Source organism: Vibrio sp. NC2 (assembly GCF_025195005.1).
In the GTDB taxonomy this organism is placed as follows: domain Bacteria; phylum Pseudomonadota; class Gammaproteobacteria; order Enterobacterales; family Vibrionaceae; genus Vibrio; species Vibrio splendidus.
The window spans coordinates 57,672-115,342 of sequence record NZ_JANVFC010000009.1; the positions used below are offsets into that span (position 1 = coordinate 57,672).

Below are 57,671 nucleotides of genomic sequence, written 5' to 3' on the forward strand. Positions count from 1 at the left end.
CATAAAGAACACAGTCTTGGTGTTCACGTTCATTACGTCATCCCAATCTTGCTCTGAGAACTCAATAGCATCTTGGCGGCGAATAATTCCTGCATTGTTCACGAGAATGTCGACTTGGCCAAACTCAGCCAAAGTGCGCTCTATAACCCCTGGAATGCACGCTTGATCGAGAAGATCAGCACTCACGTTTAGGAACGAATGACCTTCCGCACTCATTTTCTCAATAGTCTCTTCAGGTTCTGTTCGGTTAACACCGACAACCTTACAACCGGCTTCCGCTAGGCCTAATGCAATACCTTGCCCAAGCCCCGTGTTACAGCCCGTCACTATCGCGACTTTACCTTCCAGACTGAATGACTCTAAGATCATGCTCGCTTCCTCAATTACATTGGATTCATTGCGTATCATTACTACCAACAATTAAATCATACAATAAGATATAAATGCGAGAGCGACGTTGTAGAAGTTCGATCTTGCACCAAAATCAGTCAAGCAAGTTGAAACGAGCACCACAAACTAAATGAATGGGGGAAGTGATTTGAAGAACAGAAGCCTATAACCCACTATGAACCATGAACTCGAAGATCACGTAAATCAGATATTTTAGGGATTTGGCAACAATTCCATGATTTAAAAGAGTAAAAGGGTTATACATAATAATGTGTTATCTAAATTACTGAAATTATCATGACGCTCAAAGAGATCCTTAACATTCCCAATGTCCGCTACTTCTTGATGTTTAGAAGCAGCTACTTTGCGCGTTTTTACTACCCTATATTCACCCTACTTTATTTAGATTACGGGTTAACCCTGTCTCAATTCGCGATGCTCAATGTAGTGTGGGCGGCCACCATTGTGCTTGCTGAAGTACCGTCGGGTGCATTCGCCGATACCTTAGGCCGTAAGAAACTGGTGGTGCTGTCTTCGATCGTGATGTTTGTTGAGATCGCGATGATAGCGCTAGTGCCAACCGGAAACCCCGACTTGGTATTCATGGTCTTTCTAATTAACCGGATTCTCAGTGGCTTAGCGATGGCACTGGCCAGCGGCGCCGACGAGGCATTGGCTTACGACACCTTAAAAGAACAAGGCAATGAAGAGTTGTGGCCTCGAGTGCTGCAAATTCAGCTTCGTGTCGCCTCAACGGTCGGTATCTTTGTTACGCTGATTGGTGCGGCGATGTACGATGTGAACTTTATGACGAACATCTTTCATTTCCTTAGACTAGCCGAACCAGAAAGCACTAAAGATCTGATGCGTATTCCTGTGTTCGCCACCCTATTTGTAGCGATGATCGCTATCTATGCCGCGATTAATATGCGCGAAGAGAAAAAGGTGATGCCAAGCGACCAAACCAAATTGGCAACCACCATCTCAAGTCTTAAATTGACGATCGATGCGGGTAAGTGGGTATTTGCTACGCCTTACGTGCTGTTCATCTTGCTCTACTACAGCCTATTCGAACACACCTCACGCATGTTCCTAACCATGAACAGCCAATACTATCTGGCCATTGATATTCCAATTATCTACTTTGGTTTTATTGGTGCGGGTATCAGCTTGCTTAAGATTATATTGGCAGGACAAAGCCGAAGATTAGCAGAGAGTATGGAGGCTAAAACCTTCATTGTAGTTATGGGATTGGCAAGCATGGCGACTTATTACTGGATCAGTTTAGGTTGGTCGATTTACGGAGTCATTCCGGCACTGGTATTAATCTTTATCATCATGACGATTAACATTTTCATCAGCTACCACCTGAATAAAAAAACCGAATCACACAACAGAGCCACGGTTCTCAGCTTTAAAGGGCTGATGTTTAACCTCGGATACGGCCTGATCGGTATCTTGTACGCTTACTACTATAAGTTGGTGTCTCAGGGCTACACCGAACAAGAAATAGAGCAGAATCTTGCCTTCTTGGCCTCACTGTCTTCGTTTTTCTATTACTTCACCTTACTGTTCATTTCGATCAGTGCGATGTTCTATTTCAAAAATAAGAAACAGCTGATCTTCTGAAGAAAGCATCGAACTGTTGAAGAGATCTCTACTGCCGAATAGAGAATAAAGGTGAGTCTCTGGCTATAAACGGATCATGACGCTTCTTATCATGTAATTTTTTGTTAGTATCACCATCAAATTACATAACACATGGACGCGTCATGTCTTTTAGTTGGATAGCCTTTACTCTTCTCGCAGCCTTCAGCCAATCTTGGCGCAATGCCTTTCAAAGCAAGTTAAGTGGCACCATGAGTGTTGCTGGTGTGACGCTGGCGCGTTTTATCTGGGCAGGCCCAATCGCCTTAATTTATCTGTGCGCCCTCTATCAATGGAAGCCAGTATCCACACCTGATTTTTCGGGTGAGTTTGTTTTCTACATTATTGCAGCAGCCATTATGCAGATCCTCGCGACGGGTTTAATGGTGATGTTATTTAAGCTCGAAAACTATGCGATAGGAGCAGGCTTAGCCAAGTGTGAAGCCCCCGTATCTGCTGTATTATCCGTATTGTTTTTTGGTACTGCTTTGACACTAACAGGTTGGGTCGGCGTGCTTATTGGCACGTTAGGCGTACTAATCATGAGTAGTTCTTCTGGTTGGCGAAGTTTGTCTCCGAAAGTATTTTTGTTAGGTATGACGTGTAGTACCGCTTTTGCTTTAACGTCTCTTTGGGTACGTGAAGCAAGTTTGAGCATAGGGTTGCCCTTCCCTCATAGCGCCGCATGGGTGCTGTTCCTCGTCATTTCCCTTCAGACAGTGATTATCTGTACGTATCTCTTTTTCAGAGAACGCGACACGCTGCGCCTGATATTCAAGAAATCTAAACTGGTCGTCATGACTAGCCTAGCGAGTGTTATCGGTTCTCTGGGTTGGTTTAGCGCAATGTCACTTCAAGCCGTGCCGTACGTAAAGACGCTTGGGCAAGTCGAAGTGATCTTCATGGTGTTGATATCCTACTTCTGGTTAGGGCAAAGCATCGCGCGCAAAGACATTCTTGCGCTCATTTTGCTTTCTATCGCAGCGGTCTTGGTTATGTGGCAATGACGAGCTCGTTAATATGACTAGGACAAATTGAAGTCATATTGCGACCGTTTGTTTTCGCTTGATATAACGCTTTGTCGGCTCGGCTAATAAACCCATTCCAACTCTCATGCGGATGAAGCTGAGCAACACCAAAACTCGATGTCAAAAACATCTCATGTTCTTGTACTGCTGATACCTCTGAAATAGACAATCGTAACTTGCAGGCAATAACCTGAGCTTGTTGAAAATCGACATTAGGCAATAAAATCATTATCTCGTCTCCGCCAAAACGAAACGCACTGGCTTTGGACGATGTTTTTATCGCACTTTGAACCATTTCAGCAAAAGACTTGATCACGAGGTCACCTACAATGTGTCCGTGTTGGTCATTGATCGACTTAAAATTATCAATATCCATCATAATGGCACTGACAGGCGCAGTCTCCGCCTGCTTCATGATAACTGGAACCATCTCATCTAATGCTCTGCGGTTTCCCAGTACCGTTAGAGGATCGCTGTAGGAGAGCTCGTGAATAGAACTAAGCAACCTTGCGTTAATCAGCCAAAGCATTGTAAAGCTCATCGACACAATAAGAACGATGCTCACTAAAAAGGCAAGTTGATGAATGAGAGTGGCCGCCATGAAATCCTGGAGCTCAGCGGAAAATAGTGTCACCACGACTCGAAAAACCATAAACCCGCCATATATCGTAAATGACAAGGCCATCATCCGAATACCTAGAGTCAAGTCATCACGCAGGCCCTTTAATACCGCAAAGGCAGTGCAAAGAGTCACAAAAGCCAGATATAAACTAGTGAGGATAATTCGAGCCTTTATGGAAGGCTCATAGAACGTGAAGTAAATAAAACATGGCAAAAGAGCCAACATCATTAGACTACTGAGGTAGGTGCATTTGAGAGAGTATTCTCGAAACAGACATAAGCTATACAAGGCGAGATGAAAACCAAGCGCAATGACCATATTGGCACCAATAACGGTGATCCAATCAGGGAACTCCCCTCTTAGGCTCAACATCAACGGCCCAGTTCCGATAACAAATATTGAAATGGAAAAGATTGAAAGCCCTTTAATTGGCTGTTGAGTGAATTGAAATAACAATAAGCCAATACAGTAAATGAAAGAGAACAAAATAATAATAAAATTAAGTGTTCTCATATCCAGCGAAAAACCATCCATGATTTTCTATCTTCCATACGCAAACCAAATCACAACATGGTTAATAATCATACAAACCAAAGAAACATTCACTATATGAATCTTTGTATTTTATAAAATAAGGGATAGATCACATATGCAGAGATTCTTGTCGCATGAGTCCATGATCTGAATAGGCATGTAAAACTCGCCCACACATGGCTCCATAGCATCACGGAATCTACAGGCTTCTGCACTCGTTGCTTGGTTGAATGACGACTGTCTGGCATTATGCGCCCAAGAAGCCTGTGGTTATTGCACAGCAAAGAATGAACGAAGGTAATCAGTGGTAGAAAACAGCCAACAATTAAGTGACCGTTACGACGAACATGGTTACTTTGTTATCAGAAATTATTTCGATGAAGCTCAAATTGCATCGCTTAGAAAAGTCGTGCTGAAATTCCATGAATCATGGAAAGCAGACAACGAAGAATTCTATAAAGAAGAAGCATTTAACTCGTCTTTAATTACGGGAAGCGAATATTTGCTCACCGACGATAGAAGCGTGCTTTTCGACTTCATCAGCTCGAAACAAGTGATGAACGTGGTTGATGCGGTGATTCCGAACAAACCGGCATTCATGAATACACAGCTGTTCTTCAACCCAGTAAATCCGCAACAAAAAGACTTCTGGCATCGTGACTGTCAATACGACTACGACGTTGATGACCAAATGAAAGTCATCATGGAAACCCAGGTATTGCATCTGCGAGTGCCCATTTTTGATGAGCCAGGTATGGAACTTATCCCTGGCACACACAAGCGTTGGGACAACGAAGAAGAGTACAATGTTCGCCAAGAAGAAAACGGCAAAGTGAGCAGCGATGACATCTCTGGTGGTAAGCAGATACCATTAGCCGCCGGTGACTTATTGGTTTTTTCAGCGGATATGATCCACCGAGGCCGATATGGCTTGGATCGTTTGGCTTTGGATATTTTGATCTTTGATTCGGCGGCAGACTATGTCGACTACGTTGATGATGACTGTTTACCAACACCAGCCATGTTGAGCAATATTACCGATCCAAGATTGTTTATGAACACGCTGCATTTGAAATCGATGTTGTGCTCGTAAACGATTAAAACAGTTACATCAAAAGTCACATGACTTGAAAATAATAACAAATATGTTCACATTTATTTCATAGCGCTCGCAATAAGATAGCTTCATATTCAATATTCGAGATAAGCAATATGAAAAAATTGATTACTAGCATGTCACTACTTACAGCACTTGTTTCGGGTGCTGCTTTAGCCGAAGTGAATGGTGAAGATTTTAACGAATTCCCTAAGCAAGATGCGGCTCACTGTTTTGGTTGGGCTGCAGGCTTAGATAAAGACCAAGATTACGCTAAGTTTATTGTCGAGCTATCGAAAGATCGCACAGTGAGTGTCAAAGAAGATCCTTATATAATGGAAGAGTTCGGCACTGCAATGGGTTATTCAGAAGCGATGTTAGAATTTGCTGGGAAAGAAGCTGCGGATGCTAAATATAAACTAGTCTGCGATCCAATCAAACAAAGCTATGGCTTTTGATCGCGGGGTTTCACCGCTACGTCAAAGACTTGATGCAAAGGCTCCACATGGAGCCTTTAAAGTGTACTGACTCAGTCAGGGATTCCGAATAGTAAAACTTATTTATGAACCTTCGCGATTTTCATTCCATGTATCCAGAACAAATTTTAATTGAACCATGCAAAAACTCGTTCTTTCAAGCTCGCATTCTTTCTCCAAATCCAATACAAGCCTTCCTCTAGCTCTTCAACGCTCATACGACTGGGCTGATAAACCGGATGGCTACCATCGTACTTGGACCAATCTTTAGTAAGAAGTCGCCCTTCACGCTCTAGCTGATTAAAAGACTCCGAACCGGGAAACGGAATCATGTAGTGTGGGATCACCTTATCAACCTTGATATCTTCGACGAACTTCTGCGTTTGTTTGAAGATAGAAGTGTCATGTTCATCAAAACCGAACAAAAAATCTCCCCATACTTCAATACCATGAGATCTTATCTCAGCGATGTACTCTTTCATTTTAGATGGTTTCACAAAGCCTTTTTTCTGAGCCTTTAAAGCCTCTTCAGATGGCGTTTCTATGCCTAATAATACAGCTTTGAACCCTGACTTCACCGCAGCACTAAGCAATTCGGTGTCACGAGCAATCAAGACTGTCGTTTCCCCATAGAAGCTCATGTTAAGCGGCTCAATGGCTTTAAATAGTGCCAAAGCATATTCACGGTCATGAGTGAGATTGTCGGAGTGTAACTCAACCCACTCAATACCTAATGTCTTGAGATCCGCTAACTCGCTGACGATATTTTCGATTGGCCTTTTCTGAAACTTATCAAAGAACCTTGGCACTAAACAGAAGTTACATTTAAATGGGCAACCTCTTGTCACAACTACTGACCATGTATAATTGTACGCTTCAGGATTGATGATATTTGTTGGGTATGGATTGAGCATACTGAGATCGACAGGCTCGGAGCTTTCATAAATAGGCTGTAGCGAACCAAACTCTGCGTCACGTAGTAACTGAACCCAGTAGTTCTCAACTTCTCCCATCGCCAAACAATCCGCATATACTGCCGCTTCTGAAGGGTTAAACTGAGTATGTAACCCCCCGAGTATGACTGTTTTGCCTTTTTTCTTATATTTAGAAGCTAGCTCGTAAGCCCGATAAGCATCTGGAGTCGACATAAATATCACCACCAAATCAGCATCATTATAAAGGTCGGCTTTTTCACCTATGGTCTCATCAACCATATCTAACTTGTACCACTTTGGTGTCGCAGCAGCGGCGGCAAAGATGTTTTGTGGAGGTCCCCCCGTAGAGGCTTTGTATTTTGAGTAATCGCTGCCAGCAGACGCTTTAATTAAATAGATTTTCATAACGTATCCTAATTATTAAATTTTGCTTTGCTACAAAGAGCTAAAAAACTCAAAGACTCTATTGTCCATATAGAAATATACCCCTCCCATCACAAACCAACTGATGATGATTAAGGTAAACAAAACTGGATGTTCTTTTAGCTCAATACGTTCAACAAAGAAGGCTTCTTTTGCGCGAAGATTTTCCCATCCCCAAAACCAGCAAAATAGCCCCCAAATCAGAAGTAGATCAAACTTAAGAGCAAACAAGGCCATGGTCAGAGCCAGCAATGTTTTCCACTTAGACATTACTTCAGGCACGTTCATCTTTATTAACTCCTAGTTATTAAACTAGGAATCATTGTAGATAGGTGTTGGTCAACTTTTGGTTAACTAATTTCAATTTGAACAATCGATTGCCAACAACATCGATGTTGAGCAATATTACCGACCCAAGATTGTTTATGAACACGCTACACTTAAAATCAATGCAGTACTCATAACCCATAAAGGTATCCGAACTATGACTGACACTAAGCAAAATACCCGAATTAGCCAGTTCCGTTTCGGTCAGCCAAAAGAATCTCTCAAGTTAGAACATGTCGCTTTAGGGGCACTAGACAAAGATAAAGTTCGCGTACACATTGAAGCCACTAACATCAACCCTAGTGATCTGTTGTCGATTTATGGTGTGGGCCAATACAAACATAGCCACCAGCCGCCGAGAGTACCGGGATTTGAAGCGGTAGGAAGGGTTATAGAATCCAGCAATGCTGAGTTTGCAGTAAACCAGCGTGTGCTTGTGGCAACCAGTGGAACATGGCAGAACTATGTCGATGTATCACCAGATGATCTGTTCCAAATTCCTCAGCATCTAGAAAATGGTTACGCCTGTCAGTTGTACATTAATGCGCTAACCGCATGGGTGCTAACGACAGAGGTAACCAAGCTGAACCAAGAAGATGTGTTGATCATCAACGCTGGCAGTTCAGCCATAGGTAAGATCTTTTCGCAATTATCAGTATCACTCGGCTTCAAAATCATTATCGTTACATCACAACCGAAACGATACCCAACTACCACCAACTGGATATTAGATGCGAACGCTGATCTAGTTTCTCAAATTAAGGCGTTAGACTTGCCTATGCCAACCGTTGCCTTTGATGCGATTGGCGGCTCACCCGGAACCGATCTTATCCACACCCTTGGCAACAACGGGCGCTTTATCAACTATGGGACGCTGTCGTTGGATTTTTACGAGCCACGCTTCTTTGAGTACGCGAAAAGCCAACACATCGATTTCAGCACCTTCTTCTTACGTTATTGGGAAGAAGCGGAAGGTAAAGATGTTCGCCGTGAAAAGTTCACGACTATGCTAGATCACTTCATCACAAACGATATTCAGCTCGACGTTGACCGCTATCTGCCATTCGATGAAGTGCAAACCGCGATTGATCTCATTGAATCGAAAACCACACGCCTAGAGGGCAAGATCGTCTTACTGCCTGTGTAGTTTGGTGGAATTGAGCACACACTATTTACGCCAAACAAGATACAGAACGAATAACCCGCCAAGCGCTGCTGTCACAATACCTACTGGCAGTTCTTGTGGCGCTAATATGGTTCGGCTAATCACATCCCCAAACAGTAAAAGAACCGCGCCCCATAAGGCAACCAAAGGCAGAGCTCGCTTGTGAGTGACACCTGAAAATGGTCGTACTAAGTGGGGTACCATCAAGCCAATAAAGCCGACCACTCCGGTCATCGATACAATCGACGCTGTGCAAAACGCACAACAGAGAAAAATCTCGCTTTGTAGGCGGTGTACGTTGATCCCCAGTGAGCTTGTCGTCTGTTCACTCACCAACAAAGTATCGAGCTCCCGGTAACGCTTGAAAATTAACGCAATCAGACATAACACTCCCGCCAAGGCAAAAATCAAATTATCCCAACGTGCGAGCCCTAAGCCTCCCATCGTCCAGAACAAAATCGAACTCGCCGCTCTCTGGTCGCCTGAATAGATCAAAAAACTCGTGATGGCGCCGAATAGAAATGAGATCGCCAAACCACACAAGATCAAGTTGTCATTGCCCTTTTTCTTCTGCATCGAAAACAGAATCAGAACAGCGGTCGCCGACACAATACCACCCGAGAATGCAGCCAGTGGCAGTGACCAAACACCCAGAGCGTCTCCCACTTTGGTGATCACCAACACCGCACCAGCAGACGCGCCAGATGACAAGCCAAACAGAAACGGATCCGCCAGATCATTTCGTGTCGAGGTTTGAAGCAACGCTCCAACCATCGCCAGCCCTGCACCCGCGATAACCGCTAACAATGCTCTAGGTAACCTTAGATCGATCAGTATTCGACTGGTCATATCCGGCGTTGGATCAGTGAAAGAGCTCAGCCCTACAATCACTTCCTTAAAAGACAAAGGGACTGAGCCAAATTGTAAACTCATCATGAAGGCGAGCAGCATGGCAGTGATACCTGTTAGCCATGCTGCTCGATATTTATCAAATAAAATCAAAGGACTACTACTCTTATCAATAACAAGCTTTCATATAACAACCTTCCCGATCACTCAGAAACGAACGCCTCTGCAAGTTTCTCAATAGCATCGATATTGTCAGGCCCAGGAGTGAGTTGCTCATAACGCAGTTTGACATAACGACCAGAAGTGACCGCATTGGTGTATTTCATCAACGGATGGGCTTCTAGGAAACGTTGCAACGAATCGGCACCACTTGCCGATTGGTAATCCAGAAGAATAATCACATCTGGGTTTTCACGAGCGACATTCTCCCAAGATGTTCTTGCCCAGCTTGCTTCCATGTTGCCAGTGATATTTTGGCCACCAGCAGCTTCAATCATTGCGTTTGGCATTCCGTACTTACCGGCGGTGAAAGGCTTATCTTCACCCGAATCAAACAGGAACACTTTTGGACTCGGCTTACCTGATGCTTTCTGCTTTTCTGCTACTTTTTCAACTCTCTCTTTCCAGCTGCTTACCAAAGCCTCGGCTTCTGCTTGCTTGTCGAAAATAACGCCTAGCTTTTGCATGTCGCCATAAAGCAGATCCATTGTCGCGCCTTCCTTTTGACTCTGGGTATGAATACAGCTTTCAGAAAGTACCAAGGTATCAATCCCGTATGGCTTCAGTGTTTGAGGCGTCACTTCACCGCCCACTTTCATTCCATAATTCCAGCCAGCGAAAAAGAAGTCAGCATCAGCAGCAATCAATGTTTCTAATGAAGGATACTTAGGTGCGAGCTCAGGAATGTCACCTAAACGTTCTTCAAACGAACTCGACATCTTGTACCACCCAGTAATGCCCGTAACGCCCACCATCTCCTTTTGAAGACCAAGAGCAAACGCCATCTCGGTCATATTGATGTCGTGTACAACCACACGCGAGGGCCGCTTTTCAATGGTCAGTGGGCTCCCACAGTTATCAACCGTCACTGGGTATTGAGTGCTTGTCGCATGCGCAAAAGAGAAAGGTAAAAGAAACAAAAGACTGGAAATTACAGGCCACTTCATTGGGCTGCTCCTATTAAAGAGTGATTAGAGAGAGTTAAGTGAGTTGAGTAAGTTGATGCAGCTTCAAAATGATGGATGGTGCTGCATAGATTAGGATGATTGAACGTGAGAACGCGCAATCCAAAAACAGGGATCATGTATCGGTCTTGCATCACGGTATCTGGGGCTGAGAACGCCACCATCTTTTGGTGTGACATCAACAAGACTTTGTCGGCGAATGGCGCTACCAAAGGTAAATCGTGCAGCACCACGACAGACGCAATGCCACGTTGTTTAATTAGGCTCAGAAGTTCGAGGCGAGCGAGAGGATCAAGGTGGTTTGTAGGTTCATCTAAGAGTAAAAGCCTCGGCTCTTGTGCAAAGGCGCGAGCAATACTTGCACGTTGCTGTTCACCACCGGATAGCTCACCAAAGCACCGCTGGCTTTTGTGAATCAGCCCAACATCTTCCATCGCCTGCTGAACCGCTCGTTTGTGCTCTTTTGCACTACAACAAAATGTATGAGGAGTTCGGCCTAAGCCAACATATTCAGCAACACTCAAACGAGGATCAACATGCTCATGTTGAGTAACCACCGCGACTTGTTTGGCTATCTGCTGCCGCTCAAGGCTTCCAAGCGCAATACCAGACAACATCAACTCACCCGCGACGGTTTTATATTCGCCTGTAATGCCTTTCAGCAAACTGGACTTTCCACTTCCATTGGGGCCAATGATGGCAACGCATTCACCATCGTTCACATCAAATGTCACGTCGGAGACGGCTCTCCAGTTAGCCAAGCCATCAGCGCAGAGCCCGCGCACAGACAATACAGGTTTATTCAAATTCCCACCGAACATCCAAAAACAACACTATTGTTACGTTATAACATAACAATAAATTAAAGGCATAGTTAATAATAGAAATATTAAGACCGCGCTAAGAAGCATTGGAAATGGCGGGATAACCCAATCACCTTAAACAAAGACAGAAGTGCTTACGGAAATTGATTCACTGAGAAAGTTTGATTCAAGGAATTGAGTATTGAGAACGCAGTAAAGAGTTGTAATGCGTTTCTCCATAATTTAAGTGGTTACGAGATGGTCATGAATCACATTTATTTGAAACATCAGTAAGTTATATCACTATAAATATGACACTGATCACCCATAAGGTAATCTCGATTCTATATGGTAGCGTCATACTTAAAACCACGATGTGAACATACTTATGAAAAGACACATACTATCAAGCGCCATCCTACTCTCTCTAGCCTTTCCCACCTTTGCAGCTGATGGCGATATACACGATGTCACGATACTGGGTACTTCAGATATCCACGGTCATTTTATGGCGTGGGATTACGCGGCAGATAAACTCAACACTCGTGGTAGCTTGAGCCAAATCGCGACTAAGGTTGGTGAGATCCGCAAAGAGCAATCTAACATTATCCTTGTCGATGCTGGCGACACCATCCAAGGCAACTTCGTAGAAACCTTCAAAGACGAGCCTGTTGATCCAATGATGCTTGGCTTTAATCACATGAAATACGATGTATGGGTTTTAGGTAACCACGAATTCGACTTTGGCCTTAAAACGCTCAACAGAGCCGTTACCCAATTTAAAGGGCAATCTCTCGGCGGCAACATCAAGAACAAAAACGGAAATCCATTCTTACCGGGTTACACCATTCTAGAACGCGGTGGCATTAAGATCGGTGTGATAGGAATGGATACCCCAATGACGGAGGTCTTTGCGCAAGGTACAAACCGTTTAGAAGGCGTCACTTTCACTAATCCAACCTTGGAAGTGAAGAAAATCGTCAAAGAGATTGATGATAAAGTGGATGCCATCGTATTGGTTGCCCATATGGGGATTGAGAACGAGAATGACATTGCTGACACAGGTGTCACCGACATTGCCAATGCAAACCCAGAGCTTGATGCCATCGTCGCTGGTCACATGCACACTCGCATCGATAAGGCCGTTGTGAACGGCGTTATTATTACTGAGCCCGACAAATATGGCCGCGCCCTATCTCGTATCGATCTTCAATTTGAAGAGCGCGATGGCACATTCACTCTCGTCAACAAAGACAGTTTCACTTATAAAATTAAAGGCATAGATTCTGATGAGAATATGGACGACTTATACCAGCCTTATCACAAACAACTCCGAGAAATGGCGAATCGACCTGTCGCTCAGCTTACCGGCGTTGATTTAGTCCCTGAAAACGAAATCCGCGGTATCCCTCAAGTCCACGTTCAAGACACAGGCATCAGTGCGCTATACCAAGAAGCGAGCTTCTTCTATGCACCCAAAGCCAATGTCATTGCACTTCAAATAGACAACGACAATGCAGAGCTCGATGTTGGTCCGATCAAAGCCAAAGACATCGCGTACAACTACCAATACTCAGGTGGCGAAATCACTGTCTACCAGATGACAGGCAAAGAGTTAAGAACCTACATGGAATGGTCTGCGGGCTACTTCAACTCAGTGCAACCCGGCGATGTAACCTACAGCTTTAACCCTGAGCGCAGAGCTTCAAAATACTCGACCAATGACTTCTTCGCGGGCGTGATTTATACCATAGACCTCACTCAACCTGCAGGTACCCGCATCACCAACCTCGCGTTTGCAGATGGCACACCGGTTACTGATGAAACCGAAATCCGTATTGGTATGAATAGCTATCGAATGGGTCATCTCACCAAGAAAGGCGGCGTGCTAGAAGGCGAATCGTTCACTGTACTCTTTGATACTGAGGAAGAGTATGGAGAAGAAGCAGGCACGATCCGTAACATGACTATCAAGTATCTTAAAGAAGAAAAGAACGGTCAGTATGAAGGTAAAACTCAGCAGCGATGGGCACTTTCGGGGTTAGAGAACCGCTATAATGAACAGCGAGAGATCGTAAAATCATTGATTAATGATGAAACCATATCAATCCCAACCAGTGACGATGGCCGCTACACAAACATCGCTTCTATCAACGTAAAAGAACTGATGTTCAAATCTGACGAAGCCAAACAAACAGCCATAACCACACGCGAACAAAAACTGGCGCAGGCTAATGGACAAGAGAGCAAACAGATCAAACGCGAAATCGCTCTGATCAAAGCACTCAACTAATCCCTGACCTCAAACCAATAACGACTTAACGACGCTTAGAGCGTGGTTAAGTCGTTGATTGCGGAAAAGTTGAGTACGATCCATATTAAGTGACGTTGAAAAATAGAAGTAAAAGCAGGCTCTTTGGTACACTCATTACTATTGTAAGCAAGTACTTTGCAACTTGAAGGCTACACCGCCTACCCCTTTAGTAAATTCAAAAAAATCAGATAGTTATCCACAAGCAGCCCCATTTCTTTATCTTGCCTTCCCTCACATGCATGTTGATAATACGAAGAAGCTCTCACATAAGGCGAGAGCTTCTTTATAGGTAATAATATGAATAACCCTGAATTGGTTTTCGCTATCGCTGCTTTGTTAGGTGCCCTAGCGAAATTAATCCTCGCAATAAAGTCCAAGTAACTAGATTTTCTTGGGCCTTACTAACCCTGATTGGCTTCAACCAATCGGGGGCGTTTTCTTTTCAATGAATTGGGATTGGGAAAATTTTTAACATAGATATTTATTATCTATAAACAGCCCCAAAAGCCTCCTAGGTGGCTCAAAACTCCCACTAACATCCTTATTCCTTCTCACACTGATCTATTTCCCTCTTTTCGCAGTACAAGTTATTAATAATTCGATGTAAATCGCTTTCTTTTTCAAATTGTTGTCTACAGTTTTATAGAGCTTGTCGCTTCAGTAATTGCCACAAGTAACGACACCTTTTGATGGTTAGTTTTGGTTATAAGGAAAGGAAATGGAAAGCCCAATTGTCACACTTACACATGCCAGCAAAAGCTTTGTTGATGGCAACGATACCCATCACGTGTTGGACAATGTCGACTTCGCTTTGGCGACAGGGGCAAGCGTGGCTTTGACTGGGGCGAGTGGTAGTGGAAAGAGTACTCTGCTTAACATCATTGCGGGGTTTGAGCCTCTATCCGGTGGCGAGTTGTGGCTTGATGGCGAGAACACATCAAATTGGAAAGATCCACAGTGGAGCCGATTCCGTCATCAAAAACTAGGCGTTATCTTTCAGCAGTTCAACTTGTTAACCCCACTCAACGTAAAACAAAACATCGCCTTCCCTCTTCATTTAAATCAACAGAAGTGGAGCGACTGGTGCGATTATTTAGTTGACGCATTGGGTATCAGCGAGCTACTCGAAAGACATGTATCCGCACTCTCTGGCGGTCAGCAACAACGAGTCGCAATAGCGCGCGCGCTAGCCCATAAACCCAAACTATTGCTTGCCGACGAACCCACTGGCAACCTCGACCAAAAAGCAGGGTTAGAGGTTATGAAGCTGCTGAGTGAAATCACTACACAAGGCAACACTGCCGTGCTTTTGGTTACGCACAGCCCAGAATGCGCCAGCTTTATGCAGACAAAATTGGTGTTAGACGATGGTTGTTTAAGGAACATAGATCTAACCCCAAGAGCAGCAGCGTTGTGAGTAATCCAATGAAGCAAACTGGCTTTGCTCAGAACCAGCTCACCCATACCAAACTGACTCTGAATCTATTCGCGGCGCACTATCGTCAATCACCATTGCAAGCCGCAGCGATTCTGATCGGCATTGTGTTAGCGGTCACCTTGTTTGTCGCAGTGCAAGCCATCAACCTCAATGCCAAGCGCAGTTATGCAGAATCGACCGAGCAACTTAGCACTCAAGCGCAGAACCTTATCATTCCACCAGCAGGGCAAAACTATTTGCCGGAATCGCTCTACTTCAGCTTAAGACAAAGTGGATTAAGCGCAGCGCTACCTGTTATAGAAGGGCGAGTAAGAGACGAGCAAGGTCGACGTTGGTCAGTTCAAGGCAGTGAGTTGATCGCCGCCCTCACTTCAAGATCTCGTCACGCTCGCGTCGACGAACAAAGCAACACTCAAACCAAAGAACCAAACATTTCCCTGTTCGACAATGCCTTACCTTTGCCGCAACTCTTAGCGGGTGAACCCATTGTGATGATGAGCCAATCACAACACCAGAACTTGGGAGAAGTAGACGTACTCACTTTGGATGAAGTGCTCACCAAAGTCGTGGTATTGCCAGATGAATGGCAACTGGGAAGCCGAATGTTGATGGACATTGGATTCACTCAGCAATTGCTAAACAAACAAGGGCAACTGAGCTATATCGCTATTTTTGACACTAAGAGCGACACTAACAGCAATGCTCAGGATAAATGGCAAAGCCTTATTGGTGAGCAAGGACAATGGATTCCCAACAACCAAAGCACGGATCTCGGTTCAATTACCGATAGCTTTCACCTCAATCTCACCGCCATGAGTTTGTTGGCGTTTTTAGTTGGCCTGTTCATCGCTTACAACGGTGTGAAGTACAGTTTGCTGAAACGTAATCGGCTGTTGGTACAAATTCAACAAGCTGGGATTGCGCCAAGCATCGTATTTTCAGCTCTGTTAGTCGAACTGACTGTTTTAGTCACACTGGGCGCGTCGCTTGGTTTCATTCTCGGCATTCAACTCAGCCATTGGCTACATCCCACCGTCGCAATAACGCTTGAGCAACTTTATGGTGCAACACTGCTTCCCGGCACATGGCAGTGGCAATGGTTAGTGCAGGCACTGCTACTCACGCTAGCCGCAACGCTTGTCGCGTGTTGGCAGCACTTTAAACAGCGAGTGCGACAACCCCTCTCTTCCCATGGCGGTTTCTATCAAGCGCCGGAAACGTCTAACGAAAATCAGCTGTTTGTTATCGGGTCAGTATTAACTATTCTCGCGTTAGCAGGGTTATGGATGAGCGAACATCATCGCTTCACCATGGCATGGCTCGGAGTGTTAGTGGTGTCGATTCCTTTGTATTTGCCCAAAACACTCAGCGTGCTAGCGAACTGGAGCGAAAAACGCACCCAATCGGGGTTAATACAATATCTGTTCGCTGAGCTGCGTGAACTTATCTCCCCTCTCTCCCTTGCCATGATGGCGTTGCTTCTCGCCGTCACCGCCAATATCGGAATGAATACCTTAGTCGGCAGCTTTGAATCCACGTTAAAGCAATGGCTTGAACAGCGCTTACATGCCGATATTTACGTTAGCCCTGCCCAAGGTGAAATCGCGAATGTGGAACGTGCGTTAGAGCAGTTTGAAAATGTTGAAACCGTTTATAAGCAATATTATGTCGACGATAACTTGCAGGGCTTACCTACTTTGCTCGGCACCAAAGACAAAGACACACTTGAGCAAACCATGGTGTTCCAATCCTACCTTAATGACTTCTGGACGCGCTTTTACCAAGGTGAGTTCGTGGCAATCAGCGAACCTACGGCGGTGAAGCTCGGCTTATCCCTTGGAAGCCAACTCAAGCTCGACGCGATCCAAGACAAAACACTCATCGTCGGGGCGATTTTCCACGATTACGGCTCACCGAATGGCGAAGTGTTGCTTGCACCTAATTTATGGCTCGAAAGCGGATTTACTGACTTACCCACCAGCTTGGGAATCAAAGTCTCTGGCGACCCACAAATGGTATACGAACAGCTACGCCAACAACTCAATCTGCACCCAAGTCAGCTTTACGATCAAGCACAGATCAAATCGATCGCTTTAGATATCTTCTCACAAACCTTTGCTATCACTCGGGCGCTTAATGGCGTCACTTTAATGGTGGCGGTGATAGGGTTGTTCTGCGCCTGTTTCATGTTGCTCGATGCACGCAAAGCCGCTATTGCAAGGTTGTACGCGCTCGGTGTTAGTCAGCGAAAATTGATGGCGATTGTGGTCGGGCAAATCGTAGTTCTGGTCGCCTTCACTCTGGTTATCGCTTTACCACTCGGCGCTATGGTCGGTTATGTATTGACGGACATCGTCACCCTGCGCGCCTTTGGTTGGAGCTTAAATTACGTATGGAATTGGAGTGATGCACTCAGCATCGCAGCCATCACCATTTTAGTGGCGGTGATTGCGACCTTGATTCCACTGTGGCGTTTGGTCAGTAAACCCGTGGTATCCAGTTTGCAAAGTGAGGTGTTGTGATGAATCGATCAATGAGAGTTTTCGCTCTCACACTTGGCATCTTGCTCCTTTTAGGGTGTGAGGAGTCCACTCAACCATCAGCTAAAAATATGGGTTCGATACTTGGCGCAGAAACACAAACCGACGATGAAACACAAAAAGAGACTGAGCAATTCACGCCGGTATTAAAAGGCGTGGAGATCACCTTCCCTGCCGACCATCAAGCACACCCTGATTTTCGTCATGAATGGTGGTATTTAACCGCAAACTTGATTGATGAAGAAGGCAATACGTTAGGCGTGCAATGGACACAGTTTCGCTTCGCCTCTGCCCCACAAGAAAACGACAATCAAGCCAAGCAGCCTAAGCAAACCACGTGGCAAAGTCAGCAAATTTACATGGCACACAGCGCCGTCACTACTAAAGATAAGCACTACGCCGATGAAAAGTGGTCTCGCGATCAAGCTGAAATTGCGGGTGTTAGCGATTCGCCGTTTCGTGTTTATCTCGATGATTGGCAATGGACGTCGACGACCGATGACCTGTTCCCAGCTACATTGGTCGCTAACTCGGATCAATTTGGATACTCGCTTAAGTTAACCAACAACGCGCCTTATCAAAAGCAAGGCGAACAAGGCTACAGCACTAAAAGTAGCGATGGCAAAGTGGCTTCCTACTACTACAGCCAACCATTCATCGATGTATCAGGCGAGGTAACTATTGATGGCGTGACGCATCAGATTTCCGGTAAAGGTTGGATAGACCGAGAATGGAGCTCACAGTTCTTACTCGACTCACAACAAGGCTGGGATTGGTTTGCGCTAAGGCTGAGTGATGAAACCAGTTTGGTGGTATTTCAGCTTCGAAACTCAACAACAGGCAAAGCCAGTTATTCCCATGCGAGGTTGATGAATCAAGATGGATCCGGCATAACGATTAAGCAGCAAGACATCAGCTTAACTGCTATTAATCAAACAGAAATTGAAGGACGCGATTACCCGACAGAATGGCAAATTTCTATTCCGACTCAAAAAATAGAACTAAAAGTCTCGGCGCTCAATCCAGAAGCAAAAATGCCGCTGTCGGTTCCTTATTGGGAGGGGCCAATCATGATTAAAGGTTCTCATTCCGGATCTGGCTATATGGAGTTGACTGGGTATTAAGTCGTGTATTAATAAAGGTGGAATCTGACAACAAATACATCGCGATAACCATCAACTAAACCACTTTTAACCAAAGCCTCTACCACGGAGGCTTTTTGCCATTCATCATGTTCTATTTATCTAAACGCTTGTTACAAAATATCTAATTTAACCAAACACTGAGCTCCCCTAAAATACCAATCAAATGCTTAGGGGAGATAGAACATGATTAGCTCAGTACACAATGACGAACTCAACAGATACATAGAAAGACTAGACTTAAACCTTACCAAGGCTCAGGTTCGTGAACTTGGTTGGCAGCAAAGCAATGAAAAGGTAGGAAAAGAAAAAACAGTATTAGGCTCGTGGTTTTTCTTTTCTTTCTTTGGCTTATGTACGTCTGCATGTCTTGCGCTGCTGATGTATATTTCATGAGGATAAACAAAACAATGACCACGTATAACCAGCATGGAACGTTCAATTGGTTCGAGGTCGATGGAGAAACGTACATACTGTTCAAGGTCGGCAGCAACAGTGCTCTATTGAACCAATACTATGAGGATGTCACCGAACAACATAACGAAATATACAGGCTATTAGGGGCGATTCCATAAGCTCCTACTGCACGTATTCACTTATGGTCTATCTATTTACTTATGGTCTATCTACTCACTAACTAGTGAAAACATCCGTTCTTTTGGGAACACGAGCTAGCTACAACAACCGGTTCTTATACTGTTCTGGCGTTTGGTTCGCGTAACGTTTGAACATGGTGATAAAAGGGCTTGCTTGGTTATAACCCAATGTAAGAGCGACCTCTTTGACCGATTGGCCGTTTCTTAACAAGTCCATCGAGTACAGATAGCGGACACGCAATCGCCACTCTGTAAAGCTCATTCCGAGCTCCGTCTGGCAATGGCGAGAAAGGGTTCTTTCCGTGGTGTGGACACGTTCAGCCCAATCTTTCAGCGTCACTTCATCGGTTGGGTTTTCTTCAACAGAAGCTAATATAGGCGCGAGGTACTTATTGTCGGTCGAAGGTAAAAAGTGGTGTTCAACCTCACGTTGCGCAAGTTGGTCAAGCAGTACCTGGACAAGCCTTTGATCTTGTTCGCTTTCCGCAACATTGATTCCACGATCGCGAAAATCATCGATGATAGAAGACACAATCGGCGTGATCTTTATAAGGCTGGTTTTATCTGGCAGATGTTGCGTGAGTTCTGGGGCGATATTTAGCGAGCAGTAGTCCAAAGGCTTACGGTTATAACTGCAATGCATCACCCCGGCTGGTACCCAAATCGCTAAATGTGGCGGCGCTAGAAATCGGGTGCTTTCCGCTTCCATCTCTAATATACCGCCACTGATCAATTGAACCTGTCCCCATGAGTGGCTATGAACTCGGGTTTCAGTGTTCGAAAGAAACGCTTCAAAATTCATAAATACGTTGGATGGTGCCTTATCAATTGATAAGGATGGGTGAAGGTTTCTGGAGTGTTTTTTCAAACTTGTCTTCCTATCGCGCCTGATGTCTTTCTAAAGATACTTGTAAGTATAACGACCTGTCAAACTAGCCGCATCAACTCATTTGCGACGGAATTCACATGCATTATCTCTTACCATTTTTTACAGTCTGTATCTGGGGCGCCAATGCAATCGTCAACAAGCTTGCTGCAAGCACCATAGAACCTAGCGCGATGAGTTTTTACCGTTGGTTTTTTGCGATGTTAATTCTCACGCCTTTCTGTATTCGCCCGGTGATGAAGCAGTGGGCTGTCATTAAGCCAAACCTATCGAAATTAGCGTTCCTCGGCTTTTTGGGCATGGTGTTGAACCAATCTCTAGGCTACTACGCCGGCTTAACCACAACCGCTTCCAACATGGCATTGATCACGTCTTTAGTCCCGTTGATCAGTGTGTTTCTAAGCGTTCCTTTGTTGCACAAGTCGATTTCTAGTTTGAGTATTGTGGGTGGTGTGTTGTCACTGTCAGGCTTAGCTCTGATGTTAGGTAAAGGCGATCCTTTATTCTTCATGCATCAAGAGCTGACTCAAGGCGATGGCTATATGCTGATTGCGGCCTTTGTTTATGCGTCTTACTGTGTGCTATTGAAACGCTGGAAAATGCCAATCAGTAGCTGGGTGGTGATTTACATTCAGGGTCTGTTTGCTGTCGCGATGCTTACGCCACTTTGGCTTACCAGCGAACAGCTTTTACCACCGCAACAAGCGATCCCATTGATAGCTTACGCCGCGGTTGCCGCTTCAATTTTAGCGCCTTGGATGTGGGTGAAAGCGATTGACACCATTGGTGCTGACTCAAGCGCGATGTTCATGAACTTGCTTCCGGTTGTTGCGATCGTATTAGCCGCGACATGGCTTGGCGAAGAGATTAACCAGTTCCACATCATTGGTGGTGTGATGGTGATTTCCGGTGTCATCCTTGCTCAAATCAAAAGAAAACCAAGGCTTGAGGCTCCTCTCCCTCAACAAAGCTAAACGCATTACCCAACGCTCACATTAGGGTAAATATTCAAACTCACTTTTTTCACAGTGCCTACTTCCGAAGTAGGCACTGTTGTTTTATTCACAAGCCTTTCAAATGCTTTTAATACGCGTTCATTGTGGTTGCAACCTTGAGCCGACTCATGTTTAATGCATTGAGTACTGTTTAAGTTGTAAAAGGAATTACAATGACTCAACCAAGGATCCCTGTGATCATCTCGTCCCTGCTTGCTTTGTCCTCTGCTTCAAGTTTTGCTGCCACTGTTCCTGCTGATGTGCCATTAGCTGAAGAACTATTAGCTGAGGAACAACATTTTGTACGTGGTAATGGCGCGGAGCCCAACACTCTAGATCCTAGTTACGTAAACTCAGGCATGCCCGGTGACATTATCGTCAATGATATGTTTGAAGGCTTTGTGATTGAGAACAGTGACGGGCAAATCATCCCAGGGCAAGCCAAAGAGTGGTCTATCAGCAAAGACGGCAAAACCGTGACGTTTGTGTTGAAAGAGAGCCTCAAGTGGTCGAATGGTGAGACAGTCACAGCATCCGATTTTGTCTTTGGTTGGCAGCGAGCTGTGTCTCCTAAAACAGGTAACAACACGGGTTTTGTTTTTTCGACGGCTAACATCGTGAACGCTAGCGAGATTCTATCAGGAGACAAAGCTCCCTCTGAGCTTGGCATAAAAGCATTAGATGAGCGCACGGTTGAGATTTCACTTTCAAAACCTACGCCCTACTTTATGAGTTTAATGAGCATCAAGACCTTTTTCCCTCTACCCGCTAAGTTGGTTCAAGAGAAAGGCGACCAATGGACTCGCGCAGAAAATATCGCGACCAACGGTGCTTACACTTTGAGTAAATGGGTGCCTAACGAATACGTTGAAGTCGAGAGAAACCCAAACTATTGGGATGACACGTCGACAGTCATCAACAAGGTGACCTATTTAGGCTTATCATCTCAAAATGCTGAGCTTATCCGTTATCAAGCGGGTGAAATTGATATGACCAATCGCGTTCAGCTTGAGTACTACCAGAAATTAATCCAAGAAAGCCCTGAACAGATCAAAGCGCAAGCTCTACTGGGTTCTTACGTTTATTCATTCAATACACGTCAAGCACCGTTTGATGACGTAAGAGTACGCCAAGCACTGAGCATGGCCGTCAATCGTGAGATTCTGGTCGAGAAAGTTACAGGTCAAGGTGAGCCAGAAGCATACAGCGTGACGCCGAATAATATTCCTGACTACACAGCGCCTTTATCCGAATTCAATTCTTTAGACAGCACGCAGCGTTTAACAAAAGCTAAAACACTACTTGCTGACGCTGGATACAACGAGAGCAACCCACTCAAATTCACACTGACTTATAACACCAGTGAAAATCACAAAAAGATCGCTATTGCGATTGCCTCGATGTGGAAGCCACTTGGCGTAAAAGTCGAGTTAGAGAACATGGAATGGAAAGCCTATGTTGCAGCGAAAGGGAGTGGCGACTATCAGCTAGCTCGCTCATGGGCATTTGGCGACTATCCAGAGCCTTCTGCACTGTTAGAGGCGTTCACTTGTGGTCACACGGCAAACGAAAGTGGCTACTGCAATCCCGATTACGATGAGCTCTTACAGCAAGCAAGTAAAACGGAAGATCAGTCTAAACGCTTTACTTTATACCAGCAGGCTGAATCGCTACTTAACGAATCTGCAGCAGTTATGCCTTTATATCATTACAATCACACCCGATTAGTGCGAAATACTCTCAAAGGCTTCCCTAACAATAATCCGAAAGGAAATATCTACGCGAAGGATCTATACTTTATTCAAGAGTAAAAATGAGCTGAATAACAAATATTTTTAACTACCACTTTAGTGGTAAAAAGACTAAAATAATTTAACTAAACCAGATAAACAGCGGTTAGTTGGCTAAAACAAAATAAGGTACCGCAATGAGTACCAAACGGCTTAGAAACACCTAGCATTACGCTAGGTGTTTTTTTTGCAATCGACCTTTCTAGCTGTCAGCTCAACATTTATTGGTTCTTACTCAATATGGTTAGGCACCTGCTTAATATTGCTTCATCCGCGTTTGCCACTCGCCTCTACCGCCTTTAAACATCAATATTCATCCGTTCGTCACCCGTTTGAAAAAATAGTCTTAATCGTGAGAAACACCGCTTTAATTTATGTCATCTTAAGTATATTGTTATTAGCAAGTAACAAGCATGTTATACAGCACAATAATAATGAAGGAAGATAGATGAGCAGTAACAATAACCGACCAGATGGTAAACGAGACGTTACTCTGCGTTTTTTAGCTGAACCTGGGGATGTGAACTTTGGTGGTAAAGTTCATGGTGGTGCAGCAATGAAGTGGATCGATTTAGCAGCCTACGCTTGTTCTGCTGGGTGGAGTGGTAAATATTGTATTACCGCTTACGCAGGGGGGATTCGATTCGTAGCTCCGATCCATGTTGGCAACCTTGTAGAGGTAAGTGCGAAGGTCATCTATACCGGTTCATCTTCTATGCACATCGCTATCGACGTTCAAGCCAGCGACCCTAAAGAACTCAACAACCGCCTAACGACTCACTGTATCGTTATTATGGTCGCTGTTGATGAAAATGGTAACCCGACTAAGGTGCCGGAGTGGGTGCCAGAAACACCAGAAGACATCGAATTAAGAGATTCGGCTATTCGCCTAATGAACATGCGAAAACAGATCGGTGAAGAGATGGAAGCACACGTTAAGTACCTTAAGTAAACTTTACCAACCACGCTACGCTACAAAACCATATTACAATGCCAAGCACCTGCTTGGCATTGGTTGATCTAATACCCTCGATCTTTGCAAGCAAAGCCTCAGTAGATCTAATACGACCTATGAGAGCGTGATGCCCAGCCAAAGGTTGAAATGAATCGGCACTTGTTCGCGGATTTATTTTGACTGTAATAAAGTCGTCATTTTGCTCTGTTTAAATACCGCCAATCATAATGGATGTATTTGAATTTCCTGGAGCCACTCTTGAGCGTCACACGCCCCACTCTTAGCGAATCTACACTCAACAATTTAAAGGCGGTTGAGTACCAATGGGTTAGAACTTTGTACGTCGAAGGCTACGACAGCAACGAAATTAACCACTACATCCAAACTTGTTTTGGTGGTGACCAAACGTTTGCGGATCTATTTCGCCGTGTGGCACTCGATCAAGAAAGCATCTATGTGCTGTTGCAGCATCTTGGCTGTGCTCCTTCTAGTAGAGAATTCTAACCTCAACAATCACTGTTCGACCCAAAGTCGATAAAAGTCACTATAACCTGTATTTCTTACTTGAACCCCTCTGACTTGTTGAGTTCTAGACATTTCTTCATAACCAGAAAATAACGGTAAATAGGTATAACTTAAACGTAAATCCCTTTCCATCTCCATCAACTCACTAGATGGTGATTTGCCACTTATCGCCCGTTTTATCTTAGCTTGATGTTCATCCATTTTAAAACGGTCAAAACTAAATCGTAATCCCGTTGACACACTTAACCATTCGTAAGTTCCGTAATCAACAGGTGTCTCTATTACATCTTCAATAAGGAGAATATCAGCTAGTTCAGACACCAAATGAGGATTACTAATGTTACTGACGATAACAACTTCCAACTCCACTCCTGTTGAGCGGATAACATTATGTAACCATTGAGAATTGCGAATTAAGTATGGAATAGTCCATTTGGGCTCAGCCAAGACAATCTTCCCTGTCAAGCTTGGGGCGTTTGCTATCATTGGCCTAACTTTACAGGGATCAAAAGCCAAGCTTTCAACCGCATTAATAGGATCATGTAGCTGTTTTTGCTGATGGATATAATCGGCTAGTTGACGCCATGTATCTCGCGAAATGTTCGAGTCAGCTCTTTCTCGATAAGTTAAATAGAATAAAGCACTAATACTCTGAACTTCAACTTGGTCCGACGGACAATTAAAGCTAATCATATTTTGCATATCTGCATCGGCATGCGACAAAGTAACTCGTTCTAACAAAGCTCGAGTAGAGAAATAGTCTTTATGTGCTCGAAGTTGAATACTGTCTTCACACCAGTGTTCAATCTTGAACGGCCCAGTTCCAATATGGTAACTGTATTTATCGCCAAAACTTTGCTGTTCTCGACAAACAATAGATGCACTAGACATAGCTAGCATATAAGGAAAAAACTTGTTGGCGTACTTGAGAGTAATAACTAAACAATTGGGTGCGACTGCATCTACGCGTTCGGCACATTGCCATAACCCTTTTATAGGGCCATTACCCTCAATTAAACGTCTAATACTCCAAACTACATCTTGAACTTGCAAAAGCTCACCATCATGTCGGTAAACGCCGGGACGTAGCCATAGAGTCATCCTTGTATCTTCCATCACCCAATCGTGAGCTAAGGAAGGCATTAGATCACCATCTGGACTCTGAGCCAACAATACATCATATACGCTTTTTGCTATATGCAGTTCTGCATGGCGAAATGTCTTAATTGGATCAATAGTGTTTACCCACGGATAGGAAGCTATCAATACAGCATTACTTGATTCATTGGTTTGGTTAAGGTGTTCGGTCGCTAAAGTAAGAGCTCTGACTGCAGTCGAACCGTATAGGTCGACAAGACGCGATACTAGTTTAAAACTGCCTTTATTTAGTTCGCTAATCAATAGTTCTGTAATCGCTTGTTGCAACGATTTTTTAATCGTAAGTTTACTAGGATTACTCCTACCGACTGCGGGAATCCATTCGATCCAACCTTGTTCAGACAGCTTTCTCATAACAATTGACACATTACGTTTAGAAGTACATAGCGCGACCTCTAATTCTCCTAAACCTATAGCATGAGATAAGTGAATCTCAAAATGCTTAAGCAACTGATCTAAGTGTCTAAGGTTTACATCGTTCACAACAATTCCACTGCTATTTATCTCAGCTAAAACATAGCAAAGGGAGCCATATATTCCTAGCTCCCTAGATTCTCGGTATTAGAAGTGGTAATTCATTCCAAGAGAAAAAACACTAATCTCAGCATCAACAGAAGCAGTAGCACCAAGCGCCTTTGCCACTTCTAGATCAGGTTTCATATAGTCCCATGTTGCTTCAATACGAAGATTATCTGTCAATAAGAAATCTGCTCCCAAACCATACATACCCGTCATTGTTGTATCAGAGAATGTTGAATGGCCAGCAGCACCAACGAAAGAATTACTTACCTTAAACTCAGCATTAAAATATGCTACCCCAGCTTTCGCAAAAAGGTTAAAACGGTCATTAATCGGTAAAATAACTTTAGGTTGAATCGCTGCAAATTTCATGTCGCCGACAGTAACTGAATCACCGTCCAAAGCATCATAACCTCCAATGGAGCCTTCCAAAGCAATATAACGGTTGAACTGATAACCACCGTAGATTTTACCGGCTAAACTAGAATCATCATCTAACGTTAATGAAGTGTTGTTAGAACCAGATGCAGAATCAACAGAAAAGTTAGCGCTATCAAAATTTGCTTGACCAACAGATGCTCCAATATATGGGTTTGCATATACTGCAGAAGATAGCATCAGGAGAGTTGTTGTGATTGTTGTTTTTCTTAACATTGTATTTAACTGCCTATCTAAGAATAATATTTATTGTTTTTGCACATCCTTTAGCAACCAATGCATTCCCTTTCACTGGGTTTCGAAACAGAATAATATTAATGAATAGGAAACGATTAAAACACGTAATTGTTTATCATCTTTTTTCCACATATCTAAACAATTAGACACAACTACTCATATTCAAGTTGTTAATCATAAAATCTCTTGGACTTTGGACTTTGGACTTTGGACTTTGGAGAATAGTGTGCTTAGATCACATATCAATGTGTAATTTAAGTATGAGCACTCAATATTTACGCTATACGTCGCATGCTAATTTGACTGAAGTGTTGTTTGGAAGTGAGATTATTATAATTGAGACAAGAAATTAAACACTAGGCATAAAAAAACCCAAGTAAATACCTGGGTTAGAGTTACAAAAACCACTAATCATTAATAGCGTAAGGAACCTGATTAGTAGCCAGCTATGCGTAACCTGAGGGTTATTTTTATTACTGATCGGCGGCCAAACCAAATGATGTAATAAAAATGCCAATACAGAGCGACCTATAAGGTCGCTCTTTGTCTTTCTTATAGGGTACAGCTTATCCTTTTACACCACCTGCCGTCAAACCGCCAACTAACCAACGTTGAGCAAGTAAGAACACGATAGTAATCGGAAGTGCTGAAAGTACAGCCGCTGCCGCAAAATCACCCCATAGGTAGTTCTGAGGATATAGGTATTGCTGCATACCTACCGCTAGCGTGTAAGAGTTCACATCGGTTAGCAGGATAGACGCTACAGGCACTTCACCTACTGTTGCGATGAACGAAAGAATAAACACAACCGCTAGAATTGGTACAGACAGCGGTAATAGAACCAACCTGAATGCTTGCCAAGGCGTTGCACCATCCAGTGCAGCAGCCTCTTCCAACGAGTTATCAATCGTTTCAAAGTAACCTTTAATCGTCCAAACGTGCAGTGCGATACCGCCTAAGTACGAGAAGATTAGACCACCGTGTGTGTTCAAGCCTAAGAACGGGATGTATTGACCAAGCTTGTCGAACAGCGCGTAAATAGCGACTAGAGCCAGTACTGCTGGGAACATTTGGAAAATCATCATCGCTTTCAGGATAGTTTCTTTACCTTTGAAGCGCATACGAGCAAATGCATAAGCCGATGTTGTAGACAATGCCACAATAAGAAGCGACGTCACACCCGCGACTTTAATTGAGTTCCATAACCACGTTAGTACTGGGAATGGAGGTGGTGTCACCGAGCCGTCAGCATTCGTTACCGACATACCAAGAGCCAGTTTCCAGTGCTCCAGTGATGGGTTATCGGGAATCAAACTACCTGTTGCGAAGTTACCTTCACGGAACGAGATAGCGATGATCATCAGTAGTGGGAAGATAATCATTGCCAAGAAGCACCACAACACTGCATGCGTTGCCCACACTCGGTATTTAAGGCCTTTACCTTGTACCATAGCCATTGTCGTGCTCCTTAATCTTGAGACAGTTTAGTGAAACGAAGGTTTAGTAACGCAAGTCCACCAACCAATAGGAAAATAAGCGTTGCGATTGCACTTGCTAGACCAAAGTCTTGACCGCCGCCGCCTTCGAATGCAATTCGGTAGGTGTAGCTTACAAGCAAGTCTGTGTAACCCGCTGGCTCTGAGGTGCCAATCATGTTCGGGCCACCGTTCGTCAATAGTTGAATCATTACAAAGTTATTGAAGTTAAAGGCAAACGCTGCAATCAATAGCGGTGTAAGCGGCTTAATCATCAATGGGAATGTAATACGCTTGAAGTTATCAAGGAAGTTCGCACCATCAATGGCTGACGCTTCGTACAAATCATCAGGAATCGCTTTTAGTAGACCCATACATAGAATCATCATGTAAGGGAAACCTAGCCACGTGTTAACCATCAACACCATGGTTTTCGCAAGAATTGGGTCAGAGAACCAGTTCGGGCTTAAGCCGAAGATATTCTCAAGCACCATGTTGATCTCACCAAAGCTCTGGTTGAATAGACCTTTAAAGATAAGAATCGAGATGAATGCTGGTACTGCGTAAGGCAGAATCAGTAGAACACGATAGATTGAACGACCTTTTAGCTCTTCCCATTGCACGATATTCGCAAGTACAAGCCCGATAACAAGTGTGAACGCTACGGTACATACCGAGAAGATCACCGTCCAAATAAAGATGCTGATGAATGGTTCTTTAATACCATCATCTTTCCAAACACGTTCAAAGTTATGTGTACCAATATTAACCACAAAGCCCGGGGATATTGTGTTACCAGTAAACTCACCATTGGCATCAACAGGTTGATAGAAACCCTCTTCCATGTTTGGCTTGAGAACTTCACCCGTTTCATTGTTAATTAACGTTTGTTCATCGTCTTGTAGCGTGTAAAGCGGAGCAACAGAAGCAAACTTACGTAAGCCACTCATGCGGATGTCGTCGCCGTTAGGCAGATGGAAATCAACCGCATTAATCGCTGAACGGTTTTGGATGATCGCTTTGATCTTCTCTTTCTCACCTTGTGCAGACTCAATTGCAGATAGGTCCATCTCTGTTGCACTCATATCTTCAAAAGAAAATACGTCTGTTGCTAACAGCTGGTCGCCATCTTTAACAACGATCTGGTGACCGTCATCAGTCTTGTACAAAGTAAATGGGTAGCTTTCACCGCTTTGGAATGAGCGATCTAAAAGAACGGTTTGAGTACGCTCTAAAGACAGTTGGTTTTTTGCGCTGTAGTTAGTGAACGCAAGCCCGACGGTATAAGCCAATGGAAAAAGAATGAACAAGATCATTCCGGCAATACCCGGGTAAATATAACGGTGGGCGTAAGTTTTTTTACTGCCAAAAATGTAAAGTGCCAAAGCCGTTAAAATCACAGTAAGCAACGCAAAAGCGAGCTCACCGCGTGAATACATTAGAATTGTAGCGTAGCCGTTAATTAAGCCAACACTACCAAGCAACCCCCATTTGATGAAGACGCTTTTACTGCCTAGAAGGCTTGATGGTGCTGGGATAGCATCTGTACCTTGAACTGACTGCATAGAGGAACCTGCTAGCGATATAGATAAAAAATAGAAAAGTAAGGAGAGGTTACCCTCTCCTTAAAAGGTAGTGCTTGGTTGTTACTTAGTCATACGACCTTCAGCAGCTTTTAGTGCTTGGTCTACTGTTTGACGACCGTCAACTACGTTACCGATCGCTTCTTCCATGCTGTACCAGAACGTTGTGAACTGAGGGATGTTAGGCATGATTTCGCCATTCATCGCGTTGTCCATGGTTGCTGCAATACGAGTATCGCTGTCTAGTTGGCGTTGGAAAGAGTTAAGAGCAACAGCGCCTAGTGGCTTGTCGTCATTCAGGCTCTTCATACCTTCATCAGTTAGTAGGTAGTTTTCCATGAACTCAACAGCTAGGTCGCGGTTTGGAGAAGCAGTGCTGATACCACCAGCCCATACACCAACGAAAGGCTTAGATGCTTTACCGTTGAACTTAGGTAAAGTTGCTACGCCGTAATCGATGCCAGCTTTCTTGATGTTTTCCCAACCCCAAGGGCCGTTGATTGTCATTGCAACGTTACCTGCAACAAATTCAGACTCAGCAACTGAGTAATCCATGTCTGCAGAGATAACTTTGTCTTGTACCATCTTCTCGATGAAACCTAGAGACTTCTGAACACCTTCAGTCGCTACGCCCGCATCTTTAATGTCGTAACCTTCTGCAGTCTGTTTGAATGCGTAACCGCCGTCAGCTGCAAGGAGAGGCCATGTGAAGTAAGCGCCGCCACGTAGAGGCCACATGATCGCTTTTTTGCCATCTTTTTTAAGTTCAGCATCAAGTGCTGGGATTTCTTCCCAAGACTTAGGTGGGTTAGGAACAAGCGCTTTGTTATAAATTAGAGAAACTGACTCAACCGCTACTGGGTAAGCGATTGTTTTACCTTCGTATGAAACAGCGTCCCATGCGAAGTCTACGATACCTTCTTTAATTTCTTTAGAAGGTTTGATATCAACAAGAAGCCCCGCTTCTGCATAGCCGCCAAAACGGTCGTGTGCGTAGAAGATCATGTCTGGGCCATCGCCAGCCGCTGCAACTTGAGAGAACTTCTCTTCTAGTTTGTCAGGGAAAGCCACTGTTACTTTAACACCAGTGTCTTCTTCGAAGCGTTTACCTACTTCAGCCATGCCTTCATAAGCTTTGTCACCACCTACCCAGATTGTTAGTTGTCCTTCTTCGATAGCAGCATTTGCACCAAAAGAACCCAGAGCAACTAATGTTCCTAGAGCTACAGCGCTTAGAGCGTTTTTCATGTGAATATCCTTTTTATATTTATACGTAGGGCACATCTACCAAGACGAGCCAGTTTTCAGGGCTTATGATCTGAGAAAATAGACTCTAACTCATCATCCTAGCCACTACGCCCTAGCTATTATGGCTTAATTTCGTGATCGCCATCCGGTCAGATTAGAGACTGAAATCACAAAACCCATACTCATCGTGATCAACATCACCGTTATGGGGTGGATTTATTTGAACTGGATCGCCAATTATTAATAACCCCATTTATCTACTCCTCCCCTACTACTCCCCCTCGTTAAATTTTCATTGGGAGGATGTACCATTGCGCCAATTCACCGAAACTGCATCCATCCAAGAGTGGATAGTAAGAACCCTTTACCAGCGAATGTCGTGTGTAACCGCACTGTTCATTTAGTTGGCTTCACTGCCCGCTGTTGTCTTTATTAAGCATCGAGCTAAATCTGTGATTGAATCACGGGGGAGATTTAGCTGGATGTGGGGGAAATAGGCACCAGTTTGGCTATGACGGGTGGGCTTGGTTAAAGAATCCAAGTCTCACCCACTTTTTTTCTTACTCATTCAATACTTACCAATTCCTACAGTTACTGCTGACCCAAAAATTTCTTATAATGATAAGCAGTAAAACTTAAAATTTGATCGATCGAGGACTAGCTAGATGGCGAGTGTCACGTTAAAAAACGTTTATAAATCATATGGTGATGTACAGATTTCTAAGGACGTAACCTTAGACATCAACGAAGGTGAGCTCGTAGTATTCGTTGGACCATCAGGTTGTGGTAAATCGACGCTATTACGCTGTATCGCAGGTCTAGAGGACATTACGTCTGGTGATTTGTACATTGGCGACCAACGCATGAATGACGTTGAGCCTTCAAAGCGTGGCGTAGGTATGGTATTCCAATCTTACGCGCTTTACCCTCACCTTAACCTTTACGACAACATGTCTTTCGGCCTGAAACTAGCGAACGCTAACAAAACTGAAATTGATAAGCGTGTTGAACATGCTGCAGAAATCCTTCAGCTTGGTCACCTTCTTGAGCGTCAGCCTAAAGCACTATCTGGTGGTCAACGTCAACGTGTTGCTATCGGTCGTACTCTGGTTTCTCAGCCAAACGTATTCTTACTTGATGAACCTCTATCTAACCTAGATGCTGCGTTGCGTGTTCAAATGCGTTCACAAATCACTAAACTACAACGTCAACTTGGTTGCACCATGATCTACGTTACCCACGACCAAGTGGAAGCGATGACAATGGCCGATAAGATTGTTGTTCTTGATGGCGGTTATGTTTCTCAAGTGGGTAAACCTCTTGATCTTTACCACTACCCTAAAAACCGTTTCGTGGCAGGCTTTATTGGCTCGCCGAAGATGAACTTTATGTCGGTTCACATCGAGCAAGCTGAAGCAGAACGCGTACAAGTTCAACTTTCTAACGGTATGACTTTCTGGATCCCAGTTGATGGTACGACTGTCAATGCTGGTGACCGTATGTCTCTGGGTGTTCGTCCTGAACACTTGTTGTCTGCTGAAACAGGTGATGCGACGATTGAAGCTGAAGTGATGATGGTCGAGAAACTAGGTAACGAAACTCAGGTTTACCTAAACCTCGAAAGTGCTGATGCTGACGTTATTTATCGCCAACCAGACACGTTGACGATTGAGTCTGGTGACAAGCTAGCGATTGGTATTCCTGCGCACCGTTGTCACTTGTTCCATAGCGATGGTCGCGCATGTCGTCGCTTGTACAAAGAGTACGGCACCGACTAATCGGTTCGCCTTTTTAAGATATAACTTGCCCATATCGAATCCCTCTTACTCAGTAAGAGGGATTTTTTGTTTAAAGGCGCCAACTACTTTCGCTTTGATTGTTTAATTTTGCGCACCGCTCAGTTAGCTTTTCGCGCGGCAATAAAAAAGGCCTAGCGGATGCTAGACCTTTATCTGTTTGAGCTAAAAGCCACCCTACCTAAACGATATAGGTTGGCCCTGCAGAAACTTAGTGGATTGGCGTATCACTTGTTTTGTTGAACTGGCCAAAATGCTTTTCTAACACTTCTGGTGTTAGTTTGCCTTCCGCTTCTAGTCGCTTAAATTCAGCAACGATCGCTTTTTGCTCTTCAATTGATGGCAGTTTTACTTCTGGCTCATCGCCCATCTCTTGAGTCATCTGCTCTAGTTCTTTTTCAAAATCGCTCATGATACTTACCTAAATATTAAACCTAATCAGATTTTACTCATTTACGCTCTGTGATGCTAGAGCGATTAAGTGCAAAGCCCGAAACCAGATCAAGCTAAGGCCAGTTAGAAGAAAACAAGCCCGTAAATAAAAAGAGCTGGATTCACGATTAAATGAATCCAGCTCTTCGTCTGTATCCCTTTCTAAGCCATGCTACAGCTTAAAGGAATTAAAGCTTAAAGAGATTAAAGCTTAAACGAGCCAACCATCTTATCTAGGCGAGAAGAAAGGTCTCGGAGCTCTTGGCTCGCTTCAGCAAGCTGCTCAGCCGTGCCCGTTGTCACTTCATTGATTGCGTTAATCTCTTCAATGTTCTGGTTGATGGTGTGAACTACGGTTGATTGCTCTTCCGTTGCCGTTGCGACTTGCGTGTTACGATCGGTGATGTCTACGATGCGGTCTGAAATGCCACCCAGTACATCTACCGCTTCATCCGATGCAGCTACACCTTCAAGGGTAATGACTTTACCTGTACTCATTGCTGCTACTGCATCTTTAGCATCGCTTTGCAGTTGGTTGATCATCTTCTGAATCTCTTCCGTTGAGTCTGCTGTACGACTTGCGAGGTTACGAACTTCATCTGCTACCACGGCAAAGCCACGGCCTTGCTCACCGGCACGCGCTGCTTCAATCGCTGCATTCAATGCAAGTAAATTGGTTTGCTCTGAAATATCGCGGATAACACCCAGAATGGAGCCGATATCTTGTGTTGTTGAAGCAAGTTGTTCAACCACTTGACCCGTACTTTCGATATCTTGAGCTAAACGGCTGATCGCGTCTTTTGCTTTGTTTACCACAGAGCGGCCCACTTCAGTATTGCCCGAAGCTTGAGTGGCCGTTTCCGCAGCCGTTGCCGCATTTGATGCAATCTCGCTGATGGTCATGCCCATTTGGTTAATGGCAGCAACTACTTGAAGGGTTTGATCACGTTGCTCTTGGCTATTATCGTGGGTGATGTGTGCTTTGTTAGAAACACTCTCTGCCGCCACTTGAAGCGCTTGGCTTGTCGAACATACTTCTTTCATAGACTCGTGAATCTTTTCAATGAATCCATTAAAGCCCTTTGAAAGCTGTGCAATTTCATCGTTGCCTTTTACTTCAATACGCTGCGCCAGGTCGCCATCACCTTCGCCAAGGTCACCGAAACGCTTAGCCAGAAGTTTAATCGGTTGAGTAATGCTGTTCGCCAGAACTACGCCCATTAGGATAAATACTAATGCCACAACCGCCGTCATGATCAGCATCTTTTGCGCTGTCGCATCTAACTCTGCAAACACTTCTCCAGTCGGAACTACACCAATAACAAACCAGTCCATTGAAGACACATACAAACTCGCCACAAACAGCTCTTGGCCCTGGCTTTCAGTGGTAATCAGGTTAAAGCCCGACTTGTTCAATAGTTGGCTTGATTGAGGACCGTAAAGTTGTTGAAGTGATGAATCACTGCGAGAACGCTCACGGTGAATTTGAACATCACCTTGGCTATCGGTTAAGAATACGAAGCCTGTATTTTCAATCTTAAAGCCATTAAGTAGGTTAACCATGTCATCCATCGATTTTGATAGACCAGACATCGCCAAACCAGAAGGCTGCTGATAGTTAGCAAACATCTTCACTTCGCCATTCGCTTCTTGGAACATGCTCACCATGGTCGGCTGTCCAGATTGCGTAAAGCCAAAGAACCAACCATCTTGTTGTTGGTTTAGCTGGCGTAAGAAACCATCTTGATTCCAGTAGTAAGCTGTTTGACGGTTCGCTACCGAGGCATCGTTCAGCTGATATTGGTTACGCACGTTATTCAGTTGTTTAACCAGTTTATTCTCTAGCGCGGCATCGCGCTCGGTCGATTCGATAGCATCAGAAATGAATTCATTTGAAGCAATTTGCTCCGCAGCTAACAATAACTGAGAGACTTCACGGTCAATTTCACCATTGATTCGCTCCAACATACCGGGAAGCTCAATATCAACCAAACGGTGACTCAATACATCTCTTGCTTGCTGTTGTGCCATCGCACCGACAATCACTGTCGATGCAAGAACCGCAAAGGTAATTCCAAGTACAACTTTTTGTTTGATACTCAGAGAGTTAGTTTTAAACATATTTGGACCTTTAAAAGAATCGCTCGTTATTGGTATACCCTGAACAGGACTTTTTTAGTGCACTCCAACAAGCAATGCACAATCTGAGTGATGTATCGGCCAAAACCAGTAAAACTAGAGACTTTTCTCTCAAAAAAACTGCAAATATGATGTAACAATCAAAACCATTCAGATTAGATATGAATTAACTAAGCAAATATCGTACTTTTGAGAATCGATTTTAGCTTTCAGCCCTGATATCTAACCGAACTCAAACAACGACCTCCCCCCGAGCTTTTGTATATAAAAACCAATTGATATGGTAATAATCACACCCTAACGATGTTTTTAGCTAAACACTTGTAAATCTTTCCAATTTTGAAAAAATAAATTCCGCAAATGTACTGGAACTTTTTCCTATTAATAAGTGACCAATACTCAAAATAAGAATCAAATGGCCCCCAGAGAGTCCAAAAATGCATAAAAATAACTTCGAAATCCTTCAAAACTACTTAGAGTCTCAAATTATTGGTCAGCAAGAGCTCGTTAAGCAACTGATGATCGCCTTACTGGCAGATGGTCATATTCTTGTTGAAGGGCCTCCAGGGTTGGCAAAAACCCGCGCCGTAAAGTCGCTGGCTGACTGTGTTGAGGGCGACTTCCACCGTATTCAATTCACTCCCGATCTGTTGCCTGCTGATTTGACGGGTACCGATATTTTCCGACCAGAAACGGGAGAGTTCACCTTCCAATCAGGTCCGATTTTCAACTCACTGATTCTAGCGGATGAGATCAACCGAGCTCCGGCGAAAGTTCAAGCGGCAATGCTGGAAGCGATGGCAGAGAAACAAGTGACTGCCGGTCGAAAAACCTATGCGCTGCCTGAGCTATTTTTGGTAATGGCAACACAGAACCCAATTGAGCAAGAAGGAACTTACCCGCTACCTGAAGCGCAATTAGACCGTTTCTTACTTCACCTAGAAGTTGAATACCCAGATATGGACAGCGAGCTGGAGATCTTACGGCTCAACCGTGGTGAGGCTCAAGGCAACGAATCAACTCAGCCACAACAGATATCTCAGCAAACGATCTTTGAAGTACGCCAAGAAGTGCTCAACATTCACATGGCAGACACCATCGAGCAGTACATTATTCGACTGGTTATGGCGACTCGCCAACCTAAGCAATACAGCGACCAACTTGATCAATGGTTAGACATGGGTGTCAGCCCGCGTGCAACCATCGCGTTAGACCGTTGTGCCCGCGCTCACGCTTGGCTTGCTGGCCGCGATTATGTTACTCCACAAGATGTTCAAGCAATGGCATTCCCTGTATTACGCCACCGTCTGCTTCGTAGCTACCACGCACAAGCGGAAGGGATCACTGCAAACCAAGTGATCGCACACCTTATCTCGTTGGTTGGTAGCGCATAGGGATAAGCGCATGAATAATCAATTACCCAATCATAGTGACGGTGTCACGTTGAATCTGGACGAACTGCTGCAATACAAAGCGCAGTCTGTTCGCTGGTTGCCTCCAGCCAAGAGCCTGTGGTCGCAACTAAACGGTCAACACGAGAGCAATCGTAAAGGTCGCGGGATGAATTTCTCTGAGGTTCGTCAATATCAGGCGGGCGACGACATCCGCAGCATTGATTGGCGCGTCACGGCGAGAACAGGCAAGGCGCACACCAAACTGTTTTCTGAAGAAAGAGAACAGCCTGTGATTTTGTTCTTAGATCTGTCGAGCAGTATGATTTTCGGCTCAACCTTGTTACTTAAATCGGTTCAACTCGCGCACTTTGCCAGCCAACTGTGCTGGCTAACCGTCGCTCAAAAAGACCGTATTGGCGCAGTGATAGATACTGGCCAAGAGATCATTGAGATTAAACCCAGTGCTAGCAACCACGCTCCGTTGCGTATTTTGCAAAAAGTCATAGAAATCAATAACGCAGCGCTGACCAATCCAGACAATCACAGCGACACAACCTTAGAGCATGGGCTGAAGTCTCTTCACCAGCTTTGCCCGAAAGGCAGCGATATCATTATGCTCAGTGATTTCGTCCGTTATAACGAAAGTAACTACTCACTTATCAATCAAATACGTCGACATAATCGAGTTCGCTTGGTGCATTTTTACGACCCGTTGGAGCAAGGTGTTACTGCATTCAAAGGTTCAAAACAGATCACCGACGGCAATAAAACCCAATGGTTTAACTTTTCATCCAGTAAGGAAAAGGAAAAGCTCAGTCATGCATTCGATCTGAAACAACAACAGCTTATGCAAATGAGCCTTTCTTTGGCGATCCCATACAGTTCATTGTCTTGTGCGCAATCGTTAATGAGCCAAGTATCAGGAGTTCAGTCATGAATCAACCTCTCGACTTGAGCCCTATTATTACGCCAAGCGCACCGTCATGGTGGCCTTTGGCATGGGGTTGGTGGTTAATCATTATCACGGCCATTGTTCTGATCGCCTTAGTATTTTTCATTGTAAAACACAGACAAAAGAACCAATACGCGAAGAACGAAGCTCTTGCTTGCTTTCGTAATAGTCAGCCTTCAAATACCTTGTCTCCGAGTGCAGCTCAAGACATCGTTCGTCAGGCTGCACTGAGCTATTTTCCACGCGACAAAGTGGCAGGCTTATCTAGTGACGATTGGTTGGCGTTCTTAGATGCGCAATTGGCGAAGCCGTTGTTCGCCGCAAAACAATCGCAATGGCAACAAGCGCTCTACCAAGATACAGCCTTAATGAGCGACGAACAGAAAAAGGCTCAACAGCAATTGGTTAATGACTGCGAAACCTGGCTTCGTAAAGCCCTTCCTCCAAAGCGAGGTCGTTATGAGTGATTTTCTAAGCACTAACTTGTTAAACATCGAGTTCGTTTGGTGGTGGATGTTCTTCATCGCGCCACTGCCGTTGCTCGTTTACTTGTTCTCGCCAAGGTCAGAATCAAGCAGTGCCCTAAGGCTTCCATTTCTACCAGAAGACAGCAATACCAAAACGCCGAGCAGTCGCTTACCCAAGGCGCTGTCGGTCATCATCTGGCTTTTATTGGTAACGGCCATGGCACGCCCAGTTTGGTACGGTGAACCAGTTGAGTTTCAGCCAAAACACCGTGATTTGATGTTAGTTGTCGACCTCTCCGGCTCGATGAGCCAAGAGGACATGCAATTCAATGGTGAATACATCGACCGCTTATCTGCGGTAAAACATGTATTGAGTGACTTTATTGAGCGACGTAAAGGTGACCGAGTCGGATTAGTGCTATTTGCTGATCACGCCTACTTGCAGACGCCACTGACGTTAGACAGAGACACGCTGTCACAGCAACTCAATCAGGCTGTGCTAAAGCTGATTGGTACTCAAACTGCGATCGGTGATGGTATTGGCCTTGCCACCAAAACCTTTGTCGACAGCGACGCACCTCAGCGTGTGATGATTCTACTCAGTGACGGCAGCAATACCGCGGGGGTATTAGATCCACTAGAAGCGGCGGACATTGCAAAGAAATACGACACCACAATTTACACTGTGGGTGTTGGAGCTGGTGAAATGATGGTCAAAGAGTTCTTCATGACTCGTAAGGTCAATACTGCTCAAGACTTGGATGAGCGTACTCTAATGGAAATCGCCAAGCGCACTGGCGGTCAATACTTCCGTGCGCGTGACAGCAAAGAGCTGGCAACGATTTACGACACCATCAACCAATTAGAACCCGTGACGAACGCCACTAAGATCTGGCGACCACAACAAGAGTGGTTTGTCTGGCCACTGTCGGCGGCAATGTTCTTCGCATTTATGCTGTTAGCCATTAGGAGAAACAATGTCTAACTTTACTTTTATCTACCCTTATTGGTTCTTGGCTCTTGCCGCGCTGCCCGCTATTTGGTGGCTTAGCAAAAGACAATCGAAGCAAGGGTTATTAGCGTCACACATCGCCCGTTATTTGGCTCCTGAATCGAACAAGCCATCGAAAAATCGTAGTACTTACTTTGGCATTTGGTGGATAGTCGGTGTCATCGCGTTGGCTGGGCCAAGCTTTGAAAAAAATGAACAGCCGAGCTTTGAAAAAACGCAGGCGCGAGTTGTGATCATGGATATGTCGATGTCTATGTATGCCACTGACATTAAACCAAACCGTTTAACACAGGCGCGATACAAGGCTCTGGATCTGCTTTCGTTATGGAAAGAAGGCCTAACGGGAATGGTAGCCTACGCAGGTGATGCTTACACCATTAGTCCGCTAACGTCTGACATCAACACCATCAAGAACCTGGTACCCAACCTATCACCAGATATCATGCCCTTCCAAGGCGGCAATGCTGCGTCAGCAGTCAAACTCGCCATTGAGATGATGACTCGTGCTCATATCTACCACGGTGACTTGATGTTGATTGCGGATGATATCGACGACCAAGAGAAGCAAGAGATCGATTCCCTACTCTCAGGTGGCAATTGGACATTGTCGATTCTAGCGGTAGGAACGAAAAGCGGTGCGCCGATCTCTCTACCAAGCGGCTCGATGCTGAAAACCGACTCGGGACAAACCGTGGTCGCAAGAACCAACTTAAATAACATGCGTGAGCTTACACGCAGCTATGGTGGCACTTTTACTGAGGTTCAATTTGATAACTCAGATGTTGAGCACATTGCGAATTATCTCGACCGAATTGCTACGACATCAGAAGTCACCAAGACCAATAACTCACTCAATACCAGAGTTAACAACGGTTTCTGGCTATTGCCGTTTCTGTTACTTCCTGCACTTGGGCTATTTCGAAAAGGGGTCATTTGGTGTGGCCTAGCTGTGCTTGTCTCGTTCAGCCAACCGAATACTGCGTTTGCGAACCCTTGGAAAACCGATGACCAAGTGGGTTATCAGTTGTATCAAGATGAGGATTTTCAACAAGCCGCAGAACAGTTCGAACAGCAAGAATGGAAAGGCATTGCGCAATACAAAGCCGGTGATTTCGAAGCGGCTGAACAGACGCTACAAAGTCTTTCTGGCGAAGATGCTCGCTACAACCTCGCCAATGCACAAGCAAAGCAAGGCAAGTACGACCAAGCGATAAAAGAGTATCAACGTATTCTCGAAAGCAACCCTGAACATGCTTATGCGAAGAAGAACCTAGAGATTGTCGAACAGGCTCAGAAGCAACAGCAACAGCAACAGCAACAGCAACAGCAACAGCAACAGCAACAGCAACAGCAACAGCAACAGCAACAGCAAGACGATTCTGAGTCCAAAGACCAAAACGAACAAGACCAGCAAGGTGAACAAGGTCAGCAAAATGATTCTTCGCAAAGCTCGCAGGATCATCAACAAAGCTCTACTGACAATGGGAAGTCGCAAAGTCAAAGCGGCAGCCAAGATCAAAGTGAAAACCAAGATCAGAATACTGACCAAAGCCAAGCTGATAGCCGCCCTGATTCCAAAACGGATGAAGAAAATGACAAGCAAGCTGAGCAACAAAACAAAGCGGGTCAAGCAGATAAGCCGTCACAAGACAAAGATGACTCAGTATCTCAGGCAGCCCAAGCACAAGAGGCTGCTAAGGAAGACACTGATAACAACGCTCAACAAGCTGCAGCACAAGTATCAGGTCAACCTATGTCGAGCGATCCTGATATGCGAAAACTTGAGCAAGTAGAAAGCGCTCGTGATCCGAGTCAACTGCTTAAAGCGCAAATGATTCTACAAGCACGACAAAAAAGTGCTCCTAACAACCAAAACAAAAAGTGGTAACCATGCGATTTTTAAACAAGCCATTTTTATCAATGCTACTGACACTGCTAATCGGTGTTTTCTCGTCACATTCTGTATTCGCAGCGACCGCTGTGGCAAGTGTTTCGCAAAACAGTGTTACCAAAGATGAAGTCTTTCTACTTAGAGTGGCGACCGATGAAAAAGTATCGTCAGGTGCTTTAGACCTGACCTCCCTTCAGAAGAATTTCTACGTCGGTACCCCAAGCTTTGGGTCATCAATGCGAATCGTCAATGGCAGCCGCACTGTGTCTAGCGAGTGGAATATTACCCTTGCCCCACTTCGATTAGGCCGATTAGAGATTCCTAGCTTTGATATTGAAGGCGCAAAAACCCAACCGATCACCATCCACGTTGCGGTTAATAAAGCCGCTCCAAAGCAGAGTGACATGGCCGTGTTTCAACTTAATCTGAGTAAAGACTCGCTATACCCTCAAGAGGTCGCGGAGCTTGATGTAAAACTCATCATTAAGGCAGATCCTAGAAGACTGCAAGATCCTAAAATTGCGCCACCAAGTTCAGCGCAATTAGACGTGGAACCGATTGGAGAGTCTAAGCAATTTCAAGATGTTATCAACGGACAAGAAGTCACGGTTGTTCAGCAATCTTTCCATATATCGTCACAGCAAGCAGGGCAATTTCAGCTTCAAGGGCCAAAGTTAACCGGTGCCGTTGTTTACTCAACCAACAACTCAAGCACAACGCGCCTTTTCCAGCTCGACACGCCTGTTGAAACCTTAGATGTCACAGTGAATCCGGTACCAAAAGGCTATCAAGGTGAGTGGTTACCAACATCGAACTTCAAGTTGATTCAGAAATGGTCAGATAGCCAAGGCAACGAGCTGACAGGTAGTAATACTTTAGGTGGCGACAAGCAGAATATTGAGATGGAAGCCGGTGATTCGTTAACTCGTACCATCACAATGACAGCCAGCAACTTGACCCAACACCAGTTACCAAAACTGAACATCACCTACCCTAAATCGGTGCGCGTGTATGAAGAGAAACCGCAATTTGGCACTACCCAATCCGGTAATGCTATCGTTGTTTATAAGCAGGTTCTCATCCCTAAGGAATCTGGAAGCATCTCCCTGCCTGGTGTTTCTCAAACTTGGTTTAACACCGATTCGCAATCACAAAAAACCAGTAAGGCTCTTGGGCTTGAGTTGTCGGTTCAGGCAAGTGATCGCGTAACCTCAAGCACGCCGCCTCCTGTTATTGAAACACCAACTCAGCAAGCCAGCCCGACAATTGTTACCGTTGAAAAACCAGGAATGTGGCCTTATCTAACGGCACTGTTTGCAGCATTATGGTTAATCAGCTCGGCGTTTGCTTTCTACTTCTGGTCACGCCGCGGTACAGCAGTAAAACCAAAGCAAAAAGATGAACGTCAATCCGATACGGCAGAAGCGCTGATTGCCTCTCTGAAGATGAAAGATGGTGTGAAGACGAGAACTTTGTTCGAACAGTGGAAAACAGAAAATTCAGACTTGAGTGATGAGACGTTAGAAACAATCGAAGCTGAGCTCACCAAGCTAAATCAGACTCTCTACGCTGAAGCGGGTTCACCAAGTCAGTCATGGGATCCAGCTCTAGCAATCAAAGCGGTTAAGAAACCAAAACGCATCTCGAACAAAACACACAAGAGCACATTAGAAAGGCTTTAATTAACCAGCGTTCTAAGTAAGCAGAAAGCTAGTTAAACAGAAAATCTAAGTAAACAAAAAAGAACGAAGCCGTGATGACCACATTGTGATCATCACGGCTTCAATCGTTTTGAGATCAGAAAAAATAAACGCCAAACTAAATCAGTGGCGTCGCGACCTTTCTTCGCTTTAAAGCAGATACAATTCGATTTCGCCCTGAGTCTTTGGCTTGATACAAGGCTTTGTCTGCTTTGCCATACAGTAGATCGAAGTCGAATTGATGTTGGTCTGAGGTTATCGAGGCATAGCCGACAGATGCGGTTAAATACTGGCTGGTACTGCTTTCACAATGAAGGATCTTTGCCTCTTCAATACATTTTCTGATCGACTCTGCACGCTGTTTAGTTTCAGAGTGATGAGTGCCGATCATCAACAACATAAACTCTTCACCACCAATACGGCAGAAGGTTTCCTTATCGCTATGAACATGAGCATTAAGTATCTTGCCTATAGTGCGCAGAGCAGCGTCACCTTCCGTATGCCCATAAACCGTGTTGTACAAACCAAAGTGATCAAGGTCAACAAGAATGAGTCCAAACGTGACTTCGTGCTCTGTGGCAAATGCCCCTTGATCATCACAATTGAGATCATCTAAAACCTGCGACAACATACGACGATTTCCAAGGCGTGTCAGAGGGTCAAGCTTAGAGATGATATCCAACTGCTCATTGGCTCGTTCAAGCTCTTGAGTGCGCTTACTGACCTCTTGCTCTAGCGTCTCATTGAGCTTTTTGAGCTCCTCTTGCGCCATAGTTCTCTGTAGCACCTCAGCTAAACTCGAAGCGAAGATACGTATCACTTCACGCAGTTGTGAGGTTAAAGGGCTGCGAGTTAGCAAATTATCCGCGGCAATAAACGCAATCGGCTCACCCGTATTGGTGGTGAGCATTGTCATTGCCGTCCAACCGACACCCACAATATTGAAATCGTGATAGATAGGCACCGATTCTTCAAAGGCAACTTGATTAGGGCAAGCGCGAGCGGCGGCTACAATGTCACGCTCCACCAGCTCTGAGCGATAATAAGATTCATCGACAATGTCGCCTTTTATGTCAGTGCCCCACGTGCCTTGCATGTAACTGCAATTTTTATCTGTTAAAAAAACCGCTAATCGGTCTATCCCTAAGTGCTGAATAGCAAAGCTCACCGCAGATTTACAGACTTCGCTTACGCTATCGCAACGAGACAGTTCCACCATACTTGAGTGCAACATCCGTATATTCTGTTCTTGGCGCTTACGGATGTAGATCTGAGAAAGCAGAGAACCAAAGGATTCAAGCATCTGCTTTTGATAATTAGTGATGGGTGAACGGTGAATGTAATTGTCCATTGCGATCCAACCGACGGGTTTATCCCCTTCACGTAAGATCAACATGCCATTCCAACCTTGCCCTACGACCTTGCCTTCGGTGTATAGCGGCGCTTTCTCAATAATAACTAGGTTGATGTGATTGTCAGACAACGCCTCAATGTATTCGGCTTCAAGTTGATGTAAATCGTACTGAGTATGATGCTCGCTGTTAGTTTTTCCCCGCTCATCGGTGCCGTAAGTGCCACTAAAGCAGCGCTTTTTCATATCGAGTAACATGAAGATCGCACGGTCAAAGCCTAGACGGTCGCGCACTGCCTCAACAGAAGCCTTATACAAAGCATCCAAAGAGTCAGGATTAGAAAGCTCTAACGCGACCTGATGGACTAGTTTCATGTTCTCAACAAATAGCTCTCGCAGCTTAATTTCATCAAGGTACTGCGCTTCACGTGTGTCTCTGTGTTTGATCTCAAGTGCCGCGTTCTTTTCCGCACGAATACACTGCCAGCGAGCTGCGGCTAGTTGAAGGACATCAAGATCTTGGTCGAACGTTTGGTTGATCTGCTGAGCATTGCAATTTTGAACAATTAAATAAGTTCTGCAGGCAGGCGCGTTGTCTAGCATCATGATGAACGACTCACCACCCAGCACCTCCATGTGTTCCCACTTACAAGTATTGATAGACATTGGAAGCACACCATCTGCGGTATCAAACTGGGAAACCCAAGGCCAAAATGTTGAGGGATACTTGTCGAGGGAGGTTAGCTCACCGCAAGAAAACAAGGGTAACGAATCGCCTTCTGGTGTTGGCTCGGCAAATACTCCGATCCCTTTTGGCGCGAGCACCTCAACAAGGTAACCAAAAAGAGATTCTGCCAACAGACGGTGGTCGCGAGTAGCAGATATTTGTTTTGCAAAGGCTTTAACAGGCACAGCTTCCGTCCATTGGCTAATGAGATTGAAGCAAAAATACCGAAGCCTTGATATGCAATCAATGTAACTAAAAATGAGATGTTAAGCGGGTCGCAATTTCACTTTTTACATTATCACAAGCATGAGAAGGACGACAAAAATGGGATTTCCTGCCCAAAATTTCATCGACATTAATACTTTTTTAGCGATATAAAAAAGCCCCACATTAGAGTGGGGCAAAACTTCCATCGCTTATAGTTATAGTGATAATTCTGTCGATCTATTCGATTATCTAACCTGCGTTTCAGTTAGCGTGCTGTCCTTTAAAAAACAAAAACAGCACTGAGTTAATCGAATTAACCAAAGTCACCGTTTACGTAACCTTTAGTACGATCATCTTTTGGTTCGCTGAAGATAACACTCGTTTCGTTGTGCTCTACAAGCTCTCCCATTAGGAAGAAAGCCGTGCGGTCTGAAATACGACGCGCTTGCTGCATTGAGTGCGTTACGATAACGATAGTGAAGTCTTTCTTCAGGTCTTCCATCAATTCTTCAATCTTGTGTGTCGCGATTGGATCAAGTGCCGATGTAGGCTCATCCATCAGGATTACATCCGGTTCCATAGCAATCGTACGAGCGATACATAGACGCTGTTGCTGACCACCAGACAAACCAAATGCGTGCGCTTTAAGACGGTCTTTCACTTCATCCCAAAGTGCCGCACTGCGTAGTGAACTTTCTACTACTTCATCAATGTGTTTCTTGTCTTTGATACCTTGAGCGCGTAAGCCGTAAGCTACATTCTCGTAGATGCTCATTGGGAATGGGTTTGGCTTTTGGAATACCATGCCTACACGAATACGTAGGTCAGCCACATCAATATTGCCGTAGATGTTTGTGCCATCCATATCCAGCTTACCTTTGATAGTAACGCCTTCAATTAGGTCATTCATACGGTTCAAACAACGTAGCAGCGTCGATTTGCCACAACCCGATGGGCCAATCAGAGCCGTTACCTGACGCGTTGGAATTGGCAGGTTGATAGATTTAAGCGCTTGGTTGTCGCCGTAAAACAGATCTAGGTTCTCAATATCAAATTTGTTCATATTCGTAATCTCTAAATTCTTAAATTCGTGTCTAACTTAATGCTTTCTTTATCACGGTGGCTCTCTTTATTGTTGAGCCAGCTAATGAGCTTAGTAAGTTGCCGTGTTGAAGCGTCTCGCAATCAGTTTTGTAACCATGTTGATCAAGAGAACCAATACGATTAGGACTGTCGCCGTGCCGTAGGCTTGGTTCCACTCATCGATAGTAAATAGCTCTGTTGTCAGCTTATATAGGTGAACCGTTAGTGTACGGCCAGAATCGAATACCGACTCAGGAACACGTGCCACCATACCTGCTGTTAAAAATACAGGTGCTGATTCGCCAATTACACGACCAATACTAAGAATGACCGAAGTTAAGATACCTGGCATTGCGCTTGGTAAGATCAAACGCCAGATAGTGTAGATTTTTGAAGCGCCAAGGCCGTATGAACCTTCACGATAAGTTTGTGGTACTGACATCAATGCTTCTTCTGTAGTACGAATGATTACAGGAAGAATCAGGATACTTAGTGTTAGTGCACCCGACAGAATCGAGAAGCCAAGACCAAGAATCGAAACAAAGAAGGTCATACCGAACAGACCAAAGATAATCGACGGAATACCTGCTAAAGATTCTGTACAGAAACGAATCACTTTAACCAGTTTACTGCCCACTTTTGCGTATTCGGTTAGGTATATTGCCGTCATAATGCCGAGTGGCGCCGCCACTGCAATCGATGCGATTACCATGTAGATCGTGGCAATGATCATTGGGAAAATACCACGTTCTTCACCGGTTCGAGTGTAGTCGTCGGTGATGAAGTTCCAGTCTACGTATTGCAGGCCATTCGATAGAATGTACCAAATGATCCAGAATAAGAAACCAACGGTGACTGCTGCTGCCGCCCAGATAAAGCCTTTCAAGACATTATCTTTCATTTGACGTGCTTGTTTTAGTTTTACGCGATCCATATTACTTATCCTCGCCTACTTCGTTTTTTCACGATTAAGATAAAGCAGAGCACCATTCAACATCATGATGAATACCAGAAGCACAACGCCGGTTGCGTACAGTGCACTCGCGTGAATACCACTTGCGTAAGACATTTCAATAGCAATGTTTGCGGTTAGCGTACGAGCCGAATCCAAAATACCTTCTGGCATTGCTGGCGCATTACCCATCACCATGATGATTGCCATCGTTTCGCCAAGTGCACGACCGATACCCAGAATCACACCCGTCATAATGCCTGAACGTGCAGCAGGAACGAGTAACTTAAAAATCGTGTAGATTTTCGAAGCACCCAGTGCAAGTGAACCTTCTTTGTACGTACGAGGTACAGCGCGGATCGAAGTTTCAGAAACCGTAATAACGGTAGGAAGAATCATGATACCCAGAACAATGATACCCGCGAAGATAGTGTTGCCCGCTGGTACTTGGAAGATGTTCTGAATCATAGGAACGATGATTACTAGACCAAAGAAGCCGTAAACTACCGACGGGATACCCGCTAGAAGCTCAACTGCTGGTCGAATAATATCGGCAAGACGCTTAGGAGCAATCTCAGCAATAAAAATAGCGGTTAATACACCGACAGGGACACCAACAACTACAGCGCCAAGTGTCGAGACAATCGATGCAACAATCATGGTTGCAACGCCGAATAGAGCTGGCGGTAACCAATCCACACCCAGAACGATGCCAGAAACACCAGCCTCTTGGAATGCAGGGATACTCTCTGCAACGATAAAGTAAGCGATAACGGCTAGTGATACGATGCCGATTACAGCACTCGATAAGAACAAGCCGTGGAAGATTCTTTCTCTCCAGTCGATGCGCTTCTTAGCACGTAGACTTGGCTTGTTGATTTGAGTCGCTTCAGTATTCATAAGCTTTTCACTATTTGCGATGGTCATATATAAAATCTCAAACTTTGTGGCTCAACAAGAGCTCGAAATAGACAAAGTTGAAAGAAAAGGCTCAGCCTAAGTTAGGCTGAGCAATAATTAAGTGTTGGTCAGTTAAGATTAGTTAACTGTGATGTAGCCTTTCTTGTCAGCGATAGCTTGAGCTTCATCTGCAACCATCCAATCTAGGAATTGTTGAGTTTCAGCTGTTGGAGCGCCGGCTTTGTAAAGAACTAGGAAAGGACGAGCAACTTTGTAAGAACCGTTCTTTACGTTCTCAACTGATGCTGCTGCGCCATCGATAGTTAGAGCTTGAACTGTGTTATCTACAGTACCAAGAGAGATGAAGCCGATAGCGTATGGGTTGCTTGCTACAGAAACTTTAAGTGCGCCGTTACCGTTTGCAACTTGTGCACGTTGAGAGATAGCCGATACTTTCTTGTCGCCAATCTTCTTCTTAAGTTTCATGATGTCTTCGAATGCACCACGTGTACCAGATGCAGTATCACGAGTGATTGCTACGATTGGCTTGTCAGCACCACCAACATCTTTCCAGTTAGTGATGTCGCCTTTGTAGATTGAAGTGATTTGCTCAGCTGTAAGAGCAGATACTTCGTTATTTGGGTTAACAACAACTGCGATACCGTCACGAGCGATAACGAGCTCTTTCAGGTCAGCTGTTTTCTCTTCTTCTTTTAGGTCACGAGAAGAGATACCAAGGTCAGCACTTCCATTTTTTGCTGCTTTGATGCCTGCAGAAGAACCTGGTGCTTGAATTTCGATGAACACTGGTTCGCCTTTATTCATGTAGGTTTCTGCAAAAACTTCAACCAGTGGAGAAGCACTGTTAGAGCCAACTACAGAGATAGTTTCTTTAGCTGAAGCTGTATTCACTGTTAGAGCGCCTAGTAGTGCGATTGCACCGATAACTGTCTTTTTCATCACAAATTTCCTTTAGTGGCGTTATTGCCGTAATGTTTTGCTTGAACGAGGCCTACTTTAGAATCCGAATGTGACAGTTGTGTTTCACTTAATTGAAGCCTATATGACAACTACAATTTATTTTCTTGTTTTCCCCCTACCAAATAGCCTTGAAGTAATAAATTGGCCTAATTCATAGGCGCTGAATATTCATTCCAACCTATTTAAGCCAAACCGCTCAATATCTCGCCCCCTGTCATTACCTAATACCGCACAAGGTTCCTCGTTAAATAACCCTATCTTAAAAATGGCTAAAGCCTTGTTTGTACGATAAATAATCAGAATTTATGAAATATCTATCGCATATATAAAAATAGCATCTATTACTGATTGAATTGTCATTCTCAATAGTTAGAATCACTGATTAATAACAATAATAACAATTGCTTCTGCTCATTTACTTATTCATAGAAGGACAATACATGCGCCAACTTCTCAGTGGCTTATCAATCAAAATACAAATTCTGATTCCAGTACTCTTTTCCGTCGTACTACTTTTGACGGGTGTCATTATCGGTGGTGACAAACTGGAAAATGCTTTTAAAGATGTATCAACAGCAACAGATCAGCTGATTCTACATAAAGAAGAGCTTAGCGAAATCGTCGACAACAGCTACGGCATGCGCATCAAGGCGATCTATAGCTTATTTAATCCTGACGACGTCAAAACGCTTGTCGAAACGCTAAATCAAAAACGTGACCAAAATACTCGTCTACTGAACTCGCTTGATACCGTACCAGGCATGCAAGATGAAGTAGCCGCAATGAGCAAAGCGATGAATCACTACGTCGACTTTTCTCGCACCACCATGCTTCCTCTATTAAGAGCGAAACACGGCGATGCATCACTCGCTTCAGATTTTGATAACCGCTATCAGATCGCAATCGACCAATATCGTCACGCGGGTAACGAAATGGTGCAGGCTATCAACACGCTTTCTAAAAAGCTCAACTTACTTGCCACCCAAGAAGTCGACACCAATGGCCAGCAACACACCAGCACACTCAATACCGCAACCATCGCACTGTTAGTGATTCTTTCAATTGCATTAGTCATCAGCTGGACGCTGGCTGGCATCATTGTTAAGCCGCTTAGCAATATCCAAGAAACCATGCGCGAAGTGGCAAAAGGTAACCTGCTAGTAAAAGCCGAAGAACATGGTGACAACGAAATATCTCGCCTTGCCCAAGACGTAAACAAATCTGTTGAGCAATTGCGTGACACGGTAAGCTCACTGTCTCGAATCAGCATCGAAGTGGCTTCTGCGTCTACAGAACTAGCCGCAGTGATGACGCAATCAAGTGCTAACTCAGATCAAGAGAAGCAAGAAGTGGAGCAAGTTGCTTCCGCCGTGAACCAACTTGAGAGCACAGCAGCACACGTTAACGAGAATGCGGTACAAGCCGATTCAGCTTCCAAGCAAGCCGACGAAATGGCAACACACAGCATGAGCTTGTTTAACGAGAGCAACCAAGCTAATGAACAAATGGCGATTCAGCTGAGCGAAGCGGCAAACGTTGTAGGCACGCTAAAAGAGCACTCCGAGCAGATTGGTAAGGTAATTGAAGTAATTCAAAGCATCTCTGAGCAAACTAACCTTCTTGCACTTAATGCAGCAATCGAAGCCGCACGAGCTGGGGAAAGTGGCCGTGGTTTCGCCGTTGTTGCCGATGAAGTTCGAATGCTGGCGGCACGTACCCAAGATTCAACCAAAGAAATCCAAGCAATTATCGAAGGTTTGCAGGTTCAATCGGGTAACGCCAATGAGAGCATGAGCAGTTCACTGTCTATGTTAGAGCACAACCAAACACTCTCGGGCGAGGTAAGCGCAGCCCTTTCTGGTATTGCGAACTCGGTAACCGACATGACTGAGATTAACACTCAGGTTGCCTCTGCCGCAGAAGAGCAAAGCCAAGTGACTGCAGACATCAACCGCAATATCTCCAACATATACAGCCTAGTAAGCCAAAACGTAACCGGCATTACCCAAGCTGCAGCAGCAAGCCACGAGCTATCTAACTTAGCCGAGCAGCAAAAGCAGCAGTTGGACTACTTTAAGGTATAGGGTTTAAGGTGTAGGCTTCAAGGTCTAAGGTCTAAGGTCTAAGACTTAAGTTAAGACCTATATACCAGAACCTAAAAGGCCGTGGAAAACCACGGCCTTTTTATTTACGCATTAAGAACTAAATCATTCTGCAACTAATAAGACGCTAAATTTATATTGTGCGGCGTTGTACTGGTAAACCTCACCATTAATCGAATCAAACGTCATCACGCTCTGTCCATCACTTGCAGGAGTTGAACTCCATATATAAACGGCTAAGTTTCCAGCTTCAACGTTAAAAGTATCACCAAACACCTTGTGACTCATTGCTGGAGAGTGGCAAGCCACTTCTTTTAGTGACACTAACTCTTTGATGTTTGGCATGCGCCACTCTTTTTCACCACCGAACTGATGCAACGCATGACTGCCACTTTGATCATTGATTGATTCAACCATAGAGAGAGCACTCTGCCAGTGATACGTTTCAGCAGGCCCACTACAAGCTAATGTCTTCGTATCCCAAGTTTTACCCAGTTGGCAACGCATCCAAGTTAACCCTGTCAGTTCATCGCTAAACGTCCCATTATCATTCGCAACATAACGCGTGCTCGGAGCCGATTTTTCCATATCTAAACTGCACTCTTGTGCCATTGCACCCGCAGAAAACAGAGCCATTAAAGTGATGGAGAGTAAATTTTTCATGTCTATTTACCTTGTAGTGAAACTAAGCGAACTGGGAATTGGTACGAGTCATAATTATCTGAAGAATCGACATCACCTGAATAGATCTCTATAGAACCAACAACCCCTCTATCTGAGCCCTGGGTTCCAATCTCGTTATAATAGAAGCCACCTTCAACAGCAGTGTTTGTATATTGACTATAAGTAATGGATTGTGTCCATACCGAGCCAGTGTAAGTCGTATAGTCAATACCAAGGGTTTGATGTGGGAAGTACTTGTAAGTTAAACCATAAACTTCACCATCCGAGTTGGTTTCGGTCTCACCGAAGTCGAGCACGTTGTAGAATTCATTGAACGTTGGCAAGCGCCAATCTGACTTGCCGCATAAGTTCATTGCATTGATATGTTCAACGTAATCTTGAGTGGTACATACCGCATCACCTTTCGTTTTACAAGTCGCTAAATCAACATCTTGATCGTAAGGCGTTACTCGTCCAGGTAGCTCAAGCGCTAATATGCGATCTTTATGTTGAATAGAGCTTTCATCATCCGTTTTCGATTCCCAAATCAAGCCACTGCGTTGATCTAAAACACAAGACCACTCCGCTGCATCATCAGCAAGCACCTGGCCATTTGAATCTAACTTTGCGAACTGGAAACCATTACCGGTATTGGCATTCAGCTCTGTTTTATCAAAGCCGTATTCTGCATCTTGACCTGGGAATGAACTCTGTGGTTCAACGACATTTTGTGTGTCATCAATATCTGAGAAATAGCGTAAAACACCCGTATCATTCAATGCTGTCGCAGCTTTTAGCTCTCCTTCAAGGAAATTTGCAAAAGCAGTAACTTGATCATTATCTAGTACTCCACCCACATAATCGGCCGCACTCTTATCAAATTTCGCACTCAATTGAGCCAGCATGAACGCACGATTAGAGTGCTTAAACGCCTTAATTGTTGATACGACATTTTGTTCCAGACTCGCGAGTTCAGACGCAGATAAATCGTCTTGGATATCGCCAGAGATCGTGATGCCACTTTTCGCCAACTGCGCTTTTAATTTGTTGTTTGCTTCAGCTACCGTCAACCCATCCGCGACATAACCTGCCAATAGTGAACTGATACCATTAATCTCATTTCCCGTATTTTTTTGAAGACCGGGAGCGGCAATATAAGCGTAAGAAGAGGCAGAGCTGCTCGTGCTATTGGCTGCAATCCCCGCATCCATCTGAGCTAACAAAGGAACCGATAAAATCGACTTCTTAGTACTGGTAATACTAAATTCGCCATTCGCGTTAGCCGTCGAACTTGGCTCTCCACTATCACACATGTAGTTTTGATTTATGTCTGCACAGACCTTACTTTGTAAATCTATATTCTGTGCTGTCACTGTACCTGACACGGTATAGGTTGGTGCAGCTGATGCAGAAGTATCGGAACCGCCCGAACCACCGCAGCCAGCAAGAGCCAAAGAGATGGCCAAAATTGTCAATTGAGGTTTCATAGAGTTATCTTCTTGTTTTGTTTTTAAAGAGCCTTGCCATTAGAGACAAGTAACGCGTACTAAATGACCTGCTGAACGAGAGCAAGAACATGAATAGAATCAATATGGGTGAAGCTGAGCCACCGGAAGAGCCACTGGTAACGGTGGGTTCTTGAGGTGAAGTCGTTGTTTCTCCACATTCATATTTCGAAATCGTGCCAAGCCCCCACCGCTTTAAGTGCCCAGTTTCACCATTCACATAATCAGCGATTTCCAAACGCCATGACCCGTTAATAGGCTCACCCTTAAACGAATCGAGAATCGAGTCATGCTTAAGTGTGAAGTAACCATTAAAGCCAGAAAATCGAGTCGATTTATGGTTAAGTAAATCGACTCGTGTTCCCTTCGGTGAAATCAGGGTGGCCACTAAATCACTCAATCGAGGATGCTCGATCTCTAGGTACACTCCGAAATTGTCGTCTGCAGTTTGAGCCGTTCCATTTAGAGTGAAATTGAATGTCTTAAAGCCAACGATCGGCTGATTGGTCGAGCTAAACCGGCTATCGGGAAGATAACTGTTTACTTCTTTGATATCGGATTCAAGTACAGGTAAGCCATATACAAGGGACAAATCATGCTGCCAATTTTGTAATTTCAGTTCGTCGCTGTATCGATAGTCAACACTCGTATTCATGGTGACTGAAGAACCACACATCTCGCCTGTCGGAAGTGTCGCCTCAATCGTTAGTTGATTAACCGGAGGACTAACGAACGGCTTAACTAATTCAGAAATATTGATTTGGCCATCCACTTGAGCCTGTCTTAATGTCGGGTACAACTCAATCGTCAACGGCTTCTTTGGATTAACATAACGATCAGGAACCTCTACTTTAAATGGCTCGATGATCAATCCATGCACATCAAATTTTTGCTTCAATATTTCGACATAAGCTCGATTTGGATACAGCTGTTGAGCCACAAACAGTGTGCTCTCGGCTAAATCGTGCATTTTCAAGCCACGACCTAGCCCGTACATAGACTCAAGTATGATGGAGTCAAACTCTTTAAAAGCGAGCTCACCATATTGTTCAACCGATGCTTTCAGAGCTTGGAACAAAGGCGTTGACCAAAGCTCATCACCTAACTCACCAGCAACACTTTCATGAGGGCGATATTCCGCTTGTCTAAAGTAACGTGCTCTTTGATTCCATAGGCTACGCGTGGTATTCCTTACCCCGAAGTAACCATCCCAGTTAAAGACAGTATCTATCTCGAACTCTTGTCCACGAGTCTGTGCATTTTCATATTGAGTACGAAAACTAAAGCTGCCCGCCCAGTAATCACCAAACCCTTCACCGATTGCACCTGTATGACCGTAAGCCCAATCTTTTACTATGTGATAATGAATCCCGTGTCCAAGCTCATGCAGAATCACGTCACCATCTAACGCATCTGGAGAGCCACCGCCGATACCAAACAAAACCGCTTTGGGACCATAATAATACGTCGAGTTATCTGCAGATAAGCCTCTGCCATCGAACTCAAGAGGGGCATCAAACAGGTCAAAGCCCAAGCTGCTGATATAGCGTACAGACTGGTCTAGATGAGCAAACACCATCAATTGCGGGAATCGCACGTCTTGCCAATCCACATTTTGCAGCTCGTTCAGATCGGCAAACTTTGTAACACCTTCAGCTGCGAGAAAGTTTGAAGTGTCACGGTTCGTTGTCGCGCCGGAATCAGGGTCGATCGAATATAGAGCCGTTGCATCAACCTGTGAGACACGCTCATTGGTAAGGTAGATACCATCGCTGTGGTTCAACACCTCCACATCAGTTTGTACATAATGTGGAAGACTCGGGTATTGGCTGACATCGGTTAATAAAGTTTCTGGTGGTGCAGCTCTGTCCATAGTTCTCAAATCCGGACTGAATACGTTCACATGCGTCGCAACGACTTGACCACTGCTTAAGCTCGGCGCTCGCTCTGCTTCTAATAAACGAGGAACTTCCAGCTCAGCAGCCGTTGTCGGATTTCCGTTGAGTAACACGGTATTTTCTAAGCTTCTGAAAACGCGTGAAACCTGCTCGTCAGAGTTAGTGGATAGAACCACAGATTTCTGTTGTTGGTACTCACCTTCAATCAATACATCGAAGTTGTAGTGGCGCCCCAACTTAGACTGTGTTTCATAGCGAAACCTTAACGTACCAACCTCAGGATAAGCTTCTTCTAGATAAGTCTTAGCTTCTTGCTGCGTTGTCACAACGGTGTTACCAATTGGGTAATCCCACTCGGCAGCACTGCTTGTTGCTGAAACCAAGAACAAAGCGAGGAATAGAGGACTCTTTTTCATATGTCCTCCTTAAAACGCATACTTGGCGTTAACGGTGAAGTAGCGGCCAGGTTCTGTGGAGTAGATTTTATTGCTGTTCGCAATACCCGCAACGTCTTGGTATCGGATGTATTCTTTGTCAAATAGGTTCATCACATTGGCGCTGACATCCAAGCCAAAGTTCCAAGAGTAACTTACCCCCAAGTCGACACTCGCCCAGCCAGAGGTGGTCGCACAGTCAGTAACGATACCTAAATCATCTTCACATTGAGGTACGTTATCCATCGCTTGCGCCCAATTAACCTGCGCATAAGCGGAGAAGGCGCTATCGTCATAAGCCACCTCGGCATTGCCTTCCCAAGGAGTTAGTGTGCGAACTTTTTCTCCATCCTCATCTTCTCCATCAACGTAACCGACTTTAGTACTCACACTCCAAAAATCACTCAAACGATGCGCAATTGAAGCTTCAATGCCGTACGTCTCGACTCCATTTACGTTTTGATACTGCTTGTAGTAGTTACCTGTATTTGAGTCCGGCACAAATGTGATCTGTTTAACGTCGATAAAATTATCGAACTTCTGATAGAAAACGGCCGCATATAGCTGTGTTTGTCCGTTATCAAACTTACTGCCTAATTCAAACGAATCACTGGTTTCGGCCTCTAGGTCCATATTCGGCACAATGACAAATGGGGTAATTGGGACAAAATCATGGTTCTGATAACCATAAATTTTGTCATAACCCGGTGCTCTAAAGCCGTGGTTGTACGAAAGGTATGTGTTGAGTGATTCTGTTAACTGATAACTCACCGATAAGCTAGGTGAGAACTCGCTAGAGCTTTGTTCCTTCACTTCGTAGCCATTGATCGTGCTCTGTGACTCAGGTTTCAACTGGTGTAAATCAAAACGGGCTCCTGCCGTCACAGTCCAATGGTCAATTTCAATCGCGTCACGAATAAAAGCAGCAAAGTTGTACGAGCGAGCCGGAGCAAAAGGAACATCTGCGTTAAGTGATACTCCGTTCCAGTCTAAAACAGAAGATTGACTTGGGCGCTCATGGAGGTTGGTTTCCATATTCACACCATAAGACAAGGTATGGCTCATGTTTTGATGTTGGAAAGCACTAATAAAATCGGCGTTTGCACCAAGAAGCTGATCCGTAAAACCACGAACATCAATCGTTCTTCGTAACTCGGAAACGTTGTTGTTGGTTCGAGACATCAAACGATTAGTGGTATCTTCATTAGTCATATCACGCCAATAGATCTTGGCATCTAATTCCTCAAACCAAGTATTGGCAGGTAGGTATTCAAACCCCGCATACGCAGAAAATGTCTCGGTATAAGACTGTTGGTCAAAATCTTCAGTGTCCCATTTTCCGTCTTTTTGGATCTTAGAGGATCCTTCTTTTCGACTTAGATTATCTTTGTAGTACGCAACATTGCCTTTGAGCATCAAGGCATCACTTGACCAATAATTTAGAGTGTAACCACCACCGACGCCATCTATGTCTCGGTTATAGAGGTCCTCATCAAAGTTACGTGTTTCTTCACCTTCCCAATAAGAAAGGTTGACTAAGCTTTCGAATTTTCCTGAACGGAAAGCAAGGTTTGTCGCACCTTTGTATTTATTACTGATACCGGTATAGGTTGCAGATACGTCGCTGTAGAAATCTTTATCTCCGAGGTAATCTCCCGGTTTTTTCGTCCTAACAACCACCACGCCACCAATAGCGCCTGAACCATATACGGATGAACTCGCCCCTTTTATAACCTCAATACTTTCCAAGTTAGACATATCAAACGA

At 44.5% G+C, this 57,671-nt stretch carries 46 protein-coding genes (2 of these 46 cut by a window edge); 22 read left to right on the forward strand and 24 right to left on the reverse strand.

The window, feature by feature from the left end:
- Positions 1-369, reverse strand: partial view of a 2-dehydro-3-deoxy-D-gluconate 5-dehydrogenase KduD gene (kduD, locus tag NX845_RS13555; protein WP_102459210.1) — the 5' portion only. The gene continues 393 nt to the left of window position 1, outside the view; 369 of the gene's 762 nt are visible here — the first part of the coding sequence; its start codon is at positions 367-369; its stop codon lies beyond the left edge, outside the window.
- 318 nt (positions 370-687) lie between these two features.
- Between kduD and NX845_RS13560 the strand changes: the two genes are divergently transcribed.
- Both NX845_RS13560 and NX845_RS13565 read left to right on the forward strand, forming a co-directional pair.
- Positions 688-2,019 carry an MFS transporter gene (locus NX845_RS13560; protein ID WP_260256913.1) on the forward strand — a complete coding sequence of 444 codons (1,332 nt, stop codon included), beginning with the start codon at positions 688-690 and terminating at the stop codon, positions 2,017-2,019.
- Positions 2,020-2,162: 143 nt separating this feature from the next.
- A complete protein-coding gene (locus NX845_RS13565) occupies positions 2,163-3,044 on the forward strand; it encodes a DMT family transporter (protein ID WP_102446861.1) in 882 nt (293 codons plus the stop codon).
- On the opposite strand, the gene NX845_RS13570 is transcribed toward NX845_RS13565, so the two are convergent.
- Positions 3,031-4,221, reverse strand: coding sequence for a GGDEF domain-containing protein (locus NX845_RS13570; RefSeq protein WP_260256914.1), 1,191 nt, complete (start codon positions 4,219-4,221; stop codon positions 3,031-3,033). The two genes, NX845_RS13565 and NX845_RS13570, sit on opposite strands and share 14 nt — an antisense overlap.
- Positions 4,222-4,525: 304 nt before the next feature.
- Here NX845_RS13570 and NX845_RS13575 point away from each other — a divergent pair, with 304 nt between their 5' ends.
- Both NX845_RS13575 and NX845_RS13580 read left to right on the forward strand, forming a co-directional pair.
- Positions 4,526-5,314 carry a phytanoyl-CoA dioxygenase family protein gene (locus tag NX845_RS13575; RefSeq protein WP_102446863.1) on the forward strand — a complete coding sequence of 263 codons (789 nt, stop codon included), beginning with the start codon at positions 4,526-4,528 and terminating at the stop codon, positions 5,312-5,314.
- Between the two features lie 119 nt (positions 5,315-5,433).
- Entirely contained in the window at positions 5,434-5,775 is a 342-nt protein-coding gene (locus NX845_RS13580; protein WP_017081414.1) for a hypothetical protein, read from the forward strand.
- A 146-nt stretch (positions 5,776-5,921) separates the two neighbouring features.
- Here NX845_RS13580 and NX845_RS13585 read toward each other — a convergent pair whose 3' ends face one another.
- Both NX845_RS13585 and NX845_RS13590 read right to left on the reverse strand, forming a co-directional pair.
- Complete coding sequence (locus NX845_RS13585; RefSeq protein WP_076649392.1) at positions 5,922-7,133, reverse strand: radical SAM protein; 1,212 nt, start codon at positions 7,131-7,133, stop codon at positions 5,922-5,924.
- A 30-nt stretch (positions 7,134-7,163) separates the two neighbouring features.
- Positions 7,164-7,439, reverse strand: a complete 276-nt coding sequence (locus NX845_RS13590) for a hypothetical protein (protein WP_076649390.1) — start codon at positions 7,437-7,439, stop codon at positions 7,164-7,166.
- 196 nt (positions 7,440-7,635) lie between these two features.
- Here NX845_RS13590 and NX845_RS13595 point away from each other — a divergent pair, with 196 nt between their 5' ends.
- Positions 7,636-8,625, forward strand: a complete 990-nt coding sequence (locus tag NX845_RS13595; protein WP_102446864.1) for a zinc-dependent alcohol dehydrogenase family protein — start codon at positions 7,636-7,638, stop codon at positions 8,623-8,625.
- Between the two features lie 21 nt (positions 8,626-8,646).
- On the opposite strand, the gene NX845_RS13600 is transcribed toward NX845_RS13595, so the two are convergent.
- The 3 genes from NX845_RS13600 to NX845_RS13610 form a co-directional block, all read right to left on the reverse strand.
- On the reverse strand, positions 8,647-9,594 hold the full coding sequence (locus tag NX845_RS13600; protein WP_017081412.1) for an iron ABC transporter permease: 948 nt from the start codon (positions 9,592-9,594) through the stop codon (positions 8,647-8,649).
- A 101-nt stretch (positions 9,595-9,695) separates the two neighbouring features.
- Complete coding sequence (locus NX845_RS13605) at positions 9,696-10,658, reverse strand: ABC transporter substrate-binding protein (protein ID WP_108110702.1); 963 nt, start codon at positions 10,656-10,658, stop codon at positions 9,696-9,698.
- Entirely contained in the window at positions 10,655-11,497 is an 843-nt protein-coding gene (locus NX845_RS13610) for an ABC transporter ATP-binding protein (RefSeq protein ID WP_102451097.1), read from the reverse strand. Before NX845_RS13610 ends, NX845_RS13605 begins: the two co-directional genes overlap by 4 nt.
- Positions 11,498-11,867: 370 nt before the next feature.
- Here NX845_RS13610 and NX845_RS13615 point away from each other — a divergent pair, with 370 nt between their 5' ends.
- The 5 genes from NX845_RS13615 to NX845_RS13635 all read left to right on the forward strand — a co-directional run bounded on the left by NX845_RS13615 (position 11,868) and on the right by NX845_RS13635 (position 19,309).
- A complete protein-coding gene (locus NX845_RS13615) occupies positions 11,868-13,772 on the forward strand; it encodes a bifunctional UDP-sugar hydrolase/5'-nucleotidase (protein ID WP_260256915.1) in 1,905 nt (634 codons plus the stop codon).
- A 739-nt stretch (positions 13,773-14,511) separates the two neighbouring features.
- Positions 14,512-15,210: an ABC transporter ATP-binding protein gene (locus NX845_RS13620; protein WP_017064268.1), complete on the forward strand. Its 699-nt coding sequence runs from the start codon at positions 14,512-14,514 to the stop codon at positions 15,208-15,210.
- A gap of 8 nt (positions 15,211-15,218) precedes the next feature.
- A complete protein-coding gene (locus NX845_RS13625) occupies positions 15,219-17,753 on the forward strand; it encodes an ABC transporter permease (RefSeq protein ID WP_260256934.1) in 2,535 nt (844 codons plus the stop codon).
- Positions 17,753-18,895: a lipocalin-like domain-containing protein gene (locus NX845_RS13630; RefSeq protein ID WP_065682268.1), complete on the forward strand. Its 1,143-nt coding sequence runs from the start codon at positions 17,753-17,755 to the stop codon at positions 18,893-18,895. Before NX845_RS13625 ends, NX845_RS13630 begins: the two co-directional genes overlap by 1 nt.
- 204 nt (positions 18,896-19,099) lie before the next feature.
- Complete coding sequence (locus NX845_RS13635; RefSeq protein WP_065682267.1) at positions 19,100-19,309, forward strand: hypothetical protein; 210 nt, start codon at positions 19,100-19,102, stop codon at positions 19,307-19,309.
- Between the two features lie 279 nt (positions 19,310-19,588).
- On the opposite strand, the gene NX845_RS13640 is transcribed toward NX845_RS13635, so the two are convergent.
- A complete protein-coding gene (locus tag NX845_RS13640) occupies positions 19,589-20,377 on the reverse strand; it encodes a helix-turn-helix domain-containing protein (protein ID WP_017084827.1) in 789 nt (262 codons plus the stop codon).
- Between the two features lie 98 nt (positions 20,378-20,475).
- Here NX845_RS13640 and NX845_RS13645 point away from each other — a divergent pair, with 98 nt between their 5' ends.
- From NX845_RS13645 to NX845_RS13660, 4 genes are all read left to right on the forward strand, one after another.
- Positions 20,476-21,369, forward strand: coding sequence for a DMT family transporter (locus NX845_RS13645; RefSeq protein WP_004732002.1), 894 nt, complete (start codon positions 20,476-20,478; stop codon positions 21,367-21,369).
- 194 nt (positions 21,370-21,563) lie between these two features.
- Entirely contained in the window at positions 21,564-23,201 is a 1,638-nt protein-coding gene (locus NX845_RS13650; protein ID WP_065682265.1) for a peptide ABC transporter substrate-binding protein, read from the forward strand.
- Positions 23,202-23,628: 427 nt separating this feature from the next.
- On the forward strand, positions 23,629-24,132 hold the full coding sequence (locus NX845_RS13655; protein WP_004732005.1) for an acyl-CoA thioesterase: 504 nt from the start codon (positions 23,629-23,631) through the stop codon (positions 24,130-24,132).
- A gap of 234 nt (positions 24,133-24,366) precedes the next feature.
- Entirely contained in the window at positions 24,367-24,639 is a 273-nt protein-coding gene (locus NX845_RS13660; protein WP_017079795.1) for a hypothetical protein, read from the forward strand.
- Between the two features lie 9 nt (positions 24,640-24,648).
- Here the strand turns inward: NX845_RS13660 and NX845_RS13665 are convergent, their stop codons facing one another.
- The 5 genes from NX845_RS13665 to malE all read right to left on the reverse strand — a co-directional run bounded on the left by NX845_RS13665 (position 24,649) and on the right by malE (position 31,318).
- On the reverse strand, positions 24,649-26,301 hold the full coding sequence (locus NX845_RS13665) for an ABC transporter substrate-binding protein (protein WP_260256916.1): 1,653 nt from the start codon (positions 26,299-26,301) through the stop codon (positions 24,649-24,651).
- Between the two features lie 78 nt (positions 26,302-26,379).
- Positions 26,380-26,991 (reverse strand): outer membrane beta-barrel protein, encoded by a 612-nt coding sequence (locus NX845_RS13670; RefSeq protein ID WP_260256917.1) that lies wholly within the window; start codon positions 26,989-26,991, stop codon positions 26,380-26,382.
- 587 nt (positions 26,992-27,578) lie between these two features.
- Positions 27,579-28,469: a maltose ABC transporter permease MalG gene (gene malG / locus NX845_RS13675; RefSeq protein ID WP_017081399.1), complete on the reverse strand. Its 891-nt coding sequence runs from the start codon at positions 28,467-28,469 to the stop codon at positions 27,579-27,581.
- 11 nt (positions 28,470-28,480) lie between these two features.
- Positions 28,481-30,052: a maltose ABC transporter permease MalF gene (gene malF / locus NX845_RS13680; RefSeq protein WP_017079792.1), complete on the reverse strand. Its 1,572-nt coding sequence runs from the start codon at positions 30,050-30,052 to the stop codon at positions 28,481-28,483.
- An 81-nt stretch (positions 30,053-30,133) separates the two neighbouring features.
- A complete protein-coding gene (gene malE / locus NX845_RS13685; protein ID WP_017084832.1) occupies positions 30,134-31,318 on the reverse strand; it encodes a maltose/maltodextrin ABC transporter substrate-binding protein MalE in 1,185 nt (394 codons plus the stop codon).
- A gap of 665 nt (positions 31,319-31,983) precedes the next feature.
- Between malE and malK the strand changes: the two genes are divergently transcribed.
- Positions 31,984-33,096: a maltose/maltodextrin ABC transporter ATP-binding protein MalK gene (gene malK, locus NX845_RS13690; protein ID WP_102492377.1), complete on the forward strand. Its 1,113-nt coding sequence runs from the start codon at positions 31,984-31,986 to the stop codon at positions 33,094-33,096.
- Between the two features lie 229 nt (positions 33,097-33,325).
- On the opposite strand, the gene NX845_RS13695 is transcribed toward malK, so the two are convergent.
- Together NX845_RS13695 and NX845_RS13700 are read right to left on the reverse strand one after the other, a co-directional pair.
- Positions 33,326-33,526, reverse strand: coding sequence for a hypothetical protein (locus tag NX845_RS13695; RefSeq protein WP_004732016.1), 201 nt, complete (start codon positions 33,524-33,526; stop codon positions 33,326-33,328).
- Positions 33,527-33,750: 224 nt separating this feature from the next.
- Complete coding sequence (locus NX845_RS13700) at positions 33,751-35,667, reverse strand: methyl-accepting chemotaxis protein (protein WP_102492376.1); 1,917 nt, start codon at positions 35,665-35,667, stop codon at positions 33,751-33,753.
- Positions 35,668-36,122: 455 nt separating this feature from the next.
- Between NX845_RS13700 and NX845_RS13705 the strand changes: the two genes are divergently transcribed.
- The 6 genes from NX845_RS13705 to NX845_RS13730 are packed head-to-tail and all read left to right on the forward strand — an operon-like array spanning position 36,123 to position 43,083.
- Entirely contained in the window at positions 36,123-37,079 is a 957-nt protein-coding gene (locus NX845_RS13705) for a MoxR family ATPase (protein ID WP_102489151.1), read from the forward strand.
- A gap of 10 nt (positions 37,080-37,089) precedes the next feature.
- Positions 37,090-38,016 (forward strand): DUF58 domain-containing protein, encoded by a 927-nt coding sequence (locus tag NX845_RS13710; RefSeq protein WP_102483106.1) that lies wholly within the window; start codon positions 37,090-37,092, stop codon positions 38,014-38,016.
- Entirely contained in the window at positions 38,013-38,498 is a 486-nt protein-coding gene (locus tag NX845_RS13715) for a DUF4381 domain-containing protein (protein ID WP_076649367.1), read from the forward strand. Before NX845_RS13710 ends, NX845_RS13715 begins: the two co-directional genes overlap by 4 nt.
- Positions 38,491-39,483, forward strand: a complete 993-nt coding sequence (locus NX845_RS13720; protein WP_260256918.1) for a VWA domain-containing protein — start codon at positions 38,491-38,493, stop codon at positions 39,481-39,483. The genes NX845_RS13715 and NX845_RS13720 overlap by 8 nt, the downstream gene beginning before the upstream one ends.
- Positions 39,476-41,398 (forward strand): VWA domain-containing protein, encoded by a 1,923-nt coding sequence (locus NX845_RS13725; protein ID WP_260256919.1) that lies wholly within the window; start codon positions 39,476-39,478, stop codon positions 41,396-41,398. The genes NX845_RS13720 and NX845_RS13725 overlap by 8 nt, the downstream gene beginning before the upstream one ends.
- Positions 41,399-41,400: 2 nt before the next feature.
- Complete coding sequence (locus tag NX845_RS13730) at positions 41,401-43,083, forward strand: BatD family protein (protein ID WP_260256921.1); 1,683 nt, start codon at positions 41,401-41,403, stop codon at positions 43,081-43,083.
- A gap of 136 nt (positions 43,084-43,219) precedes the next feature.
- Here NX845_RS13730 and NX845_RS13735 read toward each other — a convergent pair whose 3' ends face one another.
- The 5 genes from NX845_RS13735 to NX845_RS13755 form a co-directional block, all read right to left on the reverse strand.
- On the reverse strand, positions 43,220-45,364 hold the full coding sequence (locus NX845_RS13735) for a GGDEF domain-containing protein (protein ID WP_017094628.1): 2,145 nt from the start codon (positions 45,362-45,364) through the stop codon (positions 43,220-43,222).
- Between the two features lie 335 nt (positions 45,365-45,699).
- A complete protein-coding gene (gene pstB / locus NX845_RS13740) occupies positions 45,700-46,449 on the reverse strand; it encodes a phosphate ABC transporter ATP-binding protein PstB (protein WP_004732036.1) in 750 nt (249 codons plus the stop codon).
- A gap of 90 nt (positions 46,450-46,539) precedes the next feature.
- Positions 46,540-47,403 carry a phosphate ABC transporter permease PstA gene (gene pstA, locus NX845_RS13745; protein ID WP_004732038.1) on the reverse strand — a complete coding sequence of 288 codons (864 nt, stop codon included), beginning with the start codon at positions 47,401-47,403 and terminating at the stop codon, positions 46,540-46,542.
- A 15-nt stretch (positions 47,404-47,418) separates the two neighbouring features.
- Positions 47,419-48,348: a phosphate ABC transporter permease subunit PstC gene (pstC, locus tag NX845_RS13750; RefSeq protein ID WP_004732040.1), complete on the reverse strand. Its 930-nt coding sequence runs from the start codon at positions 48,346-48,348 to the stop codon at positions 47,419-47,421.
- A gap of 111 nt (positions 48,349-48,459) precedes the next feature.
- The gene (locus tag NX845_RS13755) at positions 48,460-49,281 is read right to left on the reverse strand and encodes a phosphate ABC transporter substrate-binding protein (RefSeq protein ID WP_004732042.1); all 822 of its coding nucleotides are present in this window, start codon (positions 49,279-49,281) and stop codon (positions 48,460-48,462) included.
- Between the two features lie 461 nt (positions 49,282-49,742).
- On the opposite strand from NX845_RS13755, the gene NX845_RS13760 reads away from it, so the two are divergent.
- Positions 49,743-51,386: a methyl-accepting chemotaxis protein gene (locus tag NX845_RS13760; protein ID WP_065682261.1), complete on the forward strand. Its 1,644-nt coding sequence runs from the start codon at positions 49,743-49,745 to the stop codon at positions 51,384-51,386.
- Between the two features lie 123 nt (positions 51,387-51,509).
- On the opposite strand, the gene NX845_RS13765 is transcribed toward NX845_RS13760, so the two are convergent.
- The 4 genes in view from NX845_RS13765 to NX845_RS13780 are tightly spaced (at most 9 nt apart) and all read right to left on the reverse strand, a layout consistent with a single transcriptional unit that may run on beyond the window.
- Positions 51,510-52,067: a DUF1566 domain-containing protein gene (locus tag NX845_RS13765; RefSeq protein ID WP_017081844.1), complete on the reverse strand. Its 558-nt coding sequence runs from the start codon at positions 52,065-52,067 to the stop codon at positions 51,510-51,512.
- Positions 52,068-52,069: 2 nt separating this feature from the next.
- Positions 52,070-53,554, reverse strand: a complete 1,485-nt coding sequence (locus NX845_RS13770; RefSeq protein ID WP_065682260.1) for a DUF1566 domain-containing protein — start codon at positions 53,552-53,554, stop codon at positions 52,070-52,072.
- Positions 53,555-53,558: 4 nt separating this feature from the next.
- A complete protein-coding gene (locus tag NX845_RS13775; protein WP_065682259.1) occupies positions 53,559-55,886 on the reverse strand; it encodes a proprotein convertase P-domain-containing protein in 2,328 nt (775 codons plus the stop codon).
- A 9-nt stretch (positions 55,887-55,895) separates the two neighbouring features.
- Positions 55,896-57,671 carry the 3' portion of a TonB-dependent hemoglobin/transferrin/lactoferrin family receptor gene (locus NX845_RS13780; RefSeq protein ID WP_017078608.1) on the reverse strand. The gene runs 366 nt beyond the window's last position, so 1,776 of the gene's 2,142 nt are visible here — the last part of the coding sequence; its start codon lies off the right edge, out of view — the gene reads right to left on this strand; it ends in the stop codon at positions 55,896-55,898.

Coding starts and splice junctions, on each gene's coding strand:
- NX845_RS13730 (WP_260256921.1), top strand. CDS start 41,401: ATGCGATTTTTAAACAAGCCATTTTTATCAATGCTACTGACACTGCTA.
- NX845_RS13610 (WP_102451097.1), bottom strand. CDS start 11,497: ATGTTCGGTGGGAATTTGAATAAACCTGTATTGTCTGTGCGCGGGCTC.
- pstB (WP_004732036.1), bottom strand. CDS start 46,449: ATGAACAAATTTGATATTGAGAACCTAGATCTGTTTTACGGCGACAAC.
- NX845_RS13765 (WP_017081844.1), bottom strand. CDS start 52,067: ATGAAAAATTTACTCTCCATCACTTTAATGGCTCTGTTTTCTGCGGGT.
- NX845_RS13580 (WP_017081414.1), top strand. CDS start 5,434: ATGAAAAAATTGATTACTAGCATGTCACTACTTACAGCACTTGTTTCG.
- malG (WP_017081399.1), bottom strand. CDS start 28,469: ATGGCTATGGTACAAGGTAAAGGCCTTAAATACCGAGTGTGGGCAACG.
- NX845_RS13625 (WP_260256934.1), top strand. CDS start 15,219: ATGAAGCAAACTGGCTTTGCTCAGAACCAGCTCACCCATACCAAACTG.
- NX845_RS13715 (WP_076649367.1), top strand. CDS start 38,013: ATGAATCAACCTCTCGACTTGAGCCCTATTATTACGCCAAGCGCACCG.
- NX845_RS13720 (WP_260256918.1), top strand. CDS start 38,491: ATGAGTGATTTTCTAAGCACTAACTTGTTAAACATCGAGTTCGTTTGG.
- NX845_RS13565 (WP_102446861.1), top strand. CDS start 2,163: ATGTCTTTTAGTTGGATAGCCTTTACTCTTCTCGCAGCCTTCAGCCAA.
- NX845_RS13670 (WP_260256917.1), bottom strand. CDS start 26,991: ATGTTAAGAAAAACAACAATCACAACAACTCTCCTGATGCTATCTTCT.
- NX845_RS13770 (WP_065682260.1), bottom strand. CDS start 53,554: ATGAAACCTCAATTGACAATTTTGGCCATCTCTTTGGCTCTTGCTGGC.
- malE (WP_017084832.1), bottom strand. CDS start 31,318: ATGAAAAACGCTCTAAGCGCTGTAGCTCTAGGAACATTAGTTGCTCTG.
- pstA (WP_004732038.1), bottom strand. CDS start 47,403: ATGGATCGCGTAAAACTAAAACAAGCACGTCAAATGAAAGATAATGTC.
- NX845_RS13655 (WP_004732005.1), top strand. CDS start 23,629: ATGAGCAGTAACAATAACCGACCAGATGGTAAACGAGACGTTACTCTG.
- NX845_RS13570 (WP_260256914.1), bottom strand. CDS start 4,221: ATGGATGGTTTTTCGCTGGATATGAGAACACTTAATTTTATTATTATT.
- NX845_RS13560 (WP_260256913.1), top strand. CDS start 688: ATGACGCTCAAAGAGATCCTTAACATTCCCAATGTCCGCTACTTCTTG.
- NX845_RS13630 (WP_065682268.1), top strand. CDS start 17,753: ATGAATCGATCAATGAGAGTTTTCGCTCTCACACTTGGCATCTTGCTC.
- NX845_RS13615 (WP_260256915.1), top strand. CDS start 11,868: ATGAAAAGACACATACTATCAAGCGCCATCCTACTCTCTCTAGCCTTT.
- NX845_RS13635 (WP_065682267.1), top strand. CDS start 19,100: ATGATTAGCTCAGTACACAATGACGAACTCAACAGATACATAGAAAGA.
- NX845_RS13620 (WP_017064268.1), top strand. CDS start 14,512: ATGGAAAGCCCAATTGTCACACTTACACATGCCAGCAAAAGCTTTGTT.
- NX845_RS13760 (WP_065682261.1), top strand. CDS start 49,743: ATGCGCCAACTTCTCAGTGGCTTATCAATCAAAATACAAATTCTGATT.
- NX845_RS13725 (WP_260256919.1), top strand. CDS start 39,476: ATGTCTAACTTTACTTTTATCTACCCTTATTGGTTCTTGGCTCTTGCC.
- malK (WP_102492377.1), top strand. CDS start 31,984: ATGGCGAGTGTCACGTTAAAAAACGTTTATAAATCATATGGTGATGTA.
- NX845_RS13695 (WP_004732016.1), bottom strand. CDS start 33,526: ATGAGCGATTTTGAAAAAGAACTAGAGCAGATGACTCAAGAGATGGGC.
- NX845_RS13645 (WP_004732002.1), top strand. CDS start 20,476: ATGCATTATCTCTTACCATTTTTTACAGTCTGTATCTGGGGCGCCAAT.
- malF (WP_017079792.1), bottom strand. CDS start 30,052: ATGCAGTCAGTTCAAGGTACAGATGCTATCCCAGCACCATCAAGCCTT.
- NX845_RS13585 (WP_076649392.1), bottom strand. CDS start 7,133: ATGAAAATCTATTTAATTAAAGCGTCTGCTGGCAGCGATTACTCAAAA.
- NX845_RS13755 (WP_004732042.1), bottom strand. CDS start 49,281: ATGAAAAAGACAGTTATCGGTGCAATCGCACTACTAGGCGCTCTAACA.
- NX845_RS13600 (WP_017081412.1), bottom strand. CDS start 9,594: ATGCTGCTCGCCTTCATGATGAGTTTACAATTTGGCTCAGTCCCTTTG.
- NX845_RS13710 (WP_102483106.1), top strand. CDS start 37,090: ATGAATAATCAATTACCCAATCATAGTGACGGTGTCACGTTGAATCTG.
- NX845_RS13660 (WP_017079795.1), top strand. CDS start 24,367: ATGTATTTGAATTTCCTGGAGCCACTCTTGAGCGTCACACGCCCCACT.
- NX845_RS13650 (WP_065682265.1), top strand. CDS start 21,564: ATGACTCAACCAAGGATCCCTGTGATCATCTCGTCCCTGCTTGCTTTG.
- NX845_RS13775 (WP_065682259.1), bottom strand. CDS start 55,886: ATGAAAAAGAGTCCTCTATTCCTCGCTTTGTTCTTGGTTTCAGCAACA.
- pstC (WP_004732040.1), bottom strand. CDS start 48,348: ATGACCATCGCAAATAGTGAAAAGCTTATGAATACTGAAGCGACTCAA.
- NX845_RS13595 (WP_102446864.1), top strand. CDS start 7,636: ATGACTGACACTAAGCAAAATACCCGAATTAGCCAGTTCCGTTTCGGT.
- NX845_RS13590 (WP_076649390.1), bottom strand. CDS start 7,439: ATGAACGTGCCTGAAGTAATGTCTAAGTGGAAAACATTGCTGGCTCTG.
- NX845_RS13700 (WP_102492376.1), bottom strand. CDS start 35,667: ATGTTTAAAACTAACTCTCTGAGTATCAAACAAAAAGTTGTACTTGGA.
- NX845_RS13705 (WP_102489151.1), top strand. CDS start 36,123: ATGCATAAAAATAACTTCGAAATCCTTCAAAACTACTTAGAGTCTCAA.
- NX845_RS13605 (WP_108110702.1), bottom strand. CDS start 10,658: ATGAAGTGGCCTGTAATTTCCAGTCTTTTGTTTCTTTTACCTTTCTCT.